The sequence below is a fragment of the Herpetosiphonaceae bacterium genome, assembly GCA_036374795.1.
Classification (GTDB): domain Bacteria; phylum Chloroflexota; class Chloroflexia; order Chloroflexales; family Kallotenuaceae; genus LB3-1.
The window spans coordinates 1-56,352 of the sequence record DASUTC010000364.1 but is presented as its reverse complement, the minus strand read 5'-3'; the positions used below and the strand labels follow the sequence as shown (position 1 = coordinate 56,352).

Genomic DNA, 56,352 nt, shown 5'->3' with positions numbered 1-56,352 from the left:
GCGGATGTGGTCGCGCTAACGGGCAGTATTCCGCCTGCCACGCGCAACGCGCTGCTGGCGATCTATACCTCACAGATCAAAGGCCGCCTGCCGCTGGTCGCGGTCGGGCGCTGCGCGATCGACGGGCATCCCTTCGGCAAGGGCGGCATCGCGGCGCTGCCCGATATCGAGGCGCGGCGCAAGGTCGACGGCTGTCCGCCGCTGGTCGATGGCGTGGTCGAGGCGCTGATCGAGTCGGCGCGGCAGCCGCGCCTGGTGGAGTCGTAGCGCGATGGAGACGCTTTTTCAACTGCTGGTCTATCCCGGCCTGCTCTGGGTCAGCTTTGTAGCCCTGGTGCTGATCGCCGCGCTTGGTCGCTCGGCGCGCGGCAGCCAGGCGATCCGCAAGACCTGGCTGGCGCTGCGTGGCGTCGGGCCGCTGCCCTACGCGCTCTCGATCGTGCTCAGCTTCATCGCGCTGGGGCTGCTGCCGTGGCCTGCCAGCCCGTTCGCGCCGCTGCCGAATCAAGATCTCTGGCGGCTGTGGGCGTTTACCGAGGCGAGCTTTCTGGTGGCGCTGCTGCCGGGATTGATGTCGTCGCTACCGGCGGCAAGCCGCGCTGCCGTGCGTGAGGCACAGATCGGCGTTAGCGGTCGCGTGGCGCTGTGGGTGGCGGTGCTGGTGGGGCTGAACTGGCAGGGCCGCGATCTGCTCGACCTGGGGCCGCTGCTGCTGGGGGCGCTGGCCGCGCTGCTGGCGCTGCCTCCGGCGGCTGGCTGGCAGCCGTTCAACGGCGAGAGCGGCCTGGGCCTGGGCGATGCCGACTCGCATCTGCTGCCGGAGGACATCGGCGTCGCGCGCTGGGCGCAGAATCTACGCGGCGTGCTGCTGATCGCGCTGGTGGCGACGACGTTTGTGAGCGCGCCGCAGTTGATCTGGTGGCAGCAGCTTGGCCTCAAGCTATGGCTGGCGCTGGCGGTCGCGCTGATCGGGCGTGGCCTGCGCGGTGGGGCGGTGCATCGGACGCTCAACGTGGCGCTGCGGTTCTGCTGGCTGATTGTGCTGCCGCTGGCGGCGATTGCGCTCTCTGGGCGGATCTGGCTGGGGAGCTAGGCTGCGTCAACGGTATGACTCTGGCGTGTATTCTGCGCTTAGCGCCTGAACATATCTCTTGCTCGACAGAGAAAGCCGGGCAGCACGTTCGACATCAGCGCATCGTGCCGCGTAACCGTTACCCGAAGCTCAAGCACTGTATCGTCCAGTTGATATACCCCAATGATCTGTTGCTCTGGATCGACGATCCAGTACTCATCGACGCCGAAGCGACCGTAAATCTGCCGTTTCGTCACGCGATCCCGGCGCGCGTTGTCCTCGCCCGGCGATAGAATCTCAATCACCAGCTCCGGCCCGCCGATAAAACGATCGTCGACGACAATCTCCGCCTGTCGCGCGTGACTCACGAAGACCAGATCGGGGATCACGCTGCTAAACTGATCGAACATGACGCCGGCTGTTGCAAACACCTCGCCGATCGGGTGCTGCTCAAGATAGGCGCGGATCAAGGCAAAGATGTTGCCCGAAACACGCTGATGCGTGAGGCGCGGCGCGCGCGACACGACAAGCTCTCCTTCCAATAGCTCATAGCGATTGCCGTCATCCGGCATCAGCTCTAGATCGGCCACCGTCAGCAGAGGACGGATGTGTGTTGCCATGCCTGCCTCCTCGCGGTGTTTCAATCGGCTGTGGCAGCTCTCCACTACATGAGTGTAGCAGGCAGGAGACGCGCCGCGCAACGGCCTTTTCGCTCGTTTTCCGCCTCGGATCGCCAATGCGAGCCTTTCCAAAAAGCAGCAGGAGCGCCAATGTCTGACGCTCCCGCTCGCTGATCTGATATGTGGCTGCTGACTAGCCGCGCAGCACGAGCACGCCCAGGAAGGTTAGCAGTTGGAAGAACACGGGCATTGCGCTGCCGCCGACCAGCGCCAGGCCACGCCAGTTGTAGAGCGCCTCCCACAGCCCTGCCGTCAAGATCCCGGACCAGATGATGCCGCCGAACCAGGCCAGCAGCGCCAGATTCGGAAAGCCCATGAACGTCAGCAGGATCGCCAGCACCAGCGGCAGCAGACGCGGCAGTTGCGCCGTCGGGTACATGTACAGCCCTTGATAGCCTTTATTGCCGATGCCGACGATCTGGTCGAGCGACGAGGCCAGCAGCGCGGCCAGCGGCCACTCGGCCATGCCCCAGAGCACCGCGATGATCAGCATCATCGGCACCTGCGCCGAGATCAGCAGGCCCTTGTACATCATCCAGTAGGTCAGCAGCAGCACGACAGGACCCACCGCGCACCAGAGCATGCGAATACCGGCGCGCACCACCGCCGATGTTTCGAGCGACTGTGGCGCATCCTCGTCGTCCTGGTACTGCATCACCAGCCGATCGAGCGCGTCTGCGGGACGCACCGCCATCATCAGCAGCCAGCCGGGCGCGTCGTCGCGGAGCTTGAGCGGCTGATCGGGCTGCTGGCGACGGGTCAGCTCCAGCGCCATCCGCTGCATCAGCGGCTCGAACGGCTGAATAGCGGGCCAGATCAGCGCGCCGCGCCCAACGCTGCCATCGTAGAGCCACGGCCCCATGCGGAAATACCACGGCAGCGCGGTATCATCGCCCTCGATCAGCACGACATGCTGGCCGTCGCGCACATCCGTCGCTTTGACCACGCGCACCTGCTCCCAGGTAAGCCGATGGGAGCGTCCCAGCGCCGTCAAAATAATCCCCGTGCCGTCGACCGTCACCGCCGGGAAGAGATGGCGGATCAGCAGCAGCGCGCCGGCGACCAGCGCCAGCCCGATATGCGCGCCGACCAGCAGGCCCCAGTCCGAGACGAGCGGCTCAATCTCGCGTCCGCTGAAGAGCGCGCTCTGTTGCAGCGATGGAAACTTGAAGATCAAAAACGTGATCCAGGCGTCCAGGTAGCGCCAGAGCGCAAAGCCCACGATCAGCGCGGTGACGATATTCAGAACCCGCTGCATTTGCCGGGGATAGTCCGCTCTCACGATCTCGCCCTGCGGCACCGTCGCGGCGCGCGGCTGTCCCGCCTGAGAGAGCGCGCTGCCCGCGCCGGGCATGGTCAGCGTGGCACCACCGACGGACGCTCCCGCCGCGATCGGCTGGAACATCGGCGCGTCGGAGGTGGGCGCTGCGCGGCGGAAGAAGCTCGTGGGGCTGACCAGCAGGCCAAACAGCAGCGAGCGCTGGCCCTCTTCCATCTCGATATCAAGCTTCTCACCGAGCTTACGCCGCCGCGTGATCTCTTCCATCATCTCGCGGAGCAGGCCATCGCCGTCCTGAATGCTGGAGGTGATCAAGAAGCCGCGCTTGAAGCCAAAGCGATACACAAAGCTGTAGATCCGGTGCCAGGGCGTGAGCTGCTTATCGTCGGTCTGCACCAGCACGACAAACCGCTTGCCGTCGGGGTTATCGGTGACACGCAGCGCGCGCATCCCCTCCCAGCTAATGGGCACCCAGTCGTTGCCAAACCAGACCAGCAGGCCGCGCACGCTGCAACGCACCGTGGGAAACGCATTGCGCAGCAGCAGCGTCACAAAAAGCAGCGCCAGCAGCCAGATCAGCGCCGAGAGCAGGGCGCTCAGCGTCGGCTGCTGCGGCCCGGTGCGCTCCATCCACGCCACAAGCTGGCCCAGCTGGGGGGCTTTCTTGAGAATCGACGGCTCGATCGGCCAGCGCTCTGTCAGCAGCAACAGCGCGGTGCGGACGACATTCAGCGCTCCCCAGGCAATAGCCAGGCCACACAGCAATTCGAGCGGCCAGGTGATGCGGCGGGGATAGCGATAAACGTGTTCGATCAGCATGATGGACTCCGTTGTTATTGGTGCGATGGCCTTGACGTTGTGCGGATAACGGAGCCACGGCCTACACCTCATGCCAATCTGCCGGGTGCGGGTGCTTACTCGTCGGTCCAGGGCACAATGTCGATTCCATCCGCGCCAACTGAGAGCTGTTGAATGCGTAGCTCGGCTGCGTCAAGCAGTTGTTGGCAGCGTGTCGAGAGCGCTACACCTTCCTCGTAAAGCGCCAGCGCTTCGGCCAGCGGTAGCTCGCCTGTCTCAAGCCGCTCCACCACCTGCTGCAAGCGCTCGATAAGCGCCTCGTAGCTGGGTGTTGCGTCTCCGGCTGGAGATGTTTTTCGTGGCACAGATACTCCTTGAATCTTTAGCGACCGACGCCACAACGTCCATAGTCCATCGGTCCCTGTTCCACTTGCGGGAGAGGTTAACTGCCTCTTAACGGGTCGGCTCGATCCCACGTTCGACGCGCGCGCCAAGCATGCCGTCGCGTAGCTCAAGCAGCAGCTCGTCGCCGTCGGCAACCGTGGCCGGATTCAGCACCACCGTGCCGTCGGGCCGCCGAACAACCGCGTAGCCGCGCGCCAGCGTCGCCCGTGGGTTCAGCATGTCGAGCTGCTGGCGCAGGCCGCGCAGATGGAGCGTTTGAAAGGCCAGGCTGGTGCTTAGCGTACGCTTCAGCCGCGCGCCAAGCTGCTCCAGCCGCTGCCCGTCGCGGTCCAGCCGCGCCTGTGGCGCGAGCCGCTGCAAGCGCCGCGCGGTATGCGCCAGCGTATCACGGGCCTGCGCGACCTGCTGGCTGATACCCGCATGAAGCTGATCGGTCGTCGTCTGAAGCTCGCTGCGCAGCTCGGCGATGTTGGGCGTCGCCAGCGCCGCCGCGACCGAGGGCGTTGCCGCGCGCACATCGGCGACATAGTCGACCACCGTGGTATCCGTCTCGTGGCCCACGCCCGTAATGACCGGCACGGGGCTGGCGAAGATCGCGCGGGCGACCACCTCGTCGTTGAACGCCCACAGGTCCTCGATCGAGCCGCCGCCGCGCGCGACAATGATCAGATCGAGATCGACGCCGTAGAGGTTGTAGAGCGCCTCGACCAGGCTTTCGGGCGCGGCCTCGCCCTGCACCTGCGCGGGAGCAAGGATCACCTCGCAGAGCGGCCAGCGCTGGCGCAGCACAGTCAAAATATCACGCAGCGCCGCGCCCCTGGGCGATGTCACGACGCCGATGCGCCGTGGCAGCGCCGGGATCGGACGCTTCCGCCCGACATCGAACAGGCCCTCCGCCTCCAGCCGCTGCTTGAGCGCCTCGACCTGCGCGTGCAGAATGCCGATCCCGGCGGGACGGATCAGATCGACGTAGAGCTGGAGCCTGCCGCTGCCTGCCCAGAAGGAGACATGCCCGTGAACGAGCACCTGCTCGCCGCTGGATGGGAGTCGCGGCTGGCGTAGCGCCTGCTGTCGCCAGCAGACCGCCTGAAGCTGCGCGTCGCCCTCACGAAGCGTCCAGTAGCAGTGCCCCGACGACGCGCGGCTCCAGTTGGAAACCTCGCCTTCGACCCACACATCGCTCAGGATCGGATCAGCCTCCAGCATATGTGTGAGGTAGTCCGTGAGATCAGAAATCGACAAAATATGCATGATTGGGTGCCACGGCGGCTGCCGCGTATGAGGTGGCTTATAAACGCGCGCGAGATCTTCCGGCACGTCTGCCAGTAGCGCGCATCGCGGCAGCGGGCGACAGCATCACGTGTCGATGAGTCGCCCAGCCGATCGCCGGATCGCGCCGACAGGTGCCGTGCTTGTCGCCCGCGTGGAGCTACATCAGCTCGATCAGCATGAGCGTCTGCCCGTACTCGACGGGCTGCCCATGCTCGGCGATGATCTTCTTCACGCGACCATGCACCTCGCACTCGATCTCGTTCATGATCTTCATCGCCTCGATGATGCCCAGCACATCGCCTGGCTTGACCTCATCGCCCACCTGCACGTAGGGCGGATCTTTCGGCGCAGGCGTCATGTAGAACGTACCGACCATCGGCGCGGTGACGGTGTGGCCGGAGAATTCCTCCGGCACCGCTGCGCTCTCGTGCATCACCGTGCCGTTGGCTGCGGCAGGCATCACGACGGCAGTGGGCACCTGCTGGGCAGGGATCACGACCTGCGGCGCGAGCGTGGCCTGGGGCACCGCGCGCTTGATATGCAGTTTGGCATCGCCGCGCTCGATCAGCACCTCGGCAATATCGGTATCTTTGATCAGTGCGACCAGATCTCGCACTTCATCGGTCAAAAGGGCGTCGTTGCGATCCGCATCAGCCATGGGCAAGCTCCTCATCAGGTTAGTTAGGCCAGAAAGGATAGCGCGCGTGCGCTATCCTTCCATCTTCAGGCATTCATACCATTTAGCTGACGCGCTCGATGTATGCGCCCGTGCGGGTATCGACCCGAATGACCTCGCCGCGCTCGACGAAGAAGGGAACCTGCGTGACAGCGCCCGTCTCAAGCGTCGCGGGCTTGCCGCCGGTGGTGGTATCGCCGCGATAGTTCGGCTCGGTGTCGGTGATCGTCAGCTCGACCGCCGTGGGCAGCGACACGTCCAGCACCTCGTCGCCGTAGGTCAGCAGTTCCATCTCCAGCCCTTCCTTCATGTACTTGGCCGCGTCGCCGATGATGTCGGCGCCGACCTGGGGCTGCTCGAAGGTTTCCTGGTCCATGAAGAAGAAATCGTCGCCGTCGCGGTAGAGATACTGTACCTTTTTGTTCTCCAGACGCGCCTGCTGGAAGCGCTCACCGGCCATCACCGTCTTGACGATCGTCGCGCCGCTGCGAACGTTGCGCAGCGTCAGACGAACGTTCGCGGTGCCGCGTCCCTGCTTGTTATGCTCATGCTCCAGCACTTTGTATAGCTCACCATCCAGAATGATCGTGATGCCTTTTTTCATGCTGCCGGTATCGACCATGACTCTTCAGCTCCTTGAAAATGAGATTATAGAAATCTACTGTCGTTTTTTAGATTGCCACGACCGGATCTTTGCTCGATTGTGTCAGCACCTCGACGCCGCTCTCCGTGATCACGACGAGATCTTCGATGCGCACGCCGCCCCAGCCCGGCAGGTAGATGCCCGGCTCGACCGAGACGACCGCGCCTGCGGGCAGGATGTCCTCGCGCAGATACGAAAGACGCGGATCTTCGTGGATCGCGAGGCCAACGCCGTGGCCCAGGCTGTGCCCGAACGCCTCGCCGTAGCCTGCCGCGGCGATATAGTCTCGCGCAATCGCGTCGGCCTGAGGCCCGGTCATACCCGCGCGAATCGACGCAGCAGCGCGCTGCTGCGCTTCCAGGACGGTGTTGTAGATCGTCCAGAACTGCTCGTCTGCCTCGCCCAGGATGACGGTCCGCGTCATATCGCCGTGGTAGCCGTCCACGCGCGCGCCGAAGTCCATCACGATCGGACGCCCGACGCCAAGCTCGTCGTCGCCAGCGCGAGCATGAGGCCGCGAGCCGTTATCGCCGCCCGCGACGATGATGTCGAAGGCCAGGCCCTCCGCGCCGCGCTCGCGCATCGCTTTTTCCAGCTCCCAGGCAACCTCGCGCTCGCGCATCGTGGGGCGCAGCAGCGGGCGGATCGCGGCAAACGCCTCGTCGCCGACGGCAACCGCGCGGCGCAGCAGCTCGATCTCTACCGGATCTTTGCTCCGCCGAAGCTGCTCGACCAGCCCCTCTGTCTCGTAGAGCGTCACCTGAGCGCCCGCCGAGGCTAGCTCCTTGCGCCAGCCGTTGAACTGCGCCACGTTGACGGTTGCGGCCTCGAAGCCGAGCTTCTGGATGCCTAGCTCGTGGAGCAGCCCCGGCAGATCTTTGGTAATCGCGGCCTCGCCCGTCACCAGCCGAAACTCGAAATTGGGCGCTTCGTTCCTGGCCTGCGCCTCGTAGCGAAAGTCGCTCATCAGCAGCGCACGGTCGGCGGTGATCAGCAGCACGCCAGCCGAGCCGGTGAAACCGCTGAGGTAACGCCGATTCATTGGATTGGTAACAATCAGCGCGTCGAGCTGATGCTCTTGAAGTGCCTGACGGAGACGTTCGAGACGATGTTGCATGGGCGTCACCACATCGGTAAATAACAACACAAAACTCACCGTAGTCCTACGACGGCGGCTCTAGTATACCACAGCTTAACTAATTCGAGACGGCCTGGTTTTATGCAGGCTGCGCCGAGACAACCAGCCACTCCAGCGCCAGCAGGTAGCCGCGCCAGCCCAGCCCGCTGATCTGGCCCGTCGCGATCGGCGCGATCACCGAGTGATGCCGAAACGGCTCGCGCGCGTACACGTTCGAGAGATGCACCTCGACCGTCCGCAGCTTGACGGCGGCGATGGCGTCGCGCAGGGCGTAGCTGTAGTGCGTGAACGCGCCCGGATTGATGATCAGCCCATCGCTGTGCGGCGCTTCCTGGTGTAGCGCGTCGATCAGCACGCCCTCGTGATTGGATTGGAGCGTTTGAACCGCGACGCCAAGCTCTGTGGCGCGCTGCGTCAGCGCCGCGTCGATGTCCGCCAGCGTCATGCGGCCATAGACATCCGGCTCGCGGCTACCCAGCAGGTTGAGATTCGGCCCGTGCAGTACAAGAATACGCATGGATGCTCCTTTTGAATGCGCTCGAATGCCTGATGCGTCGCCCGTGAGCTTGGATCACGGGCACTCCACCAGCAGCAGTTGAAATGGATCGTACCGCTGGGCCACGCTGGTCGTACAGCCCTGGGTGAGATCGCCGATGAGTGGCCGGTCATCGGCCTCAAGCCGCAGCAGCCAGAAGCGCCGATGCTGGCGAATCGTTGCAACCGTCGCGGGCCGGGTGATCTTTTGCCGATCGCCGATCAAGATCGAGAGCGACCGCGAGAAGCGGTAGGTATCGCCGTCCCGCCCTGGCTTGGTATAGACGGTGGCCTGAGGCAGGTAGAAGCTCAGCACGGCGTCTACCGAATAATGCAGGCTCACAATCGCATCGTCCGGCTGCATGCGCTCGCGCAGCGCCAGTACGGCCAGCCCTTCCGGGCTTTTGGTGATGGTCCAGTAGCGCTGCAAGGCAAGCAGATTGCCCGCGATGATCACGGCGCAGATACCGAGCAGCGCCAGCCCGTGGAGCCAGGCCGGGCGGATCTGCCGCAGCCGATGGATGCCGACCGCCAGCAGGACGAAGACCGAAGGCAGCAGCACGACAAATTGCTTGGCCTCGAAGACCGGCAGCATAATCCCGAAGAGCGGCACGGCGATGCCGAAAAAGCCGATCGGCGGCAGCAGCACTTGCAGCCAGTGGTAGGCGGCAGGCGAGGAGCTCCACGATCGAACTGCGGCGGGTAGTCCCAGCAGGGCAAGGCCGCCGAAGACCAGCGGAAGCCATGTATGCGCCCAAAATACTTTGTAGCGCAGCGGCTCTCCGGCAAGCACGGCCTGGATCGTGTGCGTCAGCGTCAACGGCTGCGTGGCTCGATAATTGTCCAACTCCTGCGACAGGGGGCTGACCGCGATCAGCAAGAACGGCAGGAAGAACAGCGTCAGCAGGCCGATATGGATCAGCAGCGAGCGCCACTGGCGCAGGCTATAGGCCAGGTAGAGCACCTGGACGCTGACGATCAGCGCGAAGCTATAGTTCGACCAGAGGCCAAGAATACAGAGCGCGGTGTAGATGCCCCAGAGCGAGCGGTTGCCGTAGCGCAGGCGAAGATGTAGGAGCAGCATGGTGAGCGCTGCAAGGAAAGTGATCAGCGCGTAGGGCCGCGACTCCTGGCTGAAGAAGATGTGGGTCGGGGTGAGCACAGCCAGGAAACCGGCAATCACAGCGCTCCACACGTCGGTGAGGGTTCGTGCCAGGAGATAGATCACGGGCACCGTCGCAGCGCCCAGCACAACCGAAGGCCAGCGCCAGCCCCACTCGGAGTGAAGGGTGTCAAGGCCGGACGCCAGCCATTGAAGGATAGTATAGAGCGGCGGATGTACGTTGACCAGCGTATTGCCGATGATTCCCCCGATCCCCTGATGGCCCAGTTGATAGCCGTAGGCTTCGTCGAGCCAGATCGGATTCCACTCCAGACGATAGCTGCGAAGTCCGAGCGCTAAGAGGAACAGGACGATCAGCGGAGCATAGCGCACGCGCTGCTCAGGTAGTGTATAGCGAGTACGAAGCTGCAAGTTTGCGATCTCCTAGGTGACAGCTTCAGCCAGACCGCAACGGGCGGCATCTGAAGGTGATACGATGATCCAAAAGTGACGATATTCTGCCGAATGTCGGTAATAGTATCATAGTCGTCGTCGCCGTCCATGCCCTGAGGCCATATGCCTGCACATTAATTCTGCTTAATCTTTCCATAACGGGGATTTTGTTTTAGAATGAGATACTGAGTACGACAGCCTCGCCAAACCTCATCGTGCCGAAGTACAGAAAGAGGAAGGGATCATGTCGGAAAACGATTCGTCCAACAGCCTATGGCATCAGCTCCTGGAATCGCGCATCTCACGTCGGACCGCCCTAAAAGGCAGCGTGGCCGCTGCTGGCGCAAGCCTCCTGCCGATCAGCCTTCAGACCGCCGCAGCCGCACCAGGCGAGGCTCCCAGTCGGCCTAACCGGGGCAGCGCGGCCAACACTCGCCCGCCGTTCAGACCTATTCGCCCCAGCACCGCCGACGATCTGGTGCTGCCGCGCGGCTACCGCTACGACATCCTGCGGATCTACGGCGATATGATCGCGCAGGACCAGCCCTTTGGCTACAACGCCGACTTCACGGCGTTCATGCCGATCGACTGGCCGGAGGGCGGCCAATCCTCCACGGATGGCCTGCTGTGGGTCAACCACGAGTATGTCAATCCGCTGCTGATGTATGGTTACGCGGGCGGTCCCAAGACGCCGGAGCAGATCCGCATCGAGCGCACCGCTGTCGGCGGCTCGATCTTTCGCGTGCAGCGCCAGCGCAATGGCCGCTGGATGTTCGTCGAAGATCGGCACAATCGCCGCGTGACGGGCTACACCCGCTGTCTGCTGACGGGTCCCGCCGCTGGCTCGCCCGGCGTCTTTGGCGCGACCGAGGTCTTTGGCAGCGTGGGCAACTGCTCCGGCGGCGTGACGCCCTGGGGCACGGTGCTGACCTGCGAGGAGAACGTCGACGAGTATGGCGCTCCGGTGACGGTGCCCTTCGGCAACGGCTGGGACAGCAGCTACGTCAAAGAGCACCAGGGCTGGGTTACGGAGATCGATCCCTACGACCCGGCGCACACGCCGCTCAAGCGCACCGCGATGGGCCGCATCCGCCACGAGAACGTTGCGCTCCGCCTCAGCAAGAACAATCGCGTGGTGGCGTATATGGGCGACGACAAGGCCGACTCGTGCGTCTATAAGTTTGTGAGCGACGGCTCCTACGATCCCAAGAACCGCGAGGCCAACCTGCGCCTGCTCGAAACCGGCAAGCTCTACGTCGCCGATTTCCAGAACGGCAGGTGGCTGCTGCTCGACTACGCCACCCAAAGGGCGCTGCAAACGGCGAGGAATGCCGACGGCTCGGCGCTCTTCAGGGGACAGGCGGATGTGCTGCTGGATGCTCGCGCCGCTGCCCTGGCATTGCGCGCAACGCCCGTCGATCGGCCCGAAGACCTTGAGGTTCACCCGCTCACCGGCCATGTCTATATCGCGCTGACCAATAACTCGGCGCACGGCAACTTCCACGGCCAGATCGTGCGGCTGATGGAGGACAAGGACGATCCCGAAGGAACGTCCTTCCAGTGGGAGTTCTTCGCTGTCGGCGGCCCGCAGAGCGGCTTTTCGTCGCCCGACAACCTGGCCTTCGATCCTTACGGCAATCTGTGGATGGTCACGGATATTTCGTCCAACCGCATCGCCAAGGGCATCTACTCCTTCCAGGGCAACAACGCAATGTTTTTCTTCGCCACCGAGGGTGCCAACGCGGGCAAGGCGGTGCAGTTCGCCTCCGGCCCGAACGAGTGCGAGCTGACGGGGCCGTACTGGACGCCCGACGGCACGACGATGTTCCTCTCGATCCAGCATCCCGGCGAGGAGTCGACCGGCTTCGATAAGCTGACGAGCCACTGGCCGAATCTTAACGGCGATCCGGTACCGCGTCCCGGCGTGGTGGCGATCACCGGCTTCCCCGGCTGGCGCAGACGCTAGCGAGCGCATGTCCTGCTCGGCTGCGCTGCTGCCGGGCAGGGCCGATGGAGTTTGCCCGATGCATGAGCTTGAAGCGGCGATCGACGATTATCTGCATACGATCGTGCGATCGCAGCCCTGGATCAAGAAGCAGGAAGAAGACGCGCTGCTGGCATTCAACGACTGGCTGTACGAGCAGCCCGACATGAGCCGGTCGCTCGCGGCGATCTCGCCAGCGACGACCGCCCGCTACGCTCAGGCGGTCGGGCTGAGCGCCGCCGAGCACGAGGCGCTGGATGCTGCGCTGCATCATGTTTTTGCGTGGGCCGAGCATCAGCAGGTGGTAGCGGCGAATCCGTTCCCGTCTAGCGCCATCGCCTAGCTCAGGCCCTCGTTGATCTCCCCGGATGGATCGCCGATCCGTCCGGGTTCTTGTTGCGCTACGCCGCCGCCTTTGACACGCCGCCGACGCGCTCCTACAATGCGAAGGAGCAAGAGAGAACAAAGAACAAAGAACAAAGAACAATAAGCTGTACCTTGCCCCGCTCCTACCGGGGCGCCATGCCCTGAGGGCACCCGGCATGGAGAGGGGGCCGGGGGTGAGGGCCTCAAAACTTTGAACTTGAAACTTCGTACGAGGAGCTACCGATAACTCATGTATCCACCCGACGATCAATTTCTGATTAAAGAACTATTTGGACTCTTTTCGGTCCGCTGGTACGCGGTCTGTATCCTGGGCGGCGCGATCCTGGCGGCCTGGTTCGGCGCGCGGCGCGTGGCGGCGCGCGGCCACGATCCCGAACATGCCTGGAATCTGCTGGCGCTGGGGCTGATCACCAGCATCATCTGCGCGCGCGCCTGGTACGTCGCCTTTGAGTGGGGAATGTTTGAGGCACGGAGAGATCAGTACAGTAGCGTCTGGCGCTGGCTCGTCTTCGATGTGATGAATCCGGCCACGGGCGGCATTGCGATCCAGGGCGCGATCGTCGGCGCGGTGATCGGCGCGTTTATCTACACCCGCTGGAATGGCCTCGATTTTCTGCGCTGGATCGACTTCGGCGCGCCCTGCATGGCAATTGGGCAGGCGATCGGGCGCTGGGGCAACTTCTTCAACCAGGAGGCGTACGGTCGTCCGATGGCGACGCCGCAGCCGTGGGGCCTGCGCATCGACGAGGGGTTTCGCGTGGAAGCGTTTCCGGCCAGCGAGTATCCGGTCGAAACCACGCGCTTTCACCCGGCGTTTCTATATGAGTCGCTGTGGAACGTGTTTGTGCTGATCGCGCTGCTGGCGATCGAGCGGCGCTTCGAGCGCTGGCTGCGCAAGGGCGATCTTTTTCTGCTCTACGGCATCATCTACTCGATCGGGCGCTTCTTCGTGGAAGGGCTGCGCACCGATAGCCTGTGTCTGAGCGGCGTCGGCGGCTCGTGCGAAGGCTCGCTCCGCGCGGCGCAGGTGACGGCGCTTGTGACGATCGCGATCTTCGGCGCGATTCTGGCCGCGCGCCATCTACGACAGCCGACAACGCCGAAAACGCCGCCACCGGCGCTGGCGGACTAATCTCACAGGCGAACACAAGGAGCGTAGCAGCCCATGCTCGAAACCCGACGCACGATCATTCGCCCATACACCGAGGCCGATATTGACCGTGTCATGCCGATCTTCACCGATCCGACGACGATGGTCTTCTGGCCGCAGCCATTCACCGCCGATGCCGTCGCCGCGTGGGTCCGACGCAGTATCGAGTTGTTTGCTACGGCTGGCATCGGTCGTATGCTCGTCGAGCATCGAGAGACGGGCGCGCCGATGGGGGATTGTGGGATCGTTCAGGCCGAGATCAACGGGCAACAGGAGTACGACCTTGGCTATATTATCGACCATCGCTTCTGGCGGCAGGGCTACGGCACGGAGTGTGCCCGCGCCTGTCTGGACGACGGCATCCAGCGCCTTGGGCTGAAACGAGTGGTCGCCAACATGCCGCACGACCACACGGCCTCGATGCGCGTGGCAGAGAAGCTCGGCATGCAGCGCGAGGCCACCTTTCACAATCCGCGTAACCGTAACATTCTGACCTACCTGTACGCGATCAATCTGTGACGCGGGCCGACAGGTTGTTGCTGGCGCGCTCAGGTCAGCGCGTTGGTCACGTCGCTGAGCGCTGCGTCGCACGCGGCGATCGTCCGGTCGATGTCGGCGGGCGTGTGTGCCGCCGAGACGAAGGCGCTCTTGCCGCGCATCAGGTCCACGCCCTGGTTGAGCAGCGCCGGTCGGAAGAGCGCCGTCCAGCGCGGATTGCCGCCGCGCTTGAGCTCGGCCAGCGCGAGATCGGCGGGTAGCTCGCCCGCAGGAAAGGCGCTCGCGGCGCCGAGTATCACATGAACGATCGAGGCATCGCCGTAGGCCGCGCAGCCGCGCAGGCGGCGCTGGCGAAACAGGTCGTTGAGTCCTTCGCGCAGCCGCCGGGCCATCGCCGACGCCTGGCGCTGCGGCTCGCCCGTCCGCACGATCTCCAGCGCCGCGCAGCCAGCCGCCGCCGAGAGCGGATTGGCGTTGTAGGTGCCCTGGTGGACGATCTTCTGCGTGGCGTCCCAGGCGGCATCGCCAAACGCGATATGCTGCAAGATTTCGGCCCGCCCGCCAACCGCGCCGCCCGCTAAGCCGCCCGCCACGATCTTCGCCAGCGCCGTCAGATCGGCCTCCACTCCGGCCCGCTGCTGCACGCCGCCGGGCGCGACCCGAAAGCCCGTCACCACCTCATCGCAGATCAGCAGCACGTCGCGCCGCGCCGTCAGATCGCGCACCTCGCTCAGAAACTCGTCGGGGAGCGGCTGCGTGCCGTAGCTCGCGCCCGACGGCTCAAGCACCACCGCCGCGATGTCGTCGCGCTCGGCCAGCGTTCGCTCAAGCTCGTCGAGCGCGGACGGCAGCACGAGCAGCCCGGACGAGAGCGCCGCCAGCGTGCCGGGCAGGACTTTATCGGCGGCGTCCTGGGCCAGCAGATCGTGCCAGCCGTGGAAGTGGCCCGCGAAGCGCACAATCACCGGCTTGCGCGTGTAGGCCCGTGCCAGCCGCAGCGCCAGGAGCGTGGCCTCCGTGCCCGACGCCGTGAAGCGCAGCCGCTCGATCTGCGGGAAGCAGCGCTTGACCGCCGCGGCCCACGCGATCTCAAGCGCGTGATTCCCGCCGTAGTGCGTGCCGCGCGCCGCCTGCTCCTGCACCGCCGCGACGATCGCCGGGTGGCTGTGGCCCAGCAGCAGCGCGCCGTGGCCCTGCCAGTAGTCGATCAACTGGTGGCCGTCGACGTCCCATTTGTACGCGCCCGCTGCCCGCTCGATCGCGAGCGGAAACGGTCGCATGTAGCGCCCGTCGTGGGTGACGCCGCTCGGAAAATGCTGGAGCGCCTCGTCGTAGAGCGCGGCGGAGCGTGGATGACGCGCGCGGTATTCGGCTTCGATTGACATAATGAGTAAGCTCTCTAGCCTATAAGGTTATTCGATACTTGTTGGTAACTTCTGAGATAGTTTTTCTATACGAGCATTGATTATTTGTTTATACTCATCAAAGTCATGGAGCTTTTTTAAAGTCGTGTCTTGATTTGATAAATCAATTAATCCCTGATAACCTGATACTAATCCTGATAAAAACATTATAGTTGCTATCAGAAGCAGGAACATTGAAAATGATATATCAGAAGGATCTTTGATTGGAAATATTTTCATGCTGATATTTGGATCTATTCTGAAGACAATTGAGGTTATCATGATAGAAGATAAAATAAGTACAAAACACATCATGATATATAGAAATATGCGATTGGTATGAAATGCTAGTTCTAAATATAGATCTTGCCTGTTTTGATACAGATATTCAATATAGTCAAGCTCTGCTCTTAGCTCATTGATCCTCTTGTGTTTGCTAACAAGTGATCTTCCGGCTAGCCAATTTTTCAGAGGATCAGTAAGGAGATTGCCCACAATTGATAGAACTATAGACCCAATAATCGAACCGATGAGTGTAAGAGTCCAATTCATTGGTTTTCTTTCTGACTGAAGTGGTAACAAAGATGAGAGTAGTGATTGCGAAGATTGCGATAGGTTTGTAGGGGCGTATTGCAATACGCCCCTCCGAGTAATCTACCTACCGCCCAAACGCGAGACGCTCGGCCAGCAGCTCAGGCAGACCAGCGGCGTACATTTTGCGCTGGGTCGCCTCGATGTCGTACTCGACGCGGTTGAAGCGGATCGTGTGTGCTTTCGTATCCCACACGGCATACGCGGCGCGCGGATCGCCATCGCGGGGCTGACCGACGCTGCCCGGATTGATGATGTAGCGCGAGTCTGGCTTCAGACGCAGGATCTCGCCGGAGCGTCCACGGCGCAGCTCGGCCTTGCCGTCGGCGTGCTGCGCAAAAATCGTGGGCACGTGCGTATGCCCGACGAAGCAGAGCGGCGTGTCGAAGTACTCAAGATTATCTTTGGCGGTTTCAGGATCGAGCACGTACTCCCAGATCGGGTCGCGCGGGCTGGCGTGGGCCAATGTCACCGCAGGCGGCAGCGGCAGGCTGGCGGGCAGCTCTTGCAGATACGCGCGCAGCTCAGGCTCAAGCTGCTCGTTGTTCCACTGGTTGGCGGTGCGAGCCAGCACGTTGAAGTCGGCGAGTGAAACCAGGCCAAGCGAGGCCAGATCATGATTGCCTGTCAATGCATAGCGTGCTCGTTTACGGATTTGTTCCAGGCAGCGATTCGGCTCTGGCCCGTAGCCGATCGTATCGCCCAAGCACCACAGCTCATCGTAGGCGGGCAGCGCGGCAAGCACCGCGTCCAGCGCTACGGCATTTGAATGAATATCTGACACCAGCACGACACGCATAGACAACTCTCCACAGGCTTTGACGTGGCCCGATCCGTCCTCTATACTACAATATTGCCACGAATGCGCCGACAGGCCGGGGGTTTGGGGGTGTCCCCCAATCATGTCCTTTTCTGATGCAGAATCGGCTGTTTCCAGAACATGCTCCTTGATTCCGCATGAAGAAGGTAGAACTGTGAACGAACGTACCCATTGTCCTTATCTTGGGTTACGCCAAAATCGCGCGATTCGCTTTGCCTCTCCGACATCGGAGCACCGCTGCTATGTCAGCGGCGATGCGCAGGAGATTCCGGTCGATCAGCGCTTATATTGTTTGAGCATCAACCATCTCTCTTGCCCATTATACACAGGCGAGTGGAGCGGAACAACGACGGGTCCGGTCGCTGGTGCGGGCACTCTGGCGCTGCCGAGCCGTGGTGCGCGTGGCCGATTGTCTGGCCGCGACCGCACGTTTTATTTTACAGTGCTTGGCCTGCTGGTGACGATTACGCTGGTCTGGTTGGGCATCGGCTATCTGTACACGCTGGGCGGCGACAACGGAGCTAGTGTCGTGCCGCCCGTCGCGACGGCCACAGCGGCGCTCACGGCTGCTCCTGCGACCGCCACCGCGACCGCGACGGCCACGCCTTCGTCGACGCCGACGCTGACGCCGACGCGCACGATCACGCCCACGGCCACGCCGACGCGCACGATCACGCCCACGGCCACGCTTGAGCCGACGCTCGCGCCAACCCAGACGCCGGTGGTGATCATTATTGTGCAGACGCCGACACCACCGCCGCCACCGCCACCGACCGAGATCCCGCCGACGCGACCGCCGGAGCCGACGCCGACCGAGATCCCGCCGACGCCGACCGAGATCCCGCCGACGCCGATGCCGACCGAGCTGCCGATCCCAACGGACGAGCCCACGCCGGAGCCAACCCTCGCGCCGACGGATGCGCCCACCAGCGCGACGACCAGCACATCGTTCGTGCCGCTGCCGACGATGCCGATTCCAACCGATGTTTTTCCGCCAGCACCAACCGACTGGCCCACGCAGGAGCCGAGCAGCACGGCAGCGCCTTAAACACCGCGCTCCACGTCACGTTGACGTGGAGCGTTTGATAGCAGGAGGTGTCAACGAATTGCCGCGTGGGGTGGTTTGCGATCCGCCCCGGTTACACCGCTTCGACCGCAGGCTCGCGCTGCGTGCCATCGTCGCGCTGCCGCTCCAGATACACCAGCAGCACCGCAATATCCGCAGGATTGATCCCGGCCAGCCGGGCAGCCTGGCCCAGCGTCGCCGGGCGGAAGCGCGCAAGCACCTGCCGCGCCTCGGTGCGCAATCCGGGCACGGCGGCCACGTCGAGCCACTCCGGCAGGCGGCGCGTCTCCATCTTGCGCACGCGCTCCGCCGCCTTGTGCTCTTTCTCGATGTACCCGCTGTACTTGATCTCGATCTCAACCTGCTCGCCGATGTACTGTGGTAGCTCCGGCAGATCGAGCGCCTGCCGAAGCGCGCTGTAGCTGACGGCGGGCCGCGCCAGCACTACGTCGGCGCTGCACACCTGGCTGATCGGGCCGATCCCGGCCTCCGCCAGACGGCGATTCATCTCGCTCGACGGCGTGAGCCGCACGCTCTGCAAGCGCCGCTGCGTCTGCTCGGCCTGCTCGCGCTTCGTCTCGACCAGCGCCAGACGTGCTGCGTCGATCATACCCAGCTCGTAGCCCAGCGACGTAAGCCGTAGATCGGCGTTGTCCGAGCGCAGCAGTAGCCGGTGCTCGGCCCGCGAGGTGAACATGCGGTACGGCTCGTGGATCTCTTTCGTCACAAGGTCGTCGATCAGCACGCCGATGTAGGCTTGATCGCGGCGCAGAATAAACGGCTCGTCGCCCCGGACCTTGCGCGCGGCATTGATCCCGGCGATCAGCCCTTGCGCCGCTGCCTCCTCGTAGCCGGTAGTGCCGTTGATCTGGCCGGCCAGGAACAGCCCCGGAAGCCGCTTGGTTTCAAGCGTCGCCAGGATCTCGCCCGTCGCCACGGCGTCGTACTCGATCGCGTAGCCGACGCGCATAATCTCGACGTTGCGCAGGGCCGGGATCGTCCGCAGCATGTGCCACTGCACATCCTCCGGCAGCGAGGTGTTGCAGCCCTGCACATAGACCTCGCTGGTCTGCCAGCCCTCCGGCTCAAGAAAGAAGCCGTGGCGCTCCTTGTCGGCGAAGCGCACGATCTTGTCTTCGATCGACGGGCAGTAGCGCGGCCCGACGCCCTCGATCACGCCTGAGAAGAGCGGCGCGCGATCCAGGTTGTCGCGGATGATCTGATGCGTTTCGGGCGTCGAATGCACCAGATAGCACGGCAACTGTGGCCGCCAGCCGTCGAGCATCGGCTGCGGAAACCACGGGCTGGGCCGATCCATGACGAACGACGGGATCGGCGGCTGCTCGTCGTAGTAGAAGCCGAAGTGGAGCGGCTGCGCGCTGCCACGCTGGATCTCGGTGGCGCTAAAATCGATCGTGCGCGCGTCCACGCGGGGCGGCGTGCCCGTCTTGAGCCGCACCAGCGGAAAGCCAAGCTGGTGCAGATCCTCGCCCAGCGCCACTGCCGCGCTCTCGCCTGCGCGCCCCGCCGACCACATCGCGCTGCCGGTGATCGCGCGACCGCGCAGGAAGGTCCCGGTCGTCAGCACCAGCGCGCGGCCATCGTAGCGCCAGCCGGTATGGGTGAGAACAGAGAACAACGAGCCAGTCGGATCGTCGCCCGCTGCGCTTTGTTCCGGGTGCCCTCCGGGCGTCGTTGTTTGTTGTGGAGCAATAATCCGCTCAACCAGCGCTTGCTTCAGATCGAGGTTAGGCGTGCGCTCCAGCGCCTCTTTCATCCGCTGAGCATAGAGCCGTTTATCGCTCTGCGCGCGGAGCGCCTGCACGGCAGGCCCCTTCGACTCGTTGAGCATGCGGATCTGGATGAACGTCTCGTCCGTCACGCGGCCCATCACGCCGCCCAGGGCATCGATCTCGCGCACGATATGGCCCTTCGCCGGCCCGCCGATCGAAGGATTGCACGACATGTGCGCCAGTTTATCGAGGTCGATCGTCAGCAGGAGCGTGCGACAGCCCATCTTTGCCGCCGCATGCGCCGCCTCGCAGCCCGCGTGCCCTGCCCCGACCACAATCACATCATAGACAGTTTGCATAGTAGCTCTATTTTACCGTAATGCGCCGATTTGCGCTGCCGCACGCACCAAAATGCCCAGGCGCAACACCTGGGCCTGTTGCAACTCGCCGCTCGTGCAGAATCACGGAGCATCTTCGGGAAGCAGAGTATGATACTTTGTATCAGACAGGCACATGATTGGGGGACTCCCACCACCCAGAGGGCGCCCGCCCCCGGCCTGTCGGCGCTAGCTACGCCGCGATGCGCTCCATGAGCTGCGTGATCAGCGCCGTGAACCTGGGCTTGACCGCCTCGCCTGCCGCCAGCACCTCCTCGTGGTTGGCGGGCGGCGCGTCGGGCGTGGCGATGTTCGAGATCATCGAGATGCCGAGCACACGCATGCCGCCGTGCCGCGCGACGATCACCTCAGGCACCGTGGACATGCCCACCGCGTCGATGCCGAGCGTCTGTAACATGCGCAGCTCGGCGGGCGTCTCGAACGACGGCCCGGCCAGCATCGCATACACGCCGTCGTGCATGGGAACGCCGACCTCCGCCGCGACCTCATGGGCCAGACGGCCAAGCCCGCTGTCGTAGGCATTGGTCAGCGCCGGAAAGCGCACGCCCAGTCGCGGATCGTTCGGGCCACGCAGCGGATTCAGGCCGGCCATACCCGGAAAATTAATATGATCGGCGATGCGCATCAGATCGCCGACCTGCCAGTCGGCGCGCAGGCCGCCCGCCGCGTTGGTGACGATCAGCGTGTGCGCGCCGAGCGCTTGCAGCACGCGCACCGGAAAGGTCGTCTGATCGAGCGAGTAGCCTTCATAGTAATGGAAGCGTCCGCGCATCACGGCGACGTTGCAGCCGCCGAGCGTGCCCAGCACAAACTCGCCGCGATGGCCTTCGACCGTGGAGTGCGGAAAATGCGGAATATCCTCGTAGGCGATCGTCACGGCGGCGTCGATCGTGTCGGCGAGCGCGCCCAGGCCCGAACCAAGGATCAGGGCAATATCAGGCTGAAGCTCCGTCCGGCTGCGGATAAAGACGGTCGCTTCGGTGATACGGTCGAAGAGGTCGCTCATCAAGGCTCTCCTGGCTATGGCGGGATCGACGCGGCGCGTTCCCACTGGGCGCGCAGCACTCGATCTCCTAAATGCGCGATAGCAGCTCGCGCTTCTTGGCTTCAAACTCAGCCGAGGAGAGGATACCACGATCGCGGAGCGCGGCAAGCTGCTCAAGGATCGCCCGCACGTCGCGCGGATGATCATAGGCGTTGACCGGCGCGCGATCCAGATAGCCGTCGTAGCGCGCCCGCGCGTTCATCATCGCCCGCTTGAACTCGATCGGATGGCGGATCGCCTGCATGCGGTTGATGCCCTCTTCGCTGGCGGTCAGAATGTTGACATCGCCGAAGTCGAAGATCCGTCCCAGGACGTTCTGCTCCAGCTCGACATCCGTGATCTTCTCCAGCGACGAGTCGAGCACATTTTTGCTGAACACGCCCTGCAACTGAAGCACGCGGCGGTCGGTGATCACAAATTGCTCGTGGTGCCAGCGCATAATATCTGCCAGGCCGCTGAGAAACACGATGAAGCCCAGACCGCCGATCGTGAGGTAGACCAGACCATCGGGGATGTCGAACACGTTGGGAATAACGATGCCCGCGATCGTCAGGATGGTCAGCACAACAAGCTCGGTCAGCACGTGGGCCATAGGAATAAACCAGTGCTGGCGCGTCGCAAAGACGATCTCCTCGCCTTCCCCCAGCAAATTACGAAGATAGCTCATCGTCGGCTCCTTAGTAGGACCATTAGACCTTTACTCGATCGCTGCGTCACACAGCGCCAGATAGCCATGCCGTCACAACGCCAGACGTACGGCATCGAGAAACTCGACCGATTTCAGCTCGCGCTCCAGAATTGGCCGCAACGTTGCGCGTAAGAGCTGCTCGATCTCACGGCGCAGCGGCTCCGACAGACGTTGCAGATCCTCGGTCGCGGCGATCGGCTCCCGCTGCAAAAACCGCAGCGCCTTGAAGGCCGGCAGCGTGATCGGCAGCGCGTGCGGCTCGCGCGTCGCGCAGCGCGGGCAGAGCATCCCGCCGCCTGCCGCGCTCCAGCGATCGGCCTCCTCGGTAAGCTGCTCCTGGCAGATCGCGCAGTTGAACAGATAGGGCCGGTATCCGACCAGATTGAGCAGATGCAGCTCGAAATGCCGCGCGACCAGATCGAGCACGGTGCTGGTATCCAGCGCCGCGAAGGTGTTGACCAGCAGCGTGTAGACCGGCGCGTTCTCTTCTTCATCGACCGTGAGCTTATCGACGAGCTCGGCGACATAATAGGCGTACGACAGACGCGGCAGATCCTCATGCAGCCGTTTGTAGGCGTCCACAATCTGCGCATCGGTGACAATATCCAGGTTGCGCCCGGTCGCCAGCTGTAGCTCAACCCGATTGAACAGCTCGACATGTCCCGATCGTCGGCTCGTCGTCTTGCGCACGCCCTTGGCGATCACGCGGCGCTTGCCGTACCGGGGCGTGAACAGCGTCATCAGCCGGTCGGCCTCGCCAAAGTCGCTGCGGCGCAGGATCAGCGCCTCTGTCCGATATAACCGCTCCCGACTACGCATATCACTCGTTTCTAGCTACACTTGCGCTCAATTATACTGCTTCTTGCTCTCGTTTTACATAATTCGCGGTTATTCTGCCTGCCGCTGCGCCGCGATCTGCTGGAGCACGTGCTCCACCATCTGAGCGGCGGATTGATCGGCGCTCTCGGCCCAGCGCGCCGGTACCAGCCGCGACAGGCGCTGCAACAGCGTGGGCGAGATCTCACATGTCAGATCCAGCTCGGTGCAGAGCCGCGTGTAGGCAAAGGCCGCGCTGACCAGCGCTTTGAGATCGCGGTCGTCGAGCGGCAGCTCCGGATCGATCCGCTCGTCGCGCAGGCCCCACCCGGCCCGGCGCAGGCGCTCAGCCAGCTCGTCGGCTCGTCCATCGGGAACGCGCAGCAGCGTCGGCGCGAGCGGCTCGACCTCGCTCAGGCCTAGCGCTTTAGCGTTGCGCACCTGGGCCATGACGAACGGATCGGCGGTCTGGAGCAGCACCGCGCTCTCAAGCCGCACCTGCTGGGTCTGTCCGCCCCATTCGAGCAGTGTGTACGCGACAGACGGCGGCAGTGATCCCGCGCTATGCTCTTCCAGAAAGCGCAGCACATCCTGCGCGGCGATGCCACGCTCGGCGGCGGCCAGCAGCGCCCGGCGCGTGAGCCGGTAGATCGTCACCGCGCCCGTCTGCTGCACCTCGGCCACCCGCCCCAGTTGAAAGCGCGCGTACAGCGACGCGCCCGGCGGGCAGATCACCTCGAACGTGCCCTGCACCAGCAGCGGCGTCTCCGGCAGCGCCGCAGGCTCAGGCGCGTCCGCCAGCAGATGCCCGCCCAGCGGCGTGACCCGCACGGCCCGGCACTCTCCGTCGAACTCCGCGCCCGTGTCGAGCAGGCCAAGCCAGTGCAGCGGCCCGCAGAGCACCTGGCGGATCAGCGCCCCCTCGACCAGCGCCCAGTCTTGCCAGCCGCTGACCAGATGACCCTGCGCGTCGTAGAGCAGCCATGTATCGTAGCGCCCGTCCCGCCGCTGAAAATCCGGCTCTACCTCATAGATCGCGCTGATGATCGCGTCGATCGACAGCCACTCGTGCGCGGGGAGCGTCGCCAGCAGTTGGAGCAGCCCCCGACGTGTCGCCGTGCGGTTGAGCGTGTACGGCGCACCGCCTTTCCAGCGCAGCTTACAGAGCACGGCCAGATCGTCGAGCGAGCTGACGCGCCAGCCGCCGAGCAGTTGGTCGACGCGCCGCGCCTGCGGGGCCTGGAGCCATTCGAGCGCCTGGGGCGTGGGCCGTAGCTCGCCATCGTCGGCGCGCCGCAGCAGCCCGGCTTCCAGCGCCATCGTCCGCAGCAGCGCCGCAAAGGGCCAGTCCTGCTCGCGGCGGATCGTCCGCAGATCGGGGGGCGCGGCAAGCTGCCGGGCTAGCCTGACCAGGCTGGGCTTGCTGAGCGCGCCATCGTCGAGCGCCTTGATCTCGCCGTGGTAGGCCAGCGTCAGCAGCGCGACGATCAGGTGCTCGGCCTCGCCGGGCGTGCTCTGGACGATCGCGGGCGGCGCTGGCGCTGGCGATACATGCAGCCGCCGATCGCGAGGCGGCACCGCAGGCAGCAGCGCCAGCAGCTCGCCGGGCACGCGATAGATCGCGCCGCGCTCGTCGTGGGTCCGAAAGATCAAGCCCATGCCGTAGAGCCGCTCGGTGGGCGTCGCCGGGCCGCGCAGCGCATGCATGTAGGCGCGAGGATGCTCGAAGCCGCCGGGCTCGCGCACGCCGCCCCACTCGCGGTGCATCACCGCCACGGGCAGGCTGCCGCCATCCGCCAGCAGCCGCGTCAGCGCCGCGCGCTCCTGATCGGCCAGTCCAGTCCACTGCGCCAGCACGCGGTCGGGATCGGTCATGATCGCCTCAAGCGCGGCGGGATCGTGCGATGGCGCGTGCCAGCGCTGCGCCATCACCCGCCGATCCACGGGCGACAGCATGTGCAGCAGGTGCAAGAGATCTGGTTTTGAATGTGCAGCGCGTCGCATCATCTGCCCCCGCCATGCGTCGAGCGTGGAGCCGGGATGCTACACATGTTCGCGATCATAAATCTGTCCTCTGGCTTGCAACAATGGTACTAGCGGCGCATCTTTTGGCGGCAGATTGACCAGGCTCCACGGCTGATGGTATGATTGCGCCCGCTTTGCATCCCACTGCAAGAAAGGAGCCTGAGCCGGTGCGTATTCTACGCTATATGCTGATCTTCGTCCCATTGGCGGTCCTGGCAGAGTTTGTTCTTCACAACGACCTGCTGATCTTTGCAACGTCGGCCATTGCATTGGTTCCGCTGGCGGGCGTGCTGGGAGAAGCGACCGAGGAGCTGGCACTGCATTACGGCCCCAAGATCGGCGGATTATTGAACGCCACGCTGGGCAACGCTGCCGAGCTGATCATCACGATCGTCGCGATCAACGCGGGCCGGTATGAGCTGGTCAAGGCCTCGCTGACCGGCTCGATCATCGGCAACCTGCTGCTGATCGTCGGGCTTGCGCTGCTGTTGGGCGGCCTTCGGCATGGCGTCCAGCGCTTCGATCGCGGTCTGGCTGGCATGTCGGCCTCGATGATGACGCTGGCGGTGATCGGCCTGATTATCCCGACGATGTTCGAGCTGCTCGCCGAGATCGCCGATCCCAACCGCGCGCTTGAGATCTTCAACACCGAGGTACAAGATCCCGCGCTCAACGTGATCTCGCTGGTCGTCGCGGGCGTGCTGCTGCTGCTGTACATCTTGAGCATCGTCTATCAGTTTACTGCTACCGGCGCTACCCCTGCCACCGAGCACGGTCACGGCGCGACTAGCCACACAGGCGTGGGCGAAACCGAGGAGATCGTCACGCACCAGCCGAAGTGGAGCGTTCGCTTCGCGCTGGGCGTTCTGGCGGCCAGCACGCTGGCGATCGTGTTCATGAGCGAGTTCCTGGTAGGCGTGGTCGAGCCGGTCGCGGAGCAGCTTGGCGTACGCGAGCTGTTCCTGGGCGTGATTCTGATCCCGATCGTCGGCAACGTGGCGGAGCATCTGGTGGGCGTGCAGGCGGCGATCAAGAATCAGATGGATCTCTCGATGAATATCTCGCTCGGCTCGTCGATGCAGATCGCGCTGTTTGTCGCGCCGCTGCTGGTCTTTCTCAGCCTCGTGATCGGGCCGCGCGAGATGACGCTCTTCTTCAGCCTGTTCGAGGTGATGGTGCTGGGACTGTCAGTGCTGATCGCCTCGTTTATCTCGCTGGATGGCGAGTCGAACTGGCTGGAAGGCGCGATGCTACTGGCGGTCTATGTGATCGCCGGTATCGGCTTCTTCTTCGTCGGCTAGTGGCTTAACAGGCCGCTGGTCGGCGATAGCCTGCATGCGGCGGTTCAAACGCACGGCAATGCCCAGCGCCAGCGCGCTCGCTACGACCACGCACAGCAGCGCCAGGATGATCCGCGTTCGTACCAGCGGCTCGGCTGTTTGTAGCACAATGATGTATGCAAGCACCACGCTGGTATTGTAACATTACTTGAGATGCCTTCTGATGTACTCGTGGCGGATTGCGCGATGCTAAACACAGATCATCTGCAAACCTTTGTGGCCGTCGCCGAGACTGGCAGCTTCACCGCAGCCGCTACCCGGCTCGGCTTTACGCAACCGGCGGTCAGCCAGCACATCAAGGCGCTTGAGTCGCAGGTCGGCGAGGTCCGGCTGTTCCGGCGCGTCGGCAAGACGATGCGGCTGACACATGCGGGCGAGGAGCTGCTGGTTCATGCCCGCGAGGTGGTCATGCTGGCGACGCGCGCCGAGCAGCACATGCTGAGTCTGCGCGGGCATATCACCGGGCGGGTCGGCATCGGCTGCGCGCCCAGCACGGGCGAGCGCATCCTCCCGGCGCTGGTGGCGGCCTTTCACGACAAACATCCCGGCGTGCGCTTCGCGGTGGATGTTGGCCTCTCGGACCAGCTTTTGACGTGGCTGGGCAATGGGCAGGTCCAGGCGGTGCTGATGGACGAGCATCCGCGTCGGCGGACCTTCGATGTGCTGGAGCTTGGCGACGAGCCGATCGTCTGCATCTCGTCGCGCAGCCACGCGCTGCTGCGTCAGAACGACGTATTGCTGGCGGATCTGCGCGATTATGCGCTGATCCTGCCACAGCGCGGCATGGCGCTCCGGCGCATGCTGGAGGATCTTTTTCGACGGCAGGGCATGGCGCTGGGCCAGCTTCAGGTGATCCTTGAAACCGATAGCGTGGTGGCGGCGGTGCAGGCGGCGGCGGATGGGCTGGGCCTCGCGTTCGTGCCGCGCAGCCGTGTCGCCAAAACCCGCGATCTGGGCGTCGTACCGATCGCCGGGCTGGAGCTGGGCCAGTCGTGGTATCTGGTGCGCCAGCGCGGCGGCACGATCAACCGGGCCGTCGATGAGCTGTGGGATTTTGCCGATAGCGCTGTCGGACGCAAAGTGCTGGCGCGTCTTGGCCTGAGCGCGTCGGCGCTTACAGGTGTATCGTGACCACGCTGCGCCAGGCGATCCAGCGGGCTGCCGCGCAGTTGGCCGATCACTCGCCGTCGCCGCGTCTCGACGCCGAGGCGCTGCTGGCGCATGTGCTGGGCGTCAGCCGCGCGTACCTTCTGGCGGAGAGCCAGCGCGAGCTTACCGACGCGCAGGAGGCCGCCTTTCAGCCATTGGTCGCGCGGCGCTCGGCGCTCGAACCGATCGCCTATCTGACCGGTCACAAAGAGTTCTACGGCCTTGATTTCGTGGTCGATCGGCGGGTGCTCGTGCCACGGCCTGAGACGGAGCTGCTGGTCGATCTTGCGCTGAGCTGGGCCGCGCGGCGCGCGCAGGGGCCGGATCTGACGATCGCCGACATCGGCACGGGCAGCGGATGTATCGCGGTGACGCTGGCGCATACGCTGCCGGAGTCGCGCGTCTTTGCCGTCGATCTCTCCGCCGACGCGCTCGATGTGGCGCGGATCAACGTCCAGCGCCACGGCGTGACCGATCGTGTCGCGCTGCTGCATGGCGCGGGCTGCGATCCGCTGCCGCAGCCCGTGACGCTGATCGTCTCCAATCCACCCTACACTGTGCTCTCGGCGATCGATGAGAACGTGCGGCGCTGGGAGCCGCATCTCGCGCTGGATGGCGGCGGCGCGCAGGGCTTCGATCTGCCTGCACAGTTGCTACGGCAGATCCCGCGCTATCTCGCGACGCATGGCGCGGTGCTGATGGAGCTTGGCGCGTGGCAGGGCGATCTCGCGCGGCAGGCAGCGGCGGCGATCTTTGCGGCGGCGCGCATCACGCTGCATCAAGATCTGGCGGGTCACGATCGGGTGCTGATGATCGAGACATGATCCTGGCCTGGGCTGGCGCGTAAAAAAACATTGCCTCGGCGCGCTGGCTGTGTTATGCTCGACACCAACGTTGCGCTCGATCCGAAAGCGCGGCATGGCGCTATTCCCCAAGCATCGATCGGCCTGCGTCGGATATGCTCGATACGTCGAGGCTCCTGCTCCAACTAGACGGCTTCACGAATCGCTACAACCACCGTGCGTGGAAGGATACCTATGCCTTCAAAGAAACAGTCGGCTCGTCGCGGCAAACCGGTTATCAGACGGCAGGTGCCGCAGCCGACGATCGAGTCCGACTTAGAACACGACCAGCAGATCGACGCGGCGACGATCCGGCAGGCGATGCGTGATCCCGGCGGCCTGGCTCCCCAGACAACGCTCCACTTGCAGCGCGCGATGGGTAATCAGGCGGTCGGCAGGCTGCTGGCGGGCGCTGGACCGCAGCCAGGACAGCCGGGGGAGGTATCTGTCCAGCGCAGCCCGGCTACCAGTACACAGGTTATTCAACGTGGAAAGGGGCCAACCAAGCCCGATACCAGACCCGCCCGGGCGAGCTCAGCCGCCCACATCTATTTTGCCGGTCAGAGCTGGCACTGCCGTGACTTCGGCAAGCACTGGGTCTATAACGAAACAACAGAGAGCTGGCGGATCGTCAAGCAGAGCAAAGCCGCGCTCCATAACCGCGTTGATTTTACGGTACGAACCGGGCGGGGCGCTCCACGAGGGGCCAGCTTCAAAATGCGTATGGGCAGCGCTGCCAGCTACGCGGATCCGCGCGCGAGCAAATTTAGCCGTGGTCAAGCGGGGACTGTCAAATACCAGGGCAAGAAAAAACGGACGTATCGCAAAAATATGCAGGCCGCGACCGGGCACGCAAGCGCGACGACGTATGCTGCGGCGAATGGCGCTCCCGTGATTGCCGGTGGCTATAACTGGTGCCATTTGATCGGCCACGGCGGCGGCGGCAGCGATGCGGCGTCGAATCTGGTGGCGGCCTCAACGCACGCCAACTCGGAGCATCTGCTGATCGAGCGCATCGTGTATCAGTACAAAAACAAAGATGTTGTCGTCGAGCACTCGTATGAGCCGTTCAACGGCGCGACGATCGCCAAGAGCATGCTCTACAAGGTTTCGTATCAGGGCAAGGTGATCTTCGAGCGCCTGGTGGATGGATTCCGCGCGGAAAAACCCAGCGGCGTGGAGCTGGCTGTGATCGAGGTGAAGTTGACGTCGGCGCTCTCTAAAGCGCTGGATGAGTCGTAGGCATCCCGGCTGCGGCTCGCAGATCGATGCGCAATGTAACGCCCCGCAGCAATCTTTGCTGCGGGGCCTGGCGTGATGGCGCTGGCGGCCTGGAATGTGTTACTTGCGCGTGCCTAGCTCCATCACGTAGTAGTCGTAGTACTGGCCCGGATCGCTGGCCCGGTAGGTGTGGCCCAGGCCGATCTCTCGAACTTTGCCGTTCAGGATGTTACGACGGTGGCCGGGGCTTGCCATCCACGCGGCGACGACCTCTTCGGCGCTGACGTAGCCTGCCGCCAGATTTTCGCCATAATGCCGCCAGCGATAGCCGCAGCGGGTCAGGCGCTGGCCGGGATTCGAGCCGTCGGGTCCGGTATGGTTGATCGCGCCTTGTCGGGCCTGCACCGCGCTATACTGCTGTGCGCACGCCGCCAGCGTGGCGTGGACCGTGAGCGGCGCGAGTCCCGCCTCGCGTCGCCGGAGATTCACCAGCTCTACGATGCGCTGCAATGTCGCAGTGCGCCGTGCCTGTGCCTTGTCTGCGCTCGGCTGCGCGGCAGGCGCGGCGAGCGTGGCGGGTGACGACATTCCTAATGAACTGAGAAACAGGCACACAGCAGCAAACCACATCAAACGGCGCATCTTAAACCCCCTGGTACGATGGAAGATCAATGTTCGGGTTTTTGTTCGGCATCATTCGTATCTGTTGAAGGTATCCTACCGGGAATACATAATGTTGCCCATCGTGCCCTGGTAACACTTTTCGACCCAAGGGGGACTAGCCGGTTGTTAACCCCGAAGGACTACAGGTTACTACCCTCGTGCGTAGCAGCGCGGCGACCGTCGCCTGGAGTTCGATTAGAATAGGGGGACACGAATCGCTGCCTGGGCGCTGGCTGGCTCCGACCGGCGCTATCGGCAGTGAGCTAGAACGATGGCCCGCCGGAGGCACGCGCCGGGGCCGTCGCTGGGGAGGAGGAGGGCTTGTGATGCACTATCATCTACTGGCTCTGGATCTGGATGGGACGACGGTTGGGCGAGATCTCACGGTAGCGCCCGACACGATCGCGGCGGTGGCGGCCTTTCAGTCGCGCGGCGGCTGGGTGTCGCTGGCGACCGGGCGCAACGTGCGTACGACGGCGATCTTTGCCGAGCAGCTCGGTGTGAACGGTCCGCTGATCTGCTACCAGGGCGCACTGATCAAGGATCGACGATCGGGAGAAATCCTGTTCCACGATCCGGTGCCGCCGGATCGGGCTGCGGAGGCGGTGTCGCAGCTCCTAGGCGCGGGCGTCTACGTCCACGCCTACATCGACGACGAACTCTATGTGCCGTGGTCCGGCAGAGAGGTCGAGCTCTACCAGAGCTTCTCGCAGGTCAAGCTCGTCGTGCATGTGGTCGACGATCTGGCGGCGGTCGTCGCGCAGCATCCGCCGACCAAGCTGCTGTTCATCGACGAGCAGGATAAAGTCGGGCCACGGGTGGCGGGCCTGCAAACGCATTTCGTCGACCGGCTGCATGTGGTGCGGTCGCACGCCCACTTTGGCGAGCTGACCGCTCCCGGCTGTACCAAAGGCCGCGCGCTGGCGCAGCTCGCCGCAAGGCTCCATATTCCGCAGCAGCAGGTGGCGGCGGCGGGCGATCAGTTCAATGATCTGGAGATGCTGACGTGGGCTGGTCTGGGCATGGCCGTGCGCAGCGCGCCGCCGGAGGTGCTGGCGGTCGCGCAAGTGCTGATCGACGAGCCGGAGCAGGCGGGCGTGGCGGCTGCGATCCGGCGCTACCTGCTGGCGGATGAGGCCGCCGCACAGCACCGACGCCGAGATGATTAACGAGCCGTTAAGGATGCTCCTTGATCGGGCGGCGGCGTTTGCACTATAATGCGCTCCACATGAGGCACCAGATTGCACGTGCGCGCGCTACCAATGGAAAGACCCATCCACAAGGATGGGCCTGGATCGGACGAGGTGTGCTCTCGTTAGCGGGTTTTGACCGCAGTTCGGATGCAGCGGGTGCAGAGCTTCACTTTGACCGGCTTGCCGTTTTGCACCCGTGTCACCGTTTGCAGGTTCGGGTTGAAGCGGCGGCGCGTGTGTCGGTTCGAGAAGCTGACCGCGTTGCCGAAAGATGGGCCTTTGCCGCACTCAGCGCATTTAGCCATGAGTGGATGCCTCCTACAGCCTATGGTTTCTTGAGACGAATAATTCGCGTTTGCAATGGCAGAGCAGCCGTTACCCTGGGCTGGGCAGGCGACTGCTCTGCGCCGAATGATACCATAGCTCAGCGCTTCTGGCAAACCCGCTGGATCTGAGCCGTATGCCAGGCGCCTATCGGTGGAGTACTACAGACCTATGAGCGATCGTAAAGAACATCCAAATACACGTGTGTTGCCCCAGGGCGTGATCGAAGTTTCACCGCGCGCCATCGCCTCGATCGCCGCGCAGGCGGTCTGCCGTTCCTATGGCGTGGTCGGCATGGCACCTGCCAACCTGCGCGATAGCGTGGTTCAGGTGCTCCGTCAAGAAGATCAGCATCGTGGTATTGAGGTGCATATCGGGAAGGATAGCATCGCTGTTGATCTGTATGTTGTGCTGGAATATGGGACTCGTATCTCAGAGGTTGCTCAGCAGGTGATAGCGACCGTGACGTACGCGCTGAACAAATCGCTGGGAATGCCTGTGTCGACGGTGAATGTACATGTCCAGGGCATTCGCACGGAATGAAGCCAGGGCCGGGCATCTGGCGCTACACAAGCCTGCGCCGACCCTTGTTCATAACTCTTGACTGATCATCTCGGAGGATACATGAATCAGCACAACGGTACAATCTGCGACGGGCATATGCTGCTCCATGGGCTGCAAGCCGCCGCGCACTGGCTCAATCAGCACGTCGGCGATGTCAATGCGCTCAATGTCTTTCCGGTGCCCGACGGCGATACCGGCACGAATATGCATCTGACGCTGAGCGCGGCGGTCAATGATGTGCAGGCGCAATCTTCCGCCGCCGCCGTGGCCGAGCAGGTCTATCGCAAGGCGCTGATGGGCGCGCGCGGCAACTCAGGGGTGATTTTGTCGCAGATTATTCGCGGCTTTGCGGAAGGCATCGGCGGCAAGCCGGAGCTTGACGGTCAAGGGCTGGCTCTGGCGCTGCGTCAGGCCGCCGAGCGCGCCTATAAGGCGGTGATGAAGCCGACCGAGGGCACAATCCTGACGGTGGCGCGGGTTGCCGGCGAGAAAGCGATGGCAGTGGCCGAGACTGGCGCGGACTTCGAGCAGGTGCTGGAGGCGGCGGTGCTGGCCGCAGACGAGGCGGTCGCCGAGACGCCCAACCAGCTCAAGCAGCTCCGCGATGCGGGCGTGGTCGATGCTGGCGGCAAGGGGCTGGCGATTGTGCTGCAAGGTATGCTCAAGCATACGCGGGGCGAAGAGATCAAGCGATCCGAGGCCGATGTAGGCGCGGTTGCGGTTGCGTTTGATATTGACGAGATTCATAGCGAAGATGATTTTGGCTATTGCACGACGTTTTTGATCGAAGGTGAAAATATCCCGTTCGAGGAGGTCCGCGCGACAATCGCCAGCATGGGCCAGTCGGTCGTAGTCGTCGGCGACGAGTCGCTGGTCAAGGCGCATATTCACATCGAGCGTCCCGGCGATGTGCTGAACTATGCGATCGGCTTCGGCGCGCTGACCGGCATCGAGATCGCCAATATGGACAAGCAGAAGGCGGCGATCAAAGATACGGGCATGGTTTCCGCCGATGCGACGCGCGCGCCCAAGGAGTCGGCGGCGGCGATCGGCGTGAAAGCGGTGCTGCCGACGGAGCCGGTCGCGCCGATTGGGATCGTGGCGGTCGCGCCCGGCCAGGGCTTCGTCGATCTGTTTCACTCGCTCAACGCGGGCAAGGTCATCACCGGCGGCCAGACGATGAATCCCAGCACCCAGGATCTCGTAGGCGCGATCAACGAGCTGCCGCAGCAGGAGGTGATTATCCTGCCTAACAACTCGAACATTCTGATGGCGTCGCGGCAGGCGCAGGAGCTGGTCGATAAAACCGTGCGGGTGATCCCCTCGAAGACCGTGCCGCAGGGCATGGCCGCGCTGCTGGCGTTCAACTACACCGAAGAGCTGGAGGCCAACGTCGAGTCGATGAGCAACGCGCTCAAGAGCGTTCGGACGCTGGAGATCACTACGGCGGTGCGCGACGCGACGGTCGACGAGAAAGAGGTGCGCATGGGCCAGACGATCGGCCTGCTCGATGGCACGCTGGTCGAGGCCGGCGACGACCGCGATCAGGTGATCGACGCGATGCTGGATCGGGTCGATATGGAAGACTACGAGGTGCTCACGATCTACTACGGCGCGACGACGACCGAGGAGCAGGCGCAGGCCCTAGCGGAGCGCATCACCGAGCGCTACAGTCATCTCGATACGGTTGAAGTACAGTGCGGTGGACAGCCGTTTTATGATTTCATTATCTCGGCGGAATAGCGCTCACCAGCGACCGGCAGCCGCGCGCTGGTCGCTGTCGGTATGTGTATGCGGAGGGATCGATGTCCAGCATTAAAATTGTGACTGATAGCACGGCGGATATTCCTCCCGCTATGCTGCGTGATCTCGACATAGAGGTTGTGCCGCTCTACGTCAATTTTGGCGAGGAAACGTACCGTGCTGGAATCGATCTGACGAACGAGCAGTTTTATCGCATGCTGCACGAGAGCAGCACGCCGCCCACGACGACCGCACCGCCGACGATTGTGTTCGAGCAGACCTACCGGCGGCTGGCGCAGCAGCACGATGCGATCATCTCGATCCATATTTCGAGCCATCTCAGCACGGCGTATAAAGCCGCCGCCCAGGCGCGCGAGCGTCTGCCGGTTTCGCTTGTGCGGATCGATGTGGTCGATAGCCACTCGGCGTCGATGGGCATGGGCCTGACGGTGCTGGCGGCGGCGCGTATGGCGAAAGAGGGCATGCCCGTGGACGAGATCGTCCGCCATGTACATCACCGCGTGCAGCATACCCACAGCGTCTTTTTTGTGGATACGATCGAGCATCTGGATCGATCGGGACGAGTCAGTATGGCCTCGAATCTGCTCAGCTCGATGTCGCGGATCAAGCCGCTGCTGCTGATCGACGAGGGCCATATCGTGCCCTACGAGCGCACCCGCACGCGGGCTAAGGCGATCGACGGCCTGTACACCTTCGTCGAGGACTTTCCGAACGTCCATGAGGTGGCGATCATGTACAGCACGACGCCCGAAGATGTCGAGAAGCTGCTCGATAAGCTGATGCTGATCTTTCCACGCGATGAAGTGCTATGCGCCGAGTATGGCCCGGCGCTGGGCACGCATCTCGGACCAGGCGCGATGGGTGTCGCGGCCTACGAGGGCTAGGGATCGAGTGTCAAGTTCCAAGTTTCGAGGTTCTTGCCCTCGATGCGCCGGGCGCCCTTTGGGCGTGGCACCCGGTTCTCCGTCTGCTCTTTGTCCTTTGTTCTTTGTTCTTTCTTCTCATCAAGGAGGATGCAGTGACAGTTGCAGTGGTGGTTGACAGCACCGCCGACATTCCGCAGTCGACACGCGAAGAGCTCGGAATTTCAGTCGTTCCGCTGACGATCTTGTTCGGCAATGAGTCGTTTCTTGACGGCGTGGACATGACCAGCGACGAGTTCTACAAGCGGCTGGTCGAGAGCAATGTTCACCCTTCGACATCGCAGCCCTCGCCGGGTTTATTCGCGGAAACCTACGAGCGGCTGGCGCGCGACCACGATGGCATTATTTCGATCCATCTGAGCGGCAAGCTGAGCGGCACGCTGCGCTCGGCTGAACAGGCCAAGGAGCTGGTGCCCAACATTCCGATTCGTGTGATCGACACCGGCAGCGTTTCGCTCGGCTCAGGCTTCTTAGGCATCGAGGCGGCGAAGATGGCGCGCGAGGGCAAAAGCCTGGACGAGATCGCGGCGCGGGTCGAGTCGAAGATTCCCAACATTCGGCTCTGGGCGGTGCTGGATACCCTGAAGTACCTTGAGCGCGGCGGGCGAATCGGACGAACCCGCGCGTTTCTAGGGACGCTGCTCAACGTCAAGCCGATGATCCAGGTGCGCGGCGAGGTGCTGCCGGCGGAGCAGGTGCGCACGCATAAAAAGGCGATTGCGCGGATGGTGGAGCTGGCAAAGGCGGAAGCGCCCTACGAGAATCTGGCAGTGCTGCATAGCGTGGCCGGGCCGCTGGCCGAGGAGTTTGCCAATCAGCTTGCCGCCGCCGGCATTCACCCCCGCGATCAGATTATCGTGGCGCAGCTCACGGGCGTGATCGGCGTCCACAGCGGCCCCGGCTTGATCGGCGTCACCGGCATCAAAAAAGCCTAGCTCGCTCGCTTCGTCCTCAATCCTTTCTTGTCGGTATACTGAGCCGACAAGAAAGGTTTTTTAATGAGGTGTTTGGTTTCGAGCCTTTCAAACCAGTTTGTCAAGACCCAGGGCAAACTCGATCGCGGCGCGCACGTTGCGCATTTTGGCGGGAGACAGGTGGGTAATGAATGATCCCAGATTAGCTTTTTGAATCGTCTGAATATTGTCACAATTAGCAGCACAATCGTTGAAAAGACCATCGGCGGGTGTTAGCGCAACTTGCGAAGGAATACCCCGAATGGTCGATGTGATGGGCACAACTGTAATACTTGTCAGGTAGGGTATCGCGGAGCTACGAGTTAAGATCAAGACGGGCCTTCGTTTGTCGGGCGCGCGAAAAGTGTACCAGTACACATCGCCTTGGTTCATTCCGCGCCCCAATCTTGCTCGTCAGCCCACTCGTCCACTTCGCCTGGATCTACTGGATATTGCGCATAGCCTTGTGCGTGCTGCTGCTCTAATTTCTGGATCGTGTGATGTTGGATCGCCGCCTTTAGCGCCTCACGTATAAAGGCAGAACGAGTTGTGTGAAGCTCTGTAATCACCTGATCGACTTCGGTCAGCAGTGGCTCGTCAATCGTCATTTGAATCGTTTTCATCATGCCCTCAGTATGTGGATGTTTATGTATAAACTAATCCACATACACATGTGTGTCAAGGCTTAACCGTGACAGATCATTATGGTAGACCGCATTGGATGGGACAATGCACCAATGTGAATCATCCGCATCTCAAGATCCGGCACGAGCTTGCACAGCAGGTTATAATTCGTCAAGAAAAAACATTCGAGCGATGGATACACGCGAACAGATCATCCAACTTGGTAAATGTCTGGCGGCGGAGGCGCAGGCGGGCTATATCGACGCGGTCAAGGGCGGCCTGGATGCCTTTCTCGCCGAGTGGGCAGCCGCAGCCAACGGCGCGCTAGAGATCCCGGCGGTGCAGGCGGCGCTCGTGCGGCTGCGCGGCTACGCGGCGCTCGAGCCCGACGATCGGCGGGCGCGGCTCGACGAATCGCTGGCGCAGTTGCGTGCGCTCTTCAGCAAGGAGCGCGCGGAGCCAGCCGCCAGGGCCAAAGCGGCCAGGACCAAAGCGCCTGCCGCGAAAGCGCCCGCTCCACGCGAGCCGCTGACTCTTGAGTCGCCGCTGTCGGCGTTTCCCGGCATCGGGCCTTCGCTGGCAAAAGCGTTTGTGCGGCTGCGCGTGCGCACCGTCGAGGATCTGCTCTATCATTTTCCGCATCGCTACGACGATTACTCATCGCGCACGACGATCGCCGAGCTGACCGTGGGAGCGACCGAGACGGTCGTCGGCGACATCGCCGAGGTCAAGACCTTCAACACGCGCACGAGTCTTGGCGGCGTGAACGTGGTGATTCAAGATGATACCGGCGCGCTCCAGATCACCTTTTTCGGCCAGAGGTGGCTGGTCAACCAGCTCAAGCTCGGCGATCGTATCGTGGTCAGCGGCAAGGTCGGCGCGTTCAACGGGCGGCTCCAGATGAATAGCCCCAAGTGGGAGCCGTACCGCGAGGATGCCCTGATTCACGCCGGACGCCTGGTGCCGGTCCATCCGCTGACCAAAGGCATGTACGAGCGCAACGTGCGCACCACGATCAAAAAGGTGATCGACGCGGCGGTGCCGCTGGTGCGCGAATACGTGCCCGATGAGGTCCGCGAGCGGGCCAGGCTGATCCCGCTGGACCAGGCGCTGGCGCAGGTCCATTTTCCCGACGATCACAAACGCTTGGCGCTGGCGCGCTACCGGCTGGGCTTCGACGAGTTTCTGTTTATTCAGCTTGGCGTGCTCCAGCGCAAGCAGCTCTGGCAGGGCGTGCCCGGCTACAGGCTCGATCTGCACCACGATGTCCACAGCGATTTCTTGTCGCGGCTGCCGTTCCAACTGACGGGCGCGCAGACTCGCGCGCTGGACGAGATCTTCGTCGATCTGCAACATCCCGTGCCGATGGCGCGGCTGGTCCAGGGCGATGTCGGATCGGGCAAGACGGTGGTCGCGGCTGCCGCGCTGCTTCAGGCCATCGCCAACGGCTTTCAGGGCGCGCTGATGGCACCGACCGAGATTCTGGCCGAGCAGCACTACCGGGGCTTGAAGCGAATTCTCAGCCAGGTGCGCGTGCCGCGCGACGCCAAGGACCTGGCCGAGCACAGCAGCGAGTGGAAGCAGCGCATCGAGCCGGAGCAGCTCAAGCGCATGCAGGAGCTAAAGCGGCTGCTCGGCATGAGCGACGAAGAAGATATGGACGGCGCGGGCGTGCGCGTGGCGCTGCTGACCGGCTCGCTCAAGACCAAGGAGCGGCGGCGGGTGCTGGAAAGCATCGCGAAGGGAGAGGTCGACCTGGTGATCGGCACGCACGCGCTGATTCAGGAGGGTGTGCTCTATAACAGCCTGGGCCTGGTCGTGATCGATGAGCAGCACCGCTTTGGCGTCGAGCAGCGCGAGCGGCTCAAAAGTAAGGGCCACAACCCACACCTGCTGGTGATGACCGCCACGCCGATCCCGCGTACGCTGGCGCTGTCGATCTACGGCGATCTGGATGCCTCGGTGATCGACGAGCGACCGCCGGGCCGTCAGCCGATCAAGACCAGATGGATTCGCAAAGCCGAGGTCGCCAAGGCCCACAAGCATATCCGCAAGGAGGTTGCGGCGGGACGGCAGGCCTTTGTGATCTGCCCGCTGGTCGAGGAGAGCGAGAAGCTGGAGCTGGCCTCGGCGGTCGAGACGCAGGAATATTTGCAGTACGAGGTCTTTCCCGATCTGCGGATTGGGCTGGTTCATGGCCGGATGAGCCAGGTCGAAAAAGATGAGGTCATGACGGCTTTCCGCGACCGAGCGTTCGATATTCTGGTCGCCACGGCGGTCGTCGAGGTCGGCATCGACGTGCCCAACGCGACGACGATCCTGATCCTGGGCGCCGAGCGCTTCGGATTGGCGCAGCTTCACCAGTTTCGCGGTCGCGTCGGGCGTGGCGCGCACCAGTCGTACTGCATCGTCGTCTCGGATGTGGAGAACGACGTCACCGAGCAGCGGTTGCGGGCGCTGGAAGAGAGCGAGGACGGCTTTGTGCTGGCCGACGTCGATCTCAAGCTGCGCGGGCCGGGCGAGTTCTTCGGGCGGCGACAAAGCGGCACGCCCGATCTCAAGATGGCCGAGTGGGGCGATACCCGTCTGCTGCATGCCGCCAGGCTAGAGGCGGAACGAATCTTGCTGCAAGATCGATCGCTTGAGCAGCCTGCGCACGCGCTGCTGAAAGACAAAGTTGCGACATTCTGGGCCAAAGCTGGCGACGCCAGTTGAGACATCCTGCCTGATCGCCCCTGCTGTTGATGTTCATCTCCTGACGCTGCTCGTATCACACGCATCGACAGGCTGGCGGTATGCGTACCGGGTAGGCGCTGGAGCATGATTCCGGCTTCGCGTCTACGATCGCGGCGCGGAAATTGTAAAGATCTATAGATTTTTTTCCGAAGATATGCTAGAAACGCATATGCGATTCTGATCGGTGACAAAGGATCACGACTATGCCGCGCCCATATTACGATCTACAGCTCCGCGAGCTTCAAGACGATCTGCTGCGCCTCGCCAGCCAGGTCGAATCCTCGATTGTTCGGGCGGTCGGTGCGCTGCGCGCGCAGGATGTGGACGAAGCGCGTAGCATCATCGCCGAAGACGACATGATCGATCGTGCGCAGTACGCGATTGAAGATAAGGCGCTGCATGTGATCGCCCGTCAAGCGCCGCTTGCCGCCGACTTACGGCTGATTAGCGCGGTCATCTCGATCGCCAGCGAGCTGGAGCGGATGGGAGATTACGCCGAGGGAATTGCTGAGATCACCATCCGTGGCGCGCACGAGCCGCTGCTCAAGCCGCTGGTGGATATTCCGCGCATGGCCGAGACATCGCAGCGGATGCTCCGGGAAGCGCTAGATGCCTTTGTCAGGCGTGACGCCGAGGCCGCGCGGCGTCTGGCGAGCGAAGACGATCAGGTCGATCAGCTGACCACCGTGATTCAAAATGATTTGCTCAAGCATATGATCGAGTATCCCGCGAACACCGAGCGCGCGCTGCACCTGATGTTCGTGGCGCATAACCTGGAACGGGTGGCCGACCGTGCTACCAATATCGCCGAGCGTGTCATCTTTCTTGTCACCGGCGAGGTGGTAGATCTCAATGATTAGCCGATACTCGATGAAGGATACTGCTGCACGATGAGGTGCCCTCCCATCACGTAACCCGTATCCTGCATCCTGCATCCTGCATCGGTGGTGTTATGAACCGGCAATTTTTTCAAGACCAACTGGACCGGCTGATGAACGACACGCTGGCGCTGGGCAGCCGTGTCGAAGAAGCGCTCGCCCAGTCCCTGCACGCGGTCAAGACCAACGATCTTGATCTGATGCAGCGCATCATCAACGACGACAAGCATATCAACGCGGCGGCGCAGGCGCTCCACGAGCGCTGCCTGACGTTGATTGCGCGACAGCAGCCCATGGCGGGCGATCTGCGTGAGATCAGCGTTGTGCTGAGCTTGCTGCCGGAGCTGGAGCGCATGGCCGATCATGCCGCGACGTGCTCCAAGATCGGGCGGCGCATGAACGCGGAGCCGAGCTTTGTGCCGTTGATGTCGATGGGTGGTATCTTCCCCTCGGCGATCCCTGAGATGGGCGAGCGCGTGCTGCGCCTGCTTCAGGCGGGGCTGGATGCGCTGGCGCGGCGCGACGCCGCCTATGCCGAGCAGCTCTGCCGTGACGACGACGAGATCGACCACCTCTATCGGCGGCTGTTCCGCGAGACGATCGAGCTTGCGCGCACGCAGCCCGATTACAGCGATGAGGCGATCCATCTGCTGACGCTGGCGCATAATCTCGAACGCATCGGCGATCGAGTCACAAACCTGGCCGAGCAGGTGATCTTCTTGCTGCGCGGCGAGATCGTCGAGCTGAATACGTGAGGAAGCACAAGGGCAGAGAGAACAAAGCACAAAGAACCAGGCATGAGCGCCGCCGGGCCGGCGGGTGAGGGCCTGGACTCGGCGCGCAGGAAACAGGAAACGGCTATAATGGTAGCTACGGATATAGCTTGCATAGAAGATTCGGAGCTTCATGTTAGATCAACTGCGACGGATTCGGTTTACAGAACTTCAGCTACTCATCACCGCGCTGCTGTTTTTTGCCAGCGGCTACCTGCTGGCGTCGCTGTCGGGCATCGGGACTGAGCAGCAGACGCTCCGGGATCTGCTGGGGCTGCTCTGGCCGTCAAGTCTGCCGATCCTGCTGTTCGTGCTGATCAGCTTTATCTTGAGCTGGCGGCTACCCCGCGCCGATCAGCTGATCCTGCCGCTGGTGGCAGTGCTGTCGGGCATCGGGCTGCTGTGGAACGCCCGGCTCCAGGGCAGCTTCGATCAGCTGTACGGCCCCGACTACTACGGCAACATCGCCTCGAAGCAGGCGGCGTTTGTGCTGGCGGGCGCGCTCCTGCTGCTCGGCATGGCGCTCGCGCCCCTCGACCGCATCTTTATCCGGCTTCAGCGCATGTCGTTCATGGACTGGCTCAAGAACCATCGCTGGATCTGGATCATCCTTGGGCTGGCGCTGGTGGCGATCACGCTGGTAGCCGGGAAAGGCCCCGAAGGACAGGATCAGCGGCTGTGGATCGACCTGGGACCGTTCAACCTTCAGCCATCCGAGCTGCTCAAGGTGATCCTGGTGATCTTCCTGGCCTCGTACCTGGACGAGCACCGCGAGGTGATGAACGAGGTGCCCTTTCGGATCGGGCGGCTGCGCCTGCCGCCGCTGCCCTACCTCCTGCCGATGGTCGGCATGTGGGGCCTGACGATGGGCATCATCATTATCCAGCGCGACCTGGGCGCGGCGCTGCTGCTCTTCACGCTCTTCCTGGCGATGCTGTACGTCGCCACCAGCAAGGGCTGGTATGTCGTCGCTGGCCTGGGCGCGTTTGCCGCCGGGGCGTTTGTGCTCAACCGCGCCATCTCGCGCGTCGCTGAGCGCGTCCAGCTCTGGCTCGATCCGTGGTCGCTGGCGAACGGCTACCAGCCGGTCCAGGGCGCGTACGCGATCTCTGCCGGTGGCGTCTTCGGCACCGGGCTGGGCCAGGGCCTGCCGGCCTACATTCCGGCCTCGCACACCGACTACGCTTTTGCCGGACTGGCCGAGGAGCTGGGCATCGCCGGGGCGATCGGCATCCTGATCGTCTATCTGCTGCTGATGTACCGGGGCTACCATACCGCGCTCTCGATCAACAGCCGCTTCCGTGGCTTCGAGCAACTGCTGGCGATCGGGCTGACCTCGATCCTGGCGATCCAGACGTTTATTATCGTCGGCGGCAACCTGCGGGTAATCCCGCTGACCGGCATTACGCTGCCCTTTATTTCGTACGGCGGCTCGTCGGTGCTGATCAACTTCTTGATCGTCGGCCTGCTGCTGCGGATCTCGTCGAATGTGGCGCGGACGTGACGCGCAGCCGCTACGTCGCGCCGGAGCTACGAAGCCAGGTTTTATCGCAAAGCCTGGCTTCGTTATTTGATCGGCTCTGGATCGCATGACTTCGCAGATACAGCCTCGCTCGACCGGCGTGCCGCGTCCTTTCTGGATCGCCGTCTTCTGGGCCTGGGCCGGTCTGGGTATCTTTGAGCTGCTGCTGCCGCTCTATGGTCGGGCGCTCGGTGCCGACAGCACGACGATCGGCTGGCTCTTTGGCGTGTTCTCGTTCACGGCGCTGCTGCTGCGGCTGCTCATAGGTCGTGTGCTGGACCACGCGCCGCGCCGCCCGATCTTTGTGCTGGGCCTGCTGCTGTACGTCCTGGCGCTGAGTCTCTTCGCGGTGGCGCAGACGGTTTCGATGGTGGTTGTGGCGCGGCTGCTGCAAGGGCTTGGCTCGACGACCGCCTGGCTGACGGCGGCGGTGCTCCTCGCCGACTGGGCGCAGGCCGATCAGCAGGCCCGGCTGTTTGGACGCTACCAGATGATCAGCGTGCTTGGCTCGGTGATCGGCGCGGTATGGGCGGGCGCGCTGATGATCCTGCTGGACGGCGAGACGCGCGCGGCGCTGCTCGACGCATTGCGCCTGCTGGAAGGCTCGATCGTCGGCGATCTCCAGGGAGCGCTGGTCGCGGCCCTGCCGCCGCCGTGGTCGCCGCTGGCCGTGCTCCACCTGATTTTCGCTGGAAACGCGCTCTTTGCCGCGATCGGCTGGCTGGCCGCGCTGCGCATGCCGGAGCCGCAGCGCCACCACGCCGCGACCCAGATGCCGCGTACGCTTGTGCGGGAGCGCCTGCCGCTGCTGACGATCGCGCTGCTGGTAGGGCTGGCAGGTGGCCTGACGCTGCCGATGCAGGTGCTGCTGATGGACGATCGATTCGCGCTGGGCGGTGCTGGTGTGGCGCTGGTGTATGCCGTGCCCGGCGTCGTCTATGGCGTCGCGCCGGAGCCGCTGGGCAGGCTTGCCGATCGCTGGGGGTATCGTCCGGCGGCGCTGTGCGGCCTGGTCTGCCTGGCGCTTGCGTCGGCGCTCCTGCCGATCATGCCGAACGTGCCGGTCGCGATGCTCGTGCTGTGCCTTGAGGCTCTCGGAGCCAGCATTGTCTCTCCGGCGCTGCTGGCGCTGGTCGCGGCGGGCAGCGCGCACGCTCGCGGCAGCGCCTACGGCCTGTTCACCATGGCGAGCCTGCTTGGCACGGCTGTCGCATCGCCGGTGGGCGGGCGGCTGTATGCGTATCTGCCGGGGCTGCCGTTCTGGCTGGCGGCGGTCTGCCTCGTCGTGGCAATGCTGGTGGTTGGGCGGCTGCGAGGGACAGGAAGTTGAGTTTCAAGTTCCAAGTTTCGAGTGCAGGCCCTCACCCCGCTTCGCTCCGCTCAGCACCCCTTCCCCGCCCTCGCGGGTCCCTTTCCCGCTCGGTGTGCGCAGGCGAGGGGAGAAGCGGTTCTTGGTTCTTGGCACTTGGTTCCTGGTTCTCCGCTTGTTCCTTTGTTCTCTTGTTCTCTTGTTCCTTTGTTCTCTGTTCTTTGTTCTTTGCTACGCAAACATCCGGTAGTTGAGGAAGGGAAAGAGATTATCCAGCTCGGCGATCTCGCTCAGGTAATTCTCGGCATCAGGCGATGGCTCGTCGCGCTCGATGTAGTAGATCAGCCGATCGAAGCGCGACAGATGCTCGTCGAAGCGGCGCTGCGCGTAATCCTGGGCCGCGCCTGTCGCGATCAGCGCCGCCCAGTCGCCGCTCTGTCCCAGCAGCAGCTCACGCGCCGCCTGGCTCAGCAGCTCCTCTTCTAAGCCTTCGGCGGTCGGGTGGAGTCTGACGACCGCCGCAAAGGTGCTGGACGCCTGTTGGAGCCGCTGCCGCAGCGGGTCAATCAGCGGCGTGTCAAACAGCGGATTGGCCTCATGGGCTATCGCATCCAGCCTCGGCAAGGACGTGTAGACCTGGCTGAGCGTTGCCAGACGAATGTCGTCGGCGTCGATCAGCCGGTTGACCACGCTTTGAAGCCAGCGCACGCCCTCGAACCACCAGTGCCCGAACAGCTCGGCGTCGAAGGCGATGACGACCGTCGGCTCAGCCGCGTGTGCTGAGGCCGCGTGCAGCCGCTCACGGATCGCGCGGACAAAATGCTCGGCGTGCTGCTCCACGCGGCTAAACGCCAGATACGGATCGTACCAATCTTTGTTTTCGGCTGGCACGTCGGCACCTGTTACGCGCCAGTAGGCCAGCCCCGACGTCGGGTGATCGCGGTAGAACTCGCGGTACAGCCCATCGCCGGGATAGCCGATGCCGGGCGCAAGCACATGCTCGGCCAGCACATGATCGGGATGAACCGTCGGCAGGCCATGGGCGTCCTGACTGATCCCTGTTCGCTCCTGGTGCGTGCCGACCGCGTAGCGTAGCCCCAGCTCACGAGTGTATGTCTGCAAGGCTGGCGCACCGCCGCTGGGCAGCCACAGCCCGCTCGGACGCTGCCCAAGCTGCCGCAGGACGACGAGCGCGCCCGCCTCAAGCTGCGCGCGAATTTCACGCGATGAAAGCTGCGGCAAATAGGCGTAGGTCGCAGGAGCCAGCAGCATCTCGGTGCTTTCGCGGATCAAGCTCCGAATCGTCGCCGTGAGGTTACGCCCAAAGCGCTCGACGAAATTGTGCTCGATCACGTCGATCCAGTCGATGTAGAACCGGGCCAGGTAGGCCGCGTGGCTGTTATGCTGCGCTTCAAAGTCGGCCAGATCCTCCGCCGCGCGCTCGCGAAGGTTGCCCAGCCAGACGATAAAATGCTTGGCGATGACCGGATCGGCGAGCTGCTCCAGCAGCACCGGGCTGATCGAGACGGTCAGCGGCCACGATCGCCCGGACGAGCGCAGGTCGTGCAGCATGGTCAGCAGCGGCACGTAGCTCTCGGCAATAACCTCGTGCAGCGATTCCTCGCCGTGCGGCCAGCGACCCGCGCGGCGCACATAGGGGAAGTGCGCGTTGAGCACTATGGCGACGTTGCCATTGATCATTCGTGTTCAGCCATTACGGAGCGAAGCCAGTGCCGAGGATCGCCAGGAACCAAAAGCCACAAACTGCACAAAATCCCAGCACCGTCAGCCCAACGTTGATCCAGCCCAGGACGATCCCGGCCTGTGCCATTCCTTCGCCCGTGAGACGACCGCCGGAGACGCGGATCTCTTTTTGCGCGTTGCGGCCCAAAATAATCGCAGGAATTGCGCCAAGAATCCATAGTCCGAGAAACGATCCAATGCCCAGGAGCAGGGCAATCAATGCGGTATTGCTCGTGACGCCGTACGCAGTCTGTGTCTGGTACTGGCCTGGCGGGCTGTACTGCGGCGCTGACGACGGAGGAACCGTAAACGGCTGTCCGCTCGTGCTCGGCGGAGCGGGCGAATCGTACACACGCGCATGAGCATCTGCGGCTGGCGATGTCGGCAGGCGATCGGCTTGGGTTTGTGGTAGGCTGCTCTGATTCAAGCTAATGGTGGGGCCAGTAGCTGCCGGTGTGGATGATGTTAACGGAGTGCCGCAGCGAAAACAGAATGCTGCACTCGCTTCATTCGTCGCGCCACACACAGGACACGTCATCGTCCGATCCTTTCGGCTCTAAGCTCAATGCCAGTATCATAGCAGAACATCGCTCGCGGTGTCCATAATCCTGGCAAACGGATTGCTGATAGGATGACATAAGGAGGCTTGTATGATTTATACGCTTATCTTCGGTACTCCTGTCCAGAGCAGCGATAAGCAGATTGGAAGGCTGGAGCGGATTATCGTTGACAACGGGATCGCCAATCAGGTGACGATCAATCCTGGCTTGCTGGGAACCGAGCGGGTGGTGCCGATCACCGTGCTGGAAGAGACTTCTGCCGATGTGATCCGTATGAATGCCTCGAACGATGAGTGGAAGGCATTCGCGGCCTATCAGATGCAACAGTCGTTAAGTAATCCGGTCGAGGATACGCCCAATCTGTCGGCGCTGACGACCGATCAGGTGGTGGCGGGCGGCATTACCGACTCCAGCCATCCCACGAGCGATACTGGCGCGCGCCGCACCCAGCGCACCGTAGGTGATACCTCGGTGGTGCTGTCGTCGCGGACCAAGATTGTGGATGACACTGGCGCAACCAAGCAGCGTTGTCTCAAGGGGCTGGTCGTCGATACCGGACGACCGCAGCAGCTCGTGCTGGACGATGATAGCGCGGTGCCGTTCGAGGCGATCACGCTGCTCGACGAGAACCAGATTCATATCGGCGGTGCGCATCAGGCGCCTGTGCTGGGTGCCGATCAGGAGGGCATTACTCCGACGCTTGAGCAGCCGCTCGCCGAGCGCGGCGTCAACGACGACCAGATCGTTTCTAGAGGCGAGTAGGCCTTTCTATCCTGTCTGATCCGCGAGACGGCGATGCTCAACCTTCGTCGAGCGTCGCCGCCTGATTCCACCGGTCCTCGATGTATCTTCAGCGTCACCATCTCGCCGCGCTTTTCGATCTGGCCGCCGCCGATGCAGAGGTCTGCGGCGTGCTGCTCGGACGCCGAGCGCCACACATCGCGCTCACTATGATCGTCGCCGGGCACAACGTCCACCCGACGCCACGGCAGCATTTTTTGCTCGACGCGCCGACTCTGCTCAAGGGTGATGCGCGGGCACGCGCCGCAGGCGATGAGCTGATCGGCTTTTACCACAGCCACCCTAACGGCAGCGCCGTGCCTTCGCCCCACGATCGCCGCGATGCCTGGCCGGGCTATGTGTATCTGATCGTCGCCGTCGAGCGCGGCCAGCCCCGATCGGTCTGCGCCTGGATCTGCGATGCTGCGGGCACACTCCGTCCTGAGCCGCTGCTGCCGCTTACAGCCGCGCACAGCTAGCCCGGCGTCCGGTGAGCGCTCACGACAGCAGTTGTTTGGCGTCGTCGCCGTAAATATCGACGATCTGCCCGTTGAACCTGGCTCCCTCCGCGTCTGCCAGCGCCGCGATCAGCCGTCCTGGCGTCTCGGCCTGCTGGAGCTGGCCGCTGGCGTAAAATTCCTGGAAGCGCTCGGCAACGCGCTCGCCGACAACCTCCACCGGCTGCTCGCGAATCGCGGTCTGCATCACTGTGTCCACGACGCCGGGATAGACGCAGATCGCGGCGACGCCGCTGCTTTCCAGCTCCAGCCCAAGCTGGCGCGTCAGCATGTCCAGGCCCGCTTTCGATACCGAGTATGGACCGGCGCGCTCAAGCGGGTTGCGCGCCGCTCCCGATGAGATGTTGATGATGCGGCCCCAGCCCAGCGCCACCATCTGCGGCAGCACCGCGTAGGCCAGCCGAAACGGCGCGACCAGGTTGATCCACAGCGAGCGCTCCCAGGCGTCGGCGTCCAGCTCCCAGGTCAGGCCGAACGGCCCGACCGCCGCCGCGTTGTTCACCAGCACGGCGATCGGGCCGAGCGTGGACTGGACTTCTTGCACGAGCGCCCGCGCGGCCTCGGTGCTGGCTAGGTCGGCTGGCACCGCCAGCGCCGTGCCGCCGCGCTGCTCGATCTCCGCGACAGCGGCGTCTAGCTCGGCCTTGTTGCGAGCCGCGACCGCGACATGCGCGCCCCGGCGGGCCAGCTCAAGCGCGGCTGCTCGCCCGATCCCGCGACCGCCGCCTGTCACCAGTGCTACTTTTCCGGTCAGTTCGCTCATTGGTTACTCCTTATCGACGCGGGATTGCACAAGATGGCGTGCTGCCCTGATAAACACGAGAAACATGCTCGTATCGCCCGCAAAAACCGCGAGATTCTGATTGGGGCTGTTGGTTTTGGTCGGCTACTGCGCTAGAATCTCGTCGGCGCGTATGGCTAAGCCTCCAAGGATTGCCGTCTGCACCAGCTCTGCTCCGCGTACGATCTGCGTCATTTGATACGCATCATGCCTGGGCTGTGTGTAGACCATGACGATCTCGTGCTGTACGTCGAGCAGCCAGACTTCGGGGATATCGGCCTGGGCATAGCGTGGGATCTTAACCTCGCGATCGTACTCAAGCGATGTCTCCGCCACCTCGATCACCAGCAGCACATCCTCAGCCGATGGATGCGCGGCTGCGTAGAAGTCGGCGCACGGCTGAAGGACGGCAATATCCGGCTCTGGCTCCGAGTAATCGTTGAGGCGGATAGGGTTTTGCACGCTAATGATCGCCCTATCACCCAATCGACGTGTCAGGAGGGTATTCAAGCGGTTAACGCACGCAGCATGGCAGCTACCAATCGGGATCATTTCCAGAATCTCGCCGTCGATGAGCTCCACAAGATCGTGCTCCTGTAGAATGCCAGCTTCAACCATGCGATTGTATTCACGAACGGTAAATTGTCGGCGGGCTACCTGTACAGCCATAGGACCTCGCTCGCTCACCCTGAGTATGATAACGTGCCTTTTCCTGCTTCCTTACTGATTGGAACTATTGTAGCACGGCGTATTCCAGGCCAAAATAACGCCATGATGCATAGCGAAACGTGATCGACGGGGATGCCCAACAGCGGCGAGGACACATCCTCACCGCTGTTGTCGCAGTCGTATCGAGTGGTTAGGGCATGATCAAGGATTATGTGGGGGCACGCTCCACCCCCGGCCTGGCGGCCCTTTGTTCTTTCTTCCCGCGCTACCTCGGCACGATACTGCTCGGCTCGTCCGCCACCGTCGCCACGCCCAGCAGGCCAAGCGCGCGTAGCAGCTGCGTATCCTCGGACTGTAGGATCTCGGCATCCGACAGCCTGCGCGCCGTGCTTGGCGTCAGCGCCCGCACGCCACTGGGCAGCGAGACAGCGATGTCGGGCTTGACGCCCTGGTGACGCAGCTTGCGGCTGTTCGGCGTCAGCCACTCCGACGTGCCCAGATAGACCGCCGAGCCGTCTTCGAGCGGGATCGGCGTCAGGACCGTGCCCAGGCCGATCGTCTGCACGCCGATGATCGTCGCGCGACCGTGGTCTTGCAGCGCTCCCGCGAAGATCTCCGACGACGACGCGGAGCCGCCGTTGATCAGCACGACGATCGGCAGCTCCGTCTCAGGCTGCGACTCGTTCGTCTTGTACACATCCTCGCTGCCGTTGCGGTCGCGCACCCGCAGCACCACCTCATCCTCCGGCAAGAACTGGCTGGTGACGCTGATGGCCTGATCGAGCAGGCCGCCGGGATTGTTGCGCAGGTCAAGGATTAGCTTCTGCGCGCCCGCTTTTTTCGCGTCGGCTAGCGCCTGCTGCATCTCTTTCGTCGCGCTCTGCGAGAACTGCGAGAGCCGGATGTAGCCGACGGTGCCCGGCAGCATATGCCAGGTGACGGCGGGCACTGTGATCGCCGCGCGGGTGATCGTCACCTCGACGGGCGCTTCTTCGTCAAGATGGCGCAGTTGCAGCGTTACGGTCGTGCCCGGCTCGCCGCGCACCCGATCGACCACCTCGTCGATCGTCATGCCCTGCGCGTCTTCGCCGTCGATGCGCAGGATGATGTCGCCGGCTTTGACCCCGGCTGCCTCGGCGGGAGAGCCCTCGATCGGCGCAGTGATCGACGGGAAATCGCCGACCTGATTGATGTACGCGCCGATGCCTTCGTACTTGCCCTGCTGCTCTTCGCGCTCTTCCTGGTACTCTTCGGCGGTGCTGTAGCGTGTATGCCCGCGATCGTTGAGCGTGTCGAGCATGCCGTTGATCGCTCCTGCGATCATCTCATCGGGATCGGCTGCTTGAGGATCGAGGAACTGCGTCTCGGCGAGATTCCAGACTTTCCAAAAATTGCTGAACTTCTGGCAGACATCGGCGGACTCGGTACACTGGCCGGAGCTGGCCGCGCCCTGAACATAGCCAGCGCCGGTGCCCAGCGCGAGTGTGCAGCCCATCAGCAGTGTCACCAGCCACAGGGGCGGTCGCCACGATACGACACGCTTCATCTCATTCACTCCTCAAACATGCACAAATAAGGCGTTAAACCTGATCTCTGTTTCGATCTTGTATCACGTAGTATAATACCGAACTATCTTAAATGTTGGCTAAGAACCGCGATGCAGGCGGTCGATCGGCTGTCTGGCGCTGCTCGCACAGGCTGCGCCCGGTTGTGACCTTTCAGATAGGAAATCATGCCAAAAGTATTACATCTGGCCGATATTCATATCGGCATGGAAAACTACGGTCATCTCAACCCCCAGACAGGCTTGCATAGCCGGCTCGAAGATTATCTGCGCCGCTTCGACGAGGTGCTCGACTATATTTTCGAGCACGAGCCGGTCGATCTGGTGCTGATTGCTGGCGATATTTACAAAAATCGTACCCCCAATCCCACGCACCAGCGCGAGTTTGCCCGGCGCGTCAACCGGATTGTACGCGCTGGCCTGCCGGTCTTTATCCTCACCGGCAACCACGACGCGCCCGCCGCCAACGCTCGCGCCCACTCGGTCGAGATCTTCGATACGCTTGAAATCGAACGGGTGACGATCGCGTCCAAGATGCGCGTTCATCTGATCGATACGCAGCGCGGCCCGCTTCAGATGATCGCGATTCCCTGGCTCAATCGGCAGGCACTGCTGACCAAGGACGAGATGATCGGCCTGCCGATGGGCGCGCTTGAGGTCGAGATGCTGAGCCGTGTCAGCGCCTTTATCGAGAGCACGCTCGAACGGCTCGATCCCGATATTCCAACGGTGCTGTCGTTTCATGGCACCGTCGGCGGCGCGACCTACGGCGCGGAGCGCAGCGTGATGCTGGGCCATGATCTGGTGGTGCCGAGCTCGCTGCTCGCCGCGCCGGGCATCGACTATGTGGCGCTGGGACATATTCATAAGCATCAGGCGATCGGATCGCAGCCGCCCGTGGTCTATCCCGGCAGCATCGAGCGGATCGATTTTGGCGAGGAGCACGAGGCCAAGGGCTTTGTGATCGCCCATATCGAGAAGGGCAACACAAGCTGGCGCTTCGTCGAAGTCAGCGCGCGTCCGTTCGTCACGGTGCGCGTCGATGTGCGACAGCACGCCGATGCCCAGGAGCGTATCCGGCGGGCGATTGCGAAGCATCATCTGCAAGATGCGATTGTGCGCGTGCTGATCGATTGTACGCTGGCGCAGCGGCAGACGATCGACGAGCGCGCGATCCGCGTGCAGGTCGAGGAGACGGGCGCGCATGTGGTCGCGGCTATCGCGCTTGAGGTCGAGCGCAGCAGCCGTGGTCGTTTCGCCGAGGTTGCCGAGCAGGTTCGGGATGGGCTGACGCCGCAGCGCGCGCTGGAGCTATATTTGCAGACCAAAAACGTGCCCGCCGAGCGACAGGCCAGGCTGTTGCAGGCGGCGGCGGGCCTGATGCAGCGCGAGATTTAGCCCGCATCTGCACAGATCTGGTCTATAAAGCCGCGCGGCTCCTGGATCACCCAGGAGCCGTGCGCCGTGTGGAGTGTGGGGCTGCTTACTGTGCCCAGATGGCCCACATATCTTCTTTGCCGTTGTTGGTCAACTGGACCTGACCGCTGCCGTCGCGGTTCATGACGTAGATCTCGTAGTCGCCGTCGCGGTCGCTCTGGAAGACGATGCGGTTGCCATCCGGCGACCAGGTTGCGGCTTCGTCGAGGCCGTTGCTCGTAGTGATGCGCGCCTGGCGTCCGCCGTCGATCGCCATCGTGTAGATCTCGTGGTTGCCGTCGCGGTTGCTGTTGAAGACGATCAGCGTGCCGTCAGGCGAGACGCGCGGGAAACGATCTTCGCTGGTGTTGTTGGTCAGACGGGTCGACTCTGCCGGAACCGGCGAGATCAGCTTGGTCACTTCCAACTGGTTGCGCTTATCCATCGAGTAGCTCAGCGTCGCGCGGTAGATCTCCCAGTTGCCCTGGCAGTTGCTCTCGTACACCAGGCCAGAGCCGTCAGGCAGCCAGGTCGGGTACTGGTTGACGCAGCCGACGGTATCCGTCAGGCGGGTCGGCTCAGCCGTGCTGCCGATGTTGAGCATGTAGAGATCCTGGTTGCCGTCTCGATCCGACACGAACGCGACCTTAGTGCCATCGGGCGAAACCGCCGCGTTGTAGTCGTTGGCGTTGCTGGTATGGAGCCGCTGGAAGCTGCCGCCGGAGGTCGTCATGCTGACGAGCTGCGCCTTGTCGTTGAAGCGCTTGCTGTGGCCGACGATCCGAATCTTAGCCGGGTCCCACGAGCGCAGCACCGAGTACGGGTTAGTCTCCTTGGTGTTGCCGGTGATCGCGCTCTGGCCGTTGCCGTTGGCGTCCATAGTGTAGGTGTTGAACTCCGTGGTGTCGCGCTTGGAGGCGAAGGCGATCGGCAGGCCCGGATCGGACGAGGCCCACGGCATGCCCAGATCGGTGTAGCGCCACTGGAAGTAGTGCTGCCCGACGTTGCCCATCTCCACCTGATACTGCGCCGGGTTGGACGGCGTGTAGGTCAGCACGCGGCGCTCGTAGATCTGCACCATGATGTCTTTATCCTGACCGCCGACCCGCGCGGTGATCCAGTAGGGATCGGTGATCGGATAGCCGAACGCCTCGATCGCCGAGACACCGGGAACGTTGTTGCGGAAGTCGTTGAAGACGCGCGGCACGTTGTGGCCGGTCACGCTCTCGTAGGCGACAATATCGGTGCCGGGCTTGTCTGCCAGATCCTGGCGGAAGCCGATCGTGCCGTTCTTGTCGAAGGTTGCGCCGACGCGCTGGCCGACCTTGTTCTGATCGCGGTACGGGTTGTCGGTGGTGGCAACGTTGCGGAAGCTGGCGTAGGTCGGAGCGTTCGGGTTATCCTTGGCCGGATCGCCCGCTACCGGGATGTCGGCAGGCGCGCGCTGCTCGTTCTCGGCCTCGGTGGTCGCGTCGCCGAGCTTCACGCGGCCCGAAACCATCTCGACCGGAAGCAGGCCATTGGTAACGCCGCCAAGCGGCCCGGCGGTATTGCTGGGATTGTTGATCTCCATGCGCGCTTTGTCGAAGTACTGCACCAGGCGCGTGCCGCTGGGCGATTGCCTGTAGAACTCGCGGTAGTCGAACCACGGGCTAGGCCCCCAGGTCCACGAGCGGTTGGTGCGGCCCTGCTGAACCGCCAGATCAGAGTTGCGCCAAACCGTCTCGAAGCGAGAAGAAGCGAAGCTGGCGCGGTTGTTGCTCCAGGGTCCTGCCTGGGCTGGCAGGGCGCTGATCAGCACCGCGCCCAGTGTAGAAGCGGCCAGCCCTTGTTTGAGCCAGCGCATTGAACGATAATAAGCCATGGTATCCTCCTGCGAACTCGGTTATGTGAGAGCGTTTCTGTCTTTCGATGTCTCGATTGTAGCAAGATCCGATCATCGCTAGAATGAAGTGCTTGTGAAAAGGCGCTGATTTTAGCACAATACCCGTATCAGGTTCAGGCTACCATAATATGTGCCACGATTACGGGCATCGTCCATTGGTCCACGTTCATGTACGACGTATTCTTGTACATGACATAATTTTAGCTTTTGACCATTGATTCGTACACTTGTCAAAACGCTTTTTTGCCGGGTATCTTTCGCATATGCAACCACTACATTCATTACTCTGGCCGACAACGGCCACAATCACGACGAATAATCGCCTTTCGCTTGCGGGATGCGATACTGTCACGCTGGCTCAGGAGTACGGTACGCCGCTCTACGTCCTCGACGAGGCGACGCTGCATGGTGCGGCGGCGCGCTTTCTAGCCGCGCTCCGGCGGGCCTATCCGGCTGACAGCGCGGTCCATTACGCGGGCAAAGCGCTGCTCAACACCGCCGTTGCTCAGCTTGTCGCGCGCTGGGGCCTGGGCCTCGACTGTGTATCACTGGGCGAGCTGGCGATCACGCGGCGGGCGGGCGTTGCGCTGGAGCATGTTCACCTGCACGGCAATGCCAAGCCGCGCAGTGAGCTGGTGCAGGCGCTAGCGTGGGGCGTAGGCCGGATTATGGTCGATAGCCTGGATGAGCTGCGCGTGCTGGACGAGCTTACCCGCGATCGACTCGCCGCAGGGCACGCGCCCCAGCCGATTCTGCTGCGGGTCAACCCCGGCGTCGATGTGCATACGCACGCACATATTCAGACCGGGCAGCTTGATTCTAAGTTCGGCCTGCCCATCGCGACCGGCCTGGCGCTTCAGGCGGTCGAATACGCGCTTCAGTCGCCGGGGCTTGAGCTGGTGGGCATTCATGCACATCTCGGCTCGCAGATCGCGGAGCTGGAAGCGCTGGCGCTGGGTGTTGAGCGCTTGCTGGCGCTTGCCGCCGCTCTCGGCTCCCGGTATGGCTGGCATCTGCGCGAGCTAAGTCCGGGCGGCGGGCTGGGCGTGCCCTATCGCGCCGAAGATCCTGCGCCAGAGATCGAGGCATATGTGCAAACGCTGGCAGATGCCGTGATCGCGGGCTGCGAGCGCTGGAGCATGCCGCTGCCAAAACTGGTGATCGAGCCTGGCCGCTCGCTGATCGCGCGGGCGGTGGTGGCGCTGTACGAGGTGCTGGCCGTCAAGACGGTTGAGGGCGTGCGTACATTTGTCGCCGTGGATGGCGGCATGGGCGATAACATTCGGCCCGCGCTGTACGATGCGCGCTACACCGTGCTGCGGGCCGATCGGGCCGTGGAGCCGCCGACCGAGCGAGTGACAGTGGTGGGCCGCTACTGCGAGAGCGGCGATGTGCTGCTGCGCGATGTGCTGCTGCCGCCGCTTGAGCCGGGCGCGCTGCTGGCTATTCCGATGGCGGGCGCATATACCTTGAGCATGGCAAGCACCTATAACTTAGTGCCGCGTCCGCCGCTGGTGCTGGTACGAGCCGGGCATTCGCACGTGCTTCAGCGCCGGGAAACCGTGGACGATCTGGCCCTGCGCGATCTGGCTGCGCCACCTGATTCGGGCAGCGAGGCAAATATAGGACCAAATTCCTAGTGATGTGCCCGTATCTTTACGGGAAGCGCCCCGGTCAAAAAAGCAACAAACAGTACGTCGCAATCGTCCTGAGAAGCACTTGTTATCGTTCTTGCCTGCGACGTACCCTAGCGAAAGGATCTCGACATGCGTTTACGACGCACATCCCTAGCTGCGACTCTGATCGCTGCGCTCAGCTTGGTTGGCTGCGGCACACCCGCCGACCTGCCCGTCACGGGGCAGTTGCCGCCGAAGCAGGCGCAGCCAACCCCGACGCTTGTACCAACGCCGAGCGCGTCGCCGTCGCCGAGTCCGAGTGGCTCGCCCTCGCCGAGCGCATCGCCCTCGCCGAGCGCATCGCCCAGTCCGAGTGGCTCGCCCAGCCCCAGCGCGTCGCCGTCGCCGAGTCCGAGCGGATCGCCCTCGCCGTCGCCGAGTGGCTCGCCCTCGCCCAGCCCCAGCGCATCGCCGTCGCCGAGTCCGAGCGGATCGCCCTCGCCGTCGCCGAGTGGTGCTCCGGCGGCGGGTCATCCGATCGCGCGCGTGATCGCCGAGGAGTTCGGTGTGCCGGTCGCGGAAGTCGAAGGCTACCATGACGAGGGCATCGGCTATGGCATCCTGGCGCAGTTCTACAGCATCGCCAACAACCGCTGTGGTGGGACCAGCTCCTACACAGTCGCTCAGTTGGTCGAGATGAAGCAGAGCGGCATGGGCATGGGCGAGATCCGCAAGCAGGCGCTCGGCAGCGCATCTGCGAAAGACTGTAACCTGGGCCGTCTGAAGCAGGGCGATCTGGACGAGGCCGACGCCGAGGTTGAGCGCGCCAAGGAGAAGGCCAAGGACCAGGGATCGGCTAAGAAGCCAAGCCCGGAGCAGCCAGCGGCACCGGAGCAGCCAAAGAAGAAGCCGCAGCCGCCGAAGCCCTCCAAGCCCGACAAAGCTACCAAGCCTGCCAAGCCTGCGCCGCAGCCCAAAGCGCCGGATCATGGTAAAGGCGGCGAGGGCGGCAAGGGCAAAAACAAATAAGCGTTCTGCGATACCGCAGCTTTTCACGCCGGGGCTATCTGCTCCGGCGTGAAGTGTTAAGGTCGCGTACAATGTGTACAGGAATACGGGGGAGCTGCTATGTATCCAGAAGTATTGCCTGTGCTGCGCTGCCCAACCTGCGCCGCCGAGTCGCTGGAACTGCTGGGGCCGCTCCATGAGCACGACGAGATTGCTGCGGGAGCGCTCCGGTGCCGTGATTGCAGCGCGCAGACGGCGATCCGCGCTGGCATCTGGGATGCTCTTGGCGACGCTCCGGTGCCGCTGACGCCCGCCCAGTTGACCAATTATCTGCCGCTGACGGCGCGCGTGTACGAGCCGCTATGGCGCAGGTTCTCG

The 56,352-nt window shown here is 63.2% G+C and carries 55 protein-coding genes (1 of these 55 only partly in view); 27 read left to right on the top strand and 28 right to left on the bottom strand.

Going from position 1 to position 56,352, the window contains the following annotated elements; translation table 11 throughout:
* Window positions 1-267, top strand: partial view of a hypothetical protein gene (locus VFZ66_29420; GenBank protein HEX6293337.1) — the 3' portion only. It extends 120 nt beyond the left edge of the window; 267 of the gene's 387 nt are visible here — the last part of the coding sequence; the start codon falls outside the window, past its left edge; its stop codon occupies window positions 265-267.
* A 4-nt stretch (window positions 268-271) separates the two neighbouring features.
* Window positions 272-1,093, top strand: a complete 822-nt coding sequence (locus VFZ66_29415) for a hypothetical protein (protein HEX6293336.1) — start codon at window positions 272-274, stop codon at window positions 1,091-1,093.
* 38 nt (window positions 1,094-1,131) lie between these two features.
* Here the strand turns inward: VFZ66_29415 and VFZ66_29410 are convergent, their stop codons facing one another.
* From VFZ66_29410 to VFZ66_29370, 9 genes are all read right to left on the bottom strand, one after another.
* Entirely contained in the window at window positions 1,132-1,692 is a 561-nt protein-coding gene (locus VFZ66_29410) for a Uma2 family endonuclease (protein ID HEX6293335.1), read from the bottom strand.
* Window positions 1,693-1,885: 193 nt separating this feature from the next.
* Window positions 1,886-3,850, bottom strand: coding sequence for a hypothetical protein (locus VFZ66_29405; GenBank protein ID HEX6293334.1), 1,965 nt, complete (start codon window positions 3,848-3,850; stop codon window positions 1,886-1,888).
* 95 nt (window positions 3,851-3,945) lie between these two features.
* Window positions 3,946-4,194, bottom strand: a complete 249-nt coding sequence (gene xseB, locus VFZ66_29400; GenBank protein HEX6293333.1) for an exodeoxyribonuclease VII small subunit — start codon at window positions 4,192-4,194, stop codon at window positions 3,946-3,948.
* An 88-nt stretch (window positions 4,195-4,282) separates the two neighbouring features.
* Complete coding sequence (gene xseA / locus VFZ66_29395; GenBank protein HEX6293332.1) at window positions 4,283-5,485, bottom strand: exodeoxyribonuclease VII large subunit; 1,203 nt, start codon at window positions 5,483-5,485, stop codon at window positions 4,283-4,285.
* A 178-nt stretch (window positions 5,486-5,663) separates the two neighbouring features.
* Window positions 5,664-6,164, bottom strand: a complete 501-nt coding sequence (gene accB, locus VFZ66_29390; protein HEX6293331.1) for an acetyl-CoA carboxylase biotin carboxyl carrier protein — start codon at window positions 6,162-6,164, stop codon at window positions 5,664-5,666.
* Window positions 6,165-6,246: 82 nt separating this feature from the next.
* Window positions 6,247-6,804: an elongation factor P gene (efp, locus tag VFZ66_29385; protein HEX6293330.1), complete on the bottom strand. Its 558-nt coding sequence runs from the start codon at window positions 6,802-6,804 to the stop codon at window positions 6,247-6,249.
* 49 nt (window positions 6,805-6,853) lie between these two features.
* Window positions 6,854-7,942: an aminopeptidase P family protein gene (locus tag VFZ66_29380; GenBank protein HEX6293329.1), complete on the bottom strand. Its 1,089-nt coding sequence runs from the start codon at window positions 7,940-7,942 to the stop codon at window positions 6,854-6,856.
* Between the two features lie 100 nt (window positions 7,943-8,042).
* A complete protein-coding gene (gene aroQ, locus VFZ66_29375) occupies window positions 8,043-8,480 on the bottom strand; it encodes a type II 3-dehydroquinate dehydratase (protein ID HEX6293328.1) in 438 nt (145 codons plus the stop codon).
* Window positions 8,481-8,534: 54 nt separating this feature from the next.
* Window positions 8,535-10,031 (bottom strand): glycosyltransferase family 39 protein, encoded by a 1,497-nt coding sequence (locus VFZ66_29370; GenBank protein ID HEX6293327.1) that lies wholly within the window; start codon window positions 10,029-10,031, stop codon window positions 8,535-8,537.
* Between the two features lie 265 nt (window positions 10,032-10,296).
* Between VFZ66_29370 and VFZ66_29365 the strand changes: the two genes are divergently transcribed.
* From VFZ66_29365 to VFZ66_29350, 4 genes are all read left to right on the top strand, one after another.
* Window positions 10,297-12,018: a PhoX family phosphatase gene (locus tag VFZ66_29365; protein HEX6293326.1), complete on the top strand. Its 1,722-nt coding sequence runs from the start codon at window positions 10,297-10,299 to the stop codon at window positions 12,016-12,018.
* Between the two features lie 58 nt (window positions 12,019-12,076).
* A complete protein-coding gene (locus tag VFZ66_29360) occupies window positions 12,077-12,379 on the top strand; it encodes a hypothetical protein (protein ID HEX6293325.1) in 303 nt (100 codons plus the stop codon).
* A 273-nt stretch (window positions 12,380-12,652) separates the two neighbouring features.
* The gene (lgt, locus tag VFZ66_29355; GenBank protein HEX6293324.1) at window positions 12,653-13,555 is read left to right on the top strand and encodes a prolipoprotein diacylglyceryl transferase; all 903 of its coding nucleotides are present in this window, start codon (window positions 12,653-12,655) and stop codon (window positions 13,553-13,555) included.
* 33 nt (window positions 13,556-13,588) lie between these two features.
* Window positions 13,589-14,092 (top strand): GNAT family N-acetyltransferase, encoded by a 504-nt coding sequence (locus tag VFZ66_29350; protein HEX6293323.1) that lies wholly within the window; start codon window positions 13,589-13,591, stop codon window positions 14,090-14,092.
* A 29-nt stretch (window positions 14,093-14,121) separates the two neighbouring features.
* On the opposite strand, the gene VFZ66_29345 is transcribed toward VFZ66_29350, so the two are convergent.
* From VFZ66_29345 to VFZ66_29335, 3 genes are all read right to left on the bottom strand, one after another.
* Window positions 14,122-15,456, bottom strand: coding sequence for an aminotransferase class III-fold pyridoxal phosphate-dependent enzyme (locus VFZ66_29345; GenBank protein HEX6293322.1), 1,335 nt, complete (start codon window positions 15,454-15,456; stop codon window positions 14,122-14,124).
* Window positions 15,457-15,483: 27 nt separating this feature from the next.
* Entirely contained in the window at window positions 15,484-16,026 is a 543-nt protein-coding gene (locus VFZ66_29340; GenBank protein ID HEX6293321.1) for a hypothetical protein, read from the bottom strand.
* Between the two features lie 106 nt (window positions 16,027-16,132).
* Window positions 16,133-16,864 carry a metallophosphoesterase family protein gene (locus VFZ66_29335; GenBank protein HEX6293320.1) on the bottom strand — a complete coding sequence of 244 codons (732 nt, stop codon included), beginning with the start codon at window positions 16,862-16,864 and terminating at the stop codon, window positions 16,133-16,135.
* A gap of 175 nt (window positions 16,865-17,039) precedes the next feature.
* On the opposite strand from VFZ66_29335, the gene VFZ66_29330 reads away from it, so the two are divergent.
* The gene (locus VFZ66_29330) at window positions 17,040-17,933 is read left to right on the top strand and encodes a hypothetical protein (protein HEX6293319.1); all 894 of its coding nucleotides are present in this window, start codon (window positions 17,040-17,042) and stop codon (window positions 17,931-17,933) included.
* 91 nt (window positions 17,934-18,024) lie between these two features.
* Here VFZ66_29330 and mnmG read toward each other — a convergent pair whose 3' ends face one another.
* The 5 genes from mnmG to VFZ66_29305 all read right to left on the bottom strand — a co-directional run bounded on the left by mnmG (window position 18,025) and on the right by VFZ66_29305 (window position 24,638).
* Entirely contained in the window at window positions 18,025-20,043 is a 2,019-nt protein-coding gene (gene mnmG / locus VFZ66_29325; protein ID HEX6293318.1) for a tRNA uridine-5-carboxymethylaminomethyl(34) synthesis enzyme MnmG, read from the bottom strand.
* 211 nt (window positions 20,044-20,254) lie between these two features.
* The gene (locus VFZ66_29320; GenBank protein HEX6293317.1) at window positions 20,255-21,088 is read right to left on the bottom strand and encodes a purine-nucleoside phosphorylase; all 834 of its coding nucleotides are present in this window, start codon (window positions 21,086-21,088) and stop codon (window positions 20,255-20,257) included.
* A gap of 67 nt (window positions 21,089-21,155) precedes the next feature.
* Window positions 21,156-21,794, bottom strand: a complete 639-nt coding sequence (locus tag VFZ66_29315; GenBank protein ID HEX6293316.1) for a PH domain-containing protein — start codon at window positions 21,792-21,794, stop codon at window positions 21,156-21,158.
* Window positions 21,795-21,866: 72 nt separating this feature from the next.
* A complete protein-coding gene (gene recO / locus VFZ66_29310) occupies window positions 21,867-22,634 on the bottom strand; it encodes a DNA repair protein RecO (GenBank protein HEX6293315.1) in 768 nt (255 codons plus the stop codon).
* 69 nt (window positions 22,635-22,703) lie between these two features.
* Complete coding sequence (locus VFZ66_29305; protein ID HEX6293314.1) at window positions 22,704-24,638, bottom strand: helicase-associated domain-containing protein; 1,935 nt, start codon at window positions 24,636-24,638, stop codon at window positions 22,704-22,706.
* A gap of 185 nt (window positions 24,639-24,823) precedes the next feature.
* Here VFZ66_29305 and cax point away from each other — a divergent pair, with 185 nt between their 5' ends.
* A complete protein-coding gene (cax, locus tag VFZ66_29300) occupies window positions 24,824-25,957 on the top strand; it encodes a calcium/proton exchanger (GenBank protein HEX6293313.1) in 1,134 nt (377 codons plus the stop codon).
* Here the strand turns inward: cax and VFZ66_29295 are convergent.
* Window positions 25,907-26,104, bottom strand: a complete 198-nt coding sequence (locus VFZ66_29295; protein HEX6293312.1) for a hypothetical protein — start codon at window positions 26,102-26,104, stop codon at window positions 25,907-25,909. The two genes, cax and VFZ66_29295, sit on opposite strands and share 51 nt — an antisense overlap.
* Window positions 26,105-26,182: 78 nt before the next feature.
* Here VFZ66_29295 and VFZ66_29290 point away from each other — a divergent pair, with 78 nt between their 5' ends.
* The 3 genes from VFZ66_29290 to VFZ66_29280 all read left to right on the top strand — a co-directional run bounded on the left by VFZ66_29290 (window position 26,183) and on the right by VFZ66_29280 (window position 29,229).
* A complete protein-coding gene (locus VFZ66_29290; GenBank protein HEX6293311.1) occupies window positions 26,183-27,127 on the top strand; it encodes a LysR family transcriptional regulator in 945 nt (314 codons plus the stop codon).
* Window positions 27,124-27,969, top strand: a complete 846-nt coding sequence (gene prmC / locus VFZ66_29285) for a peptide chain release factor N(5)-glutamine methyltransferase (GenBank protein ID HEX6293310.1) — start codon at window positions 27,124-27,126, stop codon at window positions 27,967-27,969. Before VFZ66_29290 ends, prmC begins: the two co-directional genes overlap by 4 nt.
* Window positions 27,970-28,182: 213 nt before the next feature.
* Complete coding sequence (locus VFZ66_29280; protein HEX6293309.1) at window positions 28,183-29,229, top strand: hypothetical protein; 1,047 nt, start codon at window positions 28,183-28,185, stop codon at window positions 29,227-29,229.
* Between the two features lie 99 nt (window positions 29,230-29,328).
* Here VFZ66_29280 and VFZ66_29275 read toward each other — a convergent pair whose 3' ends face one another.
* On the bottom strand, window positions 29,329-29,796 hold the full coding sequence (locus VFZ66_29275) for a CAP domain-containing protein (protein HEX6293308.1): 468 nt from the start codon (window positions 29,794-29,796) through the stop codon (window positions 29,329-29,331).
* A 401-nt stretch (window positions 29,797-30,197) separates the two neighbouring features.
* Between VFZ66_29275 and VFZ66_29270 the strand changes: the two genes are divergently transcribed.
* The gene (locus tag VFZ66_29270; GenBank protein ID HEX6293307.1) at window positions 30,198-31,040 is read left to right on the top strand and encodes a Cof-type HAD-IIB family hydrolase; all 843 of its coding nucleotides are present in this window, start codon (window positions 30,198-30,200) and stop codon (window positions 31,038-31,040) included.
* A gap of 146 nt (window positions 31,041-31,186) precedes the next feature.
* Here VFZ66_29270 and rpmB read toward each other — a convergent pair whose 3' ends face one another.
* Complete coding sequence (gene rpmB / locus VFZ66_29265) at window positions 31,187-31,369, bottom strand: 50S ribosomal protein L28 (protein ID HEX6293306.1); 183 nt, start codon at window positions 31,367-31,369, stop codon at window positions 31,187-31,189.
* A 190-nt stretch (window positions 31,370-31,559) separates the two neighbouring features.
* Here rpmB and VFZ66_29260 point away from each other — a divergent pair, with 190 nt between their 5' ends.
* The 4 genes from VFZ66_29260 (at window position 31,560) to VFZ66_29245 (ending at window position 35,574) form a co-directional block, all read left to right on the top strand.
* A complete protein-coding gene (locus tag VFZ66_29260) occupies window positions 31,560-31,931 on the top strand; it encodes an Asp23/Gls24 family envelope stress response protein (GenBank protein HEX6293305.1) in 372 nt (123 codons plus the stop codon).
* 81 nt (window positions 31,932-32,012) lie between these two features.
* Window positions 32,013-33,695, top strand: a complete 1,683-nt coding sequence (locus VFZ66_29255; GenBank protein ID HEX6293304.1) for a DAK2 domain-containing protein — start codon at window positions 32,013-32,015, stop codon at window positions 33,693-33,695.
* Window positions 33,696-33,757: 62 nt separating this feature from the next.
* A complete protein-coding gene (locus VFZ66_29250; GenBank protein HEX6293303.1) occupies window positions 33,758-34,600 on the top strand; it encodes a DegV family protein in 843 nt (280 codons plus the stop codon).
* 134 nt (window positions 34,601-34,734) lie between these two features.
* Window positions 34,735-35,574: a DegV family protein gene (locus tag VFZ66_29245; protein HEX6293302.1), complete on the top strand. Its 840-nt coding sequence runs from the start codon at window positions 34,735-34,737 to the stop codon at window positions 35,572-35,574.
* A gap of 87 nt (window positions 35,575-35,661) precedes the next feature.
* On the opposite strand, the gene VFZ66_29240 is transcribed toward VFZ66_29245, so the two are convergent.
* The gene (locus tag VFZ66_29240; protein HEX6293301.1) at window positions 35,662-35,985 is read right to left on the bottom strand and encodes a type II toxin-antitoxin system PemK/MazF family toxin; all 324 of its coding nucleotides are present in this window, start codon (window positions 35,983-35,985) and stop codon (window positions 35,662-35,664) included.
* The gene (locus tag VFZ66_29235) at window positions 35,982-36,218 is read right to left on the bottom strand and encodes a ribbon-helix-helix domain-containing protein (protein HEX6293300.1); all 237 of its coding nucleotides are present in this window, start codon (window positions 36,216-36,218) and stop codon (window positions 35,982-35,984) included. The genes VFZ66_29240 and VFZ66_29235 overlap by 4 nt, the downstream gene beginning before the upstream one ends.
* Before the next feature lie 190 nt (window positions 36,219-36,408).
* On the opposite strand from VFZ66_29235, the gene recG reads away from it, so the two are divergent.
* The 5 genes from recG (at window position 36,409) to VFZ66_29210 (ending at window position 43,455) form a co-directional block, all read left to right on the top strand.
* Window positions 36,409-38,931, top strand: a complete 2,523-nt coding sequence (gene recG, locus VFZ66_29230; GenBank protein ID HEX6293299.1) for an ATP-dependent DNA helicase RecG — start codon at window positions 36,409-36,411, stop codon at window positions 38,929-38,931.
* Between the two features lie 224 nt (window positions 38,932-39,155).
* Complete coding sequence (gene phoU, locus VFZ66_29225) at window positions 39,156-39,812, top strand: phosphate signaling complex protein PhoU (protein HEX6293298.1); 657 nt, start codon at window positions 39,156-39,158, stop codon at window positions 39,810-39,812.
* Between the two features lie 92 nt (window positions 39,813-39,904).
* Entirely contained in the window at window positions 39,905-40,585 is a 681-nt protein-coding gene (gene phoU / locus VFZ66_29220; protein HEX6293297.1) for a phosphate signaling complex protein PhoU, read from the top strand.
* Window positions 40,586-40,736: 151 nt separating this feature from the next.
* Entirely contained in the window at window positions 40,737-42,107 is a 1,371-nt protein-coding gene (locus tag VFZ66_29215) for an FtsW/RodA/SpoVE family cell cycle protein (protein ID HEX6293296.1), read from the top strand.
* A gap of 85 nt (window positions 42,108-42,192) precedes the next feature.
* A complete protein-coding gene (locus VFZ66_29210) occupies window positions 42,193-43,455 on the top strand; it encodes an MFS transporter (protein ID HEX6293295.1) in 1,263 nt (420 codons plus the stop codon).
* A 210-nt stretch (window positions 43,456-43,665) separates the two neighbouring features.
* Here VFZ66_29210 and VFZ66_29205 read toward each other — a convergent pair whose 3' ends face one another.
* Together VFZ66_29205 and VFZ66_29200 are read right to left on the bottom strand one after the other, a co-directional pair.
* Window positions 43,666-45,135 (bottom strand): 1,4-alpha-glucan branching protein domain-containing protein, encoded by a 1,470-nt coding sequence (locus VFZ66_29205; GenBank protein ID HEX6293294.1) that lies wholly within the window; start codon window positions 45,133-45,135, stop codon window positions 43,666-43,668.
* A gap of 13 nt (window positions 45,136-45,148) precedes the next feature.
* Window positions 45,149-45,529 carry a DUF4190 domain-containing protein gene (locus VFZ66_29200; GenBank protein ID HEX6293293.1) on the bottom strand — a complete coding sequence of 127 codons (381 nt, stop codon included), beginning with the start codon at window positions 45,527-45,529 and terminating at the stop codon, window positions 45,149-45,151.
* 298 nt (window positions 45,530-45,827) lie between these two features.
* Here VFZ66_29200 and VFZ66_29195 point away from each other — a divergent pair, with 298 nt between their 5' ends.
* Both VFZ66_29195 and VFZ66_29190 read left to right on the top strand, forming a co-directional pair.
* Window positions 45,828-46,499 (top strand): hypothetical protein, encoded by a 672-nt coding sequence (locus VFZ66_29195; protein HEX6293292.1) that lies wholly within the window; start codon window positions 45,828-45,830, stop codon window positions 46,497-46,499.
* A gap of 80 nt (window positions 46,500-46,579) precedes the next feature.
* Window positions 46,580-46,996, top strand: a complete 417-nt coding sequence (locus VFZ66_29190) for a M67 family metallopeptidase (GenBank protein HEX6293291.1) — start codon at window positions 46,580-46,582, stop codon at window positions 46,994-46,996.
* 19 nt (window positions 46,997-47,015) lie between these two features.
* Here VFZ66_29190 and VFZ66_29185 read toward each other — a convergent pair whose 3' ends face one another.
* The 3 genes from VFZ66_29185 to VFZ66_29175 all read right to left on the bottom strand — a co-directional run bounded on the left by VFZ66_29185 (window position 47,016) and on the right by VFZ66_29175 (window position 50,031).
* Window positions 47,016-47,798: an SDR family oxidoreductase gene (locus VFZ66_29185; protein ID HEX6293290.1), complete on the bottom strand. Its 783-nt coding sequence runs from the start codon at window positions 47,796-47,798 to the stop codon at window positions 47,016-47,018.
* A 123-nt stretch (window positions 47,799-47,921) separates the two neighbouring features.
* Window positions 47,922-48,434, bottom strand: a complete 513-nt coding sequence (locus tag VFZ66_29180; protein HEX6293289.1) for a Uma2 family endonuclease — start codon at window positions 48,432-48,434, stop codon at window positions 47,922-47,924.
* 316 nt (window positions 48,435-48,750) lie between these two features.
* A complete protein-coding gene (locus VFZ66_29175) occupies window positions 48,751-50,031 on the bottom strand; it encodes a S41 family peptidase (GenBank protein HEX6293288.1) in 1,281 nt (426 codons plus the stop codon).
* Window positions 50,032-50,217: 186 nt separating this feature from the next.
* Here VFZ66_29175 and VFZ66_29170 point away from each other — a divergent pair, with 186 nt between their 5' ends.
* Window positions 50,218-51,447, top strand: coding sequence for an exonuclease SbcCD subunit D (locus VFZ66_29170; protein HEX6293287.1), 1,230 nt, complete (start codon window positions 50,218-50,220; stop codon window positions 51,445-51,447).
* An 85-nt stretch (window positions 51,448-51,532) separates the two neighbouring features.
* On the opposite strand, the gene VFZ66_29165 is transcribed toward VFZ66_29170, so the two are convergent.
* Window positions 51,533-53,329 carry a hypothetical protein gene (locus tag VFZ66_29165; protein HEX6293286.1) on the bottom strand — a complete coding sequence of 599 codons (1,797 nt, stop codon included), beginning with the start codon at window positions 53,327-53,329 and terminating at the stop codon, window positions 51,533-51,535.
* A gap of 284 nt (window positions 53,330-53,613) precedes the next feature.
* On the opposite strand from VFZ66_29165, the gene lysA reads away from it, so the two are divergent.
* From lysA to VFZ66_29150, 3 genes are all read left to right on the top strand, one after another.
* On the top strand, window positions 53,614-54,990 hold the full coding sequence (lysA, locus tag VFZ66_29160; protein HEX6293285.1) for a diaminopimelate decarboxylase: 1,377 nt from the start codon (window positions 53,614-53,616) through the stop codon (window positions 54,988-54,990).
* 126 nt (window positions 54,991-55,116) lie between these two features.
* A complete protein-coding gene (locus VFZ66_29155; protein HEX6293284.1) occupies window positions 55,117-55,995 on the top strand; it encodes a hypothetical protein in 879 nt (292 codons plus the stop codon).
* Window positions 55,996-56,094: 99 nt separating this feature from the next.
* Window positions 56,095-56,352, top strand: a 258-nt coding sequence (locus VFZ66_29150) for a hypothetical protein (GenBank protein HEX6293283.1), incomplete at its 3' end; no start/stop codon positions are given.

Excerpts from the sequence above, each read along its gene's own strand:
- VFZ66_29415 (HEX6293336.1), top strand. The coding sequence starts at position 272 with ATGGAGACGCTTTTTCAACTGCTGGTCTATCCCGGCCTGCTCTGGGTC.
- VFZ66_29410 (HEX6293335.1), bottom strand. The coding sequence starts at position 1,692 with ATGGCAACACACATCCGTCCTCTGCTGACGGTGGCCGATCTAGAGCTG.
- VFZ66_29405 (HEX6293334.1), bottom strand. The coding sequence starts at position 3,850 with ATGCTGATCGAACACGTTTATCGCTATCCCCGCCGCATCACCTGGCCG.
- xseA (HEX6293332.1), bottom strand. The coding sequence starts at position 5,485 with ATGCATATTTTGTCGATTTCTGATCTCACGGACTACCTCACACATATG.
- accB (HEX6293331.1), bottom strand. The coding sequence starts at position 6,164 with ATGGCTGATGCGGATCGCAACGACGCCCTTTTGACCGATGAAGTGCGA.
- efp (HEX6293330.1), bottom strand. The coding sequence starts at position 6,804 with ATGGTCGATACCGGCAGCATGAAAAAAGGCATCACGATCATTCTGGAT.
- VFZ66_29380 (HEX6293329.1), bottom strand. The coding sequence starts at position 7,942 with ATGCAACATCGTCTCGAACGTCTCCGTCAGGCACTTCAAGAGCATCAG.
- aroQ (HEX6293328.1), bottom strand. The coding sequence starts at position 8,480 with ATGCGTATTCTTGTACTGCACGGGCCGAATCTCAACCTGCTGGGTAGC.
- VFZ66_29365 (HEX6293326.1), top strand. The coding sequence starts at position 10,297 with ATGTCGGAAAACGATTCGTCCAACAGCCTATGGCATCAGCTCCTGGAA.
- VFZ66_29360 (HEX6293325.1), top strand. The coding sequence starts at position 12,077 with ATGCATGAGCTTGAAGCGGCGATCGACGATTATCTGCATACGATCGTG.
- lgt (HEX6293324.1), top strand. The coding sequence starts at position 12,653 with ATGTATCCACCCGACGATCAATTTCTGATTAAAGAACTATTTGGACTC.
- VFZ66_29350 (HEX6293323.1), top strand. The coding sequence starts at position 13,589 with ATGCTCGAAACCCGACGCACGATCATTCGCCCATACACCGAGGCCGAT.
- VFZ66_29345 (HEX6293322.1), bottom strand. The coding sequence starts at position 15,456 with ATGTCAATCGAAGCCGAATACCGCGCGCGTCATCCACGCTCCGCCGCG.
- VFZ66_29340 (HEX6293321.1), bottom strand. The coding sequence starts at position 16,026 with ATGAATTGGACTCTTACACTCATCGGTTCGATTATTGGGTCTATAGTT.
- VFZ66_29335 (HEX6293320.1), bottom strand. The coding sequence starts at position 16,864 with ATGCGTGTCGTGCTGGTGTCAGATATTCATTCAAATGCCGTAGCGCTG.
- mnmG (HEX6293318.1), bottom strand. The coding sequence starts at position 20,043 with ATGCAAACTGTCTATGATGTGATTGTGGTCGGGGCAGGGCACGCGGGC.
- VFZ66_29320 (HEX6293317.1), bottom strand. The coding sequence starts at position 21,088 with ATGAGCGACCTCTTCGACCGTATCACCGAAGCGACCGTCTTTATCCGC.
- VFZ66_29315 (HEX6293316.1), bottom strand. The coding sequence starts at position 21,794 with ATGAGCTATCTTCGTAATTTGCTGGGGGAAGGCGAGGAGATCGTCTTT.
- recO (HEX6293315.1), bottom strand. The coding sequence starts at position 22,634 with ATGCGTAGTCGGGAGCGGTTATATCGGACAGAGGCGCTGATCCTGCGC.
- VFZ66_29305 (HEX6293314.1), bottom strand. The coding sequence starts at position 24,638 with ATGATGCGACGCGCTGCACATTCAAAACCAGATCTCTTGCACCTGCTG.
- VFZ66_29290 (HEX6293311.1), top strand. The coding sequence starts at position 26,183 with ATGCTAAACACAGATCATCTGCAAACCTTTGTGGCCGTCGCCGAGACT.
- VFZ66_29280 (HEX6293309.1), top strand. The coding sequence starts at position 28,183 with ATGCCTTCAAAGAAACAGTCGGCTCGTCGCGGCAAACCGGTTATCAGA.
- VFZ66_29275 (HEX6293308.1), bottom strand. The coding sequence starts at position 29,796 with ATGTCGTCACCCGCCACGCTCGCCGCGCCTGCCGCGCAGCCGAGCGCA.
- VFZ66_29270 (HEX6293307.1), top strand. The coding sequence starts at position 30,198 with ATGCACTATCATCTACTGGCTCTGGATCTGGATGGGACGACGGTTGGG.
- rpmB (HEX6293306.1), bottom strand. The coding sequence starts at position 31,369 with ATGGCTAAATGCGCTGAGTGCGGCAAAGGCCCATCTTTCGGCAACGCG.
- VFZ66_29260 (HEX6293305.1), top strand. The coding sequence starts at position 31,560 with ATGAGCGATCGTAAAGAACATCCAAATACACGTGTGTTGCCCCAGGGC.
- VFZ66_29255 (HEX6293304.1), top strand. The coding sequence starts at position 32,013 with ATGAATCAGCACAACGGTACAATCTGCGACGGGCATATGCTGCTCCAT.
- VFZ66_29250 (HEX6293303.1), top strand. The coding sequence starts at position 33,758 with ATGTCCAGCATTAAAATTGTGACTGATAGCACGGCGGATATTCCTCCC.
- VFZ66_29240 (HEX6293301.1), bottom strand. The coding sequence starts at position 35,985 with ATGAACCAAGGCGATGTGTACTGGTACACTTTTCGCGCGCCCGACAAA.
- VFZ66_29235 (HEX6293300.1), bottom strand. The coding sequence starts at position 36,218 with ATGATGAAAACGATTCAAATGACGATTGACGAGCCACTGCTGACCGAA.
- recG (HEX6293299.1), top strand. The coding sequence starts at position 36,409 with ATGGATACACGCGAACAGATCATCCAACTTGGTAAATGTCTGGCGGCG.
- phoU (HEX6293298.1), top strand. The coding sequence starts at position 39,156 with ATGCCGCGCCCATATTACGATCTACAGCTCCGCGAGCTTCAAGACGAT.
- phoU (HEX6293297.1), top strand. The coding sequence starts at position 39,905 with ATGAACCGGCAATTTTTTCAAGACCAACTGGACCGGCTGATGAACGAC.
- VFZ66_29215 (HEX6293296.1), top strand. The coding sequence starts at position 40,737 with ATGTTAGATCAACTGCGACGGATTCGGTTTACAGAACTTCAGCTACTC.
- VFZ66_29210 (HEX6293295.1), top strand. The coding sequence starts at position 42,193 with ATGACTTCGCAGATACAGCCTCGCTCGACCGGCGTGCCGCGTCCTTTC.
- VFZ66_29205 (HEX6293294.1), bottom strand. The coding sequence starts at position 45,135 with ATGATCAATGGCAACGTCGCCATAGTGCTCAACGCGCACTTCCCCTAT.
- VFZ66_29195 (HEX6293292.1), top strand. The coding sequence starts at position 45,828 with ATGATTTATACGCTTATCTTCGGTACTCCTGTCCAGAGCAGCGATAAG.
- VFZ66_29190 (HEX6293291.1), top strand. The coding sequence starts at position 46,580 with ATGTATCTTCAGCGTCACCATCTCGCCGCGCTTTTCGATCTGGCCGCC.
- VFZ66_29185 (HEX6293290.1), bottom strand. The coding sequence starts at position 47,798 with ATGAGCGAACTGACCGGAAAAGTAGCACTGGTGACAGGCGGCGGTCGC.
- VFZ66_29180 (HEX6293289.1), bottom strand. The coding sequence starts at position 48,434 with ATGGTTGAAGCTGGCATTCTACAGGAGCACGATCTTGTGGAGCTCATC.
- VFZ66_29175 (HEX6293288.1), bottom strand. The coding sequence starts at position 50,031 with ATGAAGCGTGTCGTATCGTGGCGACCGCCCCTGTGGCTGGTGACACTG.
- VFZ66_29170 (HEX6293287.1), top strand. The coding sequence starts at position 50,218 with ATGCCAAAAGTATTACATCTGGCCGATATTCATATCGGCATGGAAAAC.
- VFZ66_29165 (HEX6293286.1), bottom strand. The coding sequence starts at position 53,329 with ATGGCTTATTATCGTTCAATGCGCTGGCTCAAACAAGGGCTGGCCGCT.
- lysA (HEX6293285.1), top strand. The coding sequence starts at position 53,614 with ATGCAACCACTACATTCATTACTCTGGCCGACAACGGCCACAATCACG.
- VFZ66_29155 (HEX6293284.1), top strand. The coding sequence starts at position 55,117 with ATGCGTTTACGACGCACATCCCTAGCTGCGACTCTGATCGCTGCGCTC.